We start from the raw sequence: 57,671 nt of genomic DNA, 5'->3' as shown, positions 1-57,671 counted from the left end.
TATGGTGATCATTTCATGGACCTTTTATACACTGCTCAGCAATAGAATCAAAGGTTTACCCCCGATCGGGGCAACTGCTGTTACCGTGGCCCTCAGTTTGCTGCTGATGCTGCCATTTTTCATTTATTCAAATTTCAACTGGTCCTTTACCCCTGCAACAACATTTGGAATTCTTTATCTGGCACTTTTCCCTTCTGTGGGTTCGCTGTTATTCTGGAATATTGGCGTACCCGTAGTGGGATCAGGCCACGCAGGCATCTTTCTGAATCTGATTACGGTTTTTACCGCAATCATCAGTATTTTATTAGGGAATGGTATTAATCTTTTTCAAATTATCGGCGGGATAGTGGTCATTTTCGGCGTCTACTTAACCAATAAAAAATTTGTTCAAAAGTCTGTTAATGATGAAATGAACTGATATCTTAAACAATATGTAATCATTCATTATAATTTATTATGTTTAGAAGGGGTACGGTAATGAGCTTAGGATAAGCAATTTTACATGGAGTTATTGATCTTCATGTGCATACATTCCCTGATGTTGTTTCAAGAAGAAATACTGATTTGGAATTGTCACGTATATAGGAACTAATAGGCTTTTTTGATTTTCTAGTGAATTTAATCCATAGATCATAGAGAATTTAAGAAAAAAGAACACGAGTCCTGCTGACGGTAGCATGGTTTGTACCGATTCGAAATAGACTCTATTGTCCCGGCTGATGCGTAACGAAAAAGATCTTGACTGGACAGTAAAGCTGTTTACTGAGAGCTAAAATCCATATTTATCAGAGCCTGAGCCATCGTGAGGAAAGAACATTTTTGCCATTAAATTTATAGAGTGCAATGACTCCATAAGTCAACAATTATGATTATGATTCTGAACAGCGAATGACAATGCTATAAAAAATACGGGTTTAAGCAATCATCAGTAAACAGCTTTATTTGTATTTATCGGGAATCCAATAAGTCAAAATGAAATTGATTCCGGATGTCAGTGGTCGGGCGCTAAAAGATTTTACCCATACGTCACTGAAGTCCGGGGCTGATCATCCACAGTGATAGATACAGCTCGTATTAATCTCTGGCAAGTGAAGGGTCTGCTGTTAAAGGCATCAAGTTTGATCGAAGAAAAACCCGGATCACCGGCACTGGCTGCACACGATTATTTTCAATGCCCGGGCCTTTATCGCCGGCATCCTTCGTGGATGAATTCTGTTATCGGTTCAATCGTCGGCACTTCAAAGGAGAGTTGTTTAATCGCCTTTTGTCCTGCTGTACGACCATAGAAACGAACTTATAATGAGCTAACGGTATAATTAGATCAAATAAAAAGGGAACATCTGATTCTTTCATGTGAAATGCAAGGTTGAGCGAAGCGGAACCATAGGAAAGAACGATGTCCTTTTTATTAAGCTGTTTCTCTTTTCGAATTGTTTCTGCTTTGTACAGCACCTGTCAGACTCTTGATGTTTCAGACAACGACAGTTTAGTTATCAGCAATCTTTGTATGGAATCAACTGTGCACTCTTTGTCTCCGATCAAGTGCCCATACTTCTCATCCTGTCGGATTTGCATCGTTTAATTTCCTGACGACTTTAATCTTCTATTCCGGCAGAAAAGCCGATCTCGCGATGCTCATATGACATCATGATTCTCGGCATCCTTCACTTTGCAGGTCGTCTTCGATCTCGATGAAACTTCGATGCAGCCCAAGTTGGAAACGCAGTAACATCGCCAGGTTAAATCCTACTACTAAAGCGATCATGATCCAGACATCGCTGATAATGGCTTGATGTGTTGAGATGAGGCTGCGCAAGGCGTCGATAAGATAGGTCATCGGCAGCCAGATATTAAGCGATCTGGCAAAGCTGTTGAGTAAGTAGGTCGGGTAAAGACCGCCCGAGGCAGCCAGCTGGATCACGAGAACAATAGAGACCAGCCAGGTTCCAAAACCCCCAAGCAGCAGTCTCAGGAGGAAAATCAGTGACAAGAACAGCCATGAACCAAGTAACAGGATCAGGAAAAAGGCAGCGGGGTCGGCAACGTGCAGGTGAGTGCCCTGGGTTAAAGACCAGTAGAGCAGGGCCGTTTGGAGCAAGCCGACTGATCCGACAATTGAGGCCTTGCTTGCCCACCAGGTAATGGCGCGGCGTGGTTTGCGGCGCGGCAGGAAAGCCTCATACATTGTGCCCAGCGCGATGCCGCCGACGTACAGGCCGATTGCGATAGCAAAAGGAGCCATCCCGGTTCCATTATTGGGGATCTTAGCAATATCACTGGTGACTTCCCGGACAGGATTGGCTAAGGCGGCAGCATTGCGTTCTTGAGTATGGAGCACTTGAAGCTTTTCAACGCCGGTGTTCAAACTGGAAACCAATGTCTGACTGCCGCTTAACAACTGGTTCGTGCCTTGGAGCAAGCTTGCAGTACCTGAATTTAATTTGCCGGCACCGGCCTGGATCATGGGCAGATTTTGTCGGACAGCAGCGAGTCCGCTGCCGATACGCTGATTCGCAGTTGCTAAGGTGCCGACTCCCTGGGCATAAACGTTCATACCGGCCGTCACTTTCTGTGCTCCGTTCAGTAAGGTCCGGGTACCATCACTACTTGCAGCACTGCCGGCGGTAATGGCGGCCAGGCCTTTAACGAGAGCCGACGTTTCAGCTTGAATTCGTACCGGACTATTTGTTCCCGAGCTGAGCTGTTTTTTGATATCTTGTGCCAGTTGTGTAAGCTTCGCAGCTCCGGCGGTTAATTGCGGTGATTTCTGTGTGAGCTGCGTCAGGCCGGCTTCAATTTGTTGCAGGCCGCCGGTGAGTGCAGCTGTGTTGCTGGTCAATTTGGCAAGGCCGGAGCTCATGGTCTGGTTGCCAGTGACAAGCTTGCTGTTCCCGCTGATCAGTTGATTGATGCCGCTGCTCATCGAGCTGATGCCCGTGCCCATTTGAGTCTCGCCATGGATCAATTGCTGTGCCCCGTTTGCGAGCTGCTGACCACCAGCAGCGGCTTTTTTCATACCGGAAGCGGCACTGTTCAGTGCATGGAGTACAGTCGTTGCATAAAGTCTAGTGACTTGAGCCGATACTTTTGCTTTGATTGCGGTCGCGACGCCGCCCGTCATCTTGGAAACGACGAAGCTTTGACCGGAATTGAAACGGAAGTACAGATTCATCTTCTGAGGACTTGCACTCATGATCGTGGCCGCTTTCTTTGAGAAATCCTCAGGAATCGTCAGAATCATATAGTACTTCCCGGCCTTCAACCGCTCCTCGGCAACTTTTTCTGAGATGCGATGAAAACTCAGTATATCCGACTTCACCAAACTGGCTGTTAGATCGTGGCCAATATTGATACGCTTGCCGCGGTAGGTAACCGCTTTGTCATGATTCACAATAGCCACGGGGAGGTGATCCATCTTGCCATAGGTATCCCACATTGAAGAAAGATAGATGAAGCAGTAGATCGCAGGGATCAGGGCAATCGCAATCAGAACAACGAACACCTTGTGTCGGACAAGGTATTTCCATTCACTCGCCAACATTTGATTACCTTCTTTCAAATTAACACTTTGTTCATTGATGATATTAGCTGCTCGATCTAAACCTGGCAATACACAATTTCGACCCGAATGTTAAGCTGAATACGTGCTTTTTCAGGTTTTATTCGATATTTATCATGTATGTTCCGCTTTCTTCCGCTACACAAAATCAGCAGAAGTGTTCATTGTAATTTTTTTAAATTTGTTGTTAAATGGTTATGAAATTGACGGTCTGTTAATTGGAGGCGAGCTCCATCGAAACGAACACAAAGATGTTAGAGACGGAGATCAAAATTCAAAAAGCCTTTATTAAGTTGGTTCATGAAAACGGCTTTGACAAACTTAACGTCCAGCAGCTTGCGAAGGCTGCAGGGATCAGCAGGGGTACCTTTTATCTGCACTATGTCGACAAGTATGATCTTTTAGCCCATTACGAAGATGATATCGTGGCCAATATTAGCGGGATTTTCCGGCGTTATCCGAAGCCGGCTTCCGATGCCGAAGCGGGGGAATTAAATCAGAACAACAATGCGTTTTACCAGTTGTTCAGGTATCTGTATCGACAGCGGGATTTGGCTGCACTGTTGTTGAATGAACATGCGGCAGCGATTGACGGCAAGGTGAAACACTTGATCGGCGAAGTGCTGCTGCAGACGGACTCGAGTTTTCATGGAAAGGCGGTGAATTTCTCAGCCGGCTTTGCGAAGGAAATCGTAATACAGGGAATCATTGATATTATCATTTATTGGTTGAACCAAAAAACGGTTTTGCCGCCGGAAGAAGCGTATCAAATCTTTCTGCAAAGCCGGTCATTGACCCCACAGCAACTCATAGCGGTTATTGCACGAAGCTAAAGAGGGAGTCCCTTGAAAATAAATCACAGTCTGGGCAAACAGTATGAGTGTCTGCGCGTCAATTAAGGAACTGCCGTATGCGGGGAACCGCAGGTACGATGGCGTGAGAAGTCGGCAGCGTTAGCTGACTCCTGCTCGATTATTTATAGAAGGGGCAAGTGCCTCTGTTTATTTCATAAATCATAAACACTGGGCTAGAAAGTACTGGAAACCGGGCAGCCAAGATGTATGATATCATCATGATGGTGTGAATGTAATTAATTTCACGGGATACCCATACCCATCCTCGGCCTGGTGACATTCATTTGTATTTGGAAAAAATTAAATATTTTTAAATTTATCCGATAATACAAGTAAAGATAGATTAAAAAAGTGAGGAAGCAAGTAAATTGATATAAGCTGTCCAGCATCTAGCGGAAAAAGAAATGAAGAAAAAAAGTCCGAATCCATGCCGGTTGCAGGACAGCGGAGTAAATAAAATTCATCTAACGAATTCAGTCATTGATTTTCTTACACCTTATAATGGAACGAACTATTCTTATGATCCTCAGGTGAAGCAAGCCGAGTTTCAATGGCTATATTTTCTGATATTTTTGATGCTCCCGGTGAACCAAAAATTTTTTTATTACTATTGAATTTGTTGATGAAAATAATAATCCTGTGCATTTTTCAAATTAAGTTTCAGCAACCGGGGCAGTCTGTTATTCCTTTTGAAGTAGAAGATTTATCGGATGTTTGGTCTGTTCCCATTTACCCAACTCTTAATATTGAAGCAGCTGATGGAAGTAATCGGCCGACATTCAGTCATTGGACAATCCTATCACCTCAGTGGCCTAAGCCGGACGGCCTTTCTGTGGGAGCTGGACCACAGCTTGAGAACAGAATCAAATTTAAGTTTTATGATTATACCTGATGACGCGATCACGCCTGTTGCCTATGATGAGGCCGCAGCTGCCGGCGGAAATTTTTCTTCATGGTTTTGGAGCGGTTCATTAGATCCCGCTGATAGGTATCTTGTAATGGTCGGTGTGGCTGATTCGGAAAATAGTTGGTCTGACTGGCAGACTCCATGTGTTGAAGATGATCTAAAGGTTCTGTTTTTAATATTCAACATGCCACTGTCACGATCGGCGTCAATGGGCAGGCCGTTTATAGTACACGTGTATATGCCCATGCCATGGCTTATCGGACCCCTATAACACAGCAATCGTTTCGATAAATTTATGGAGATGAAGAAGAATGGAAATTCGTCCATTACAAACATTCCTTGCCGTGACCCGGCCGCAGGGACAGGCGTCAGGAAGCGTATCGGCACCGGCCGCAGATCAAAAGGCCCAATCCATTAAAGTTGATACGTCAACGATCTGGCTGATGCCCGGGTCTCCGGAAGACTATACGGAGGAGGAAAAACTTAAGCTTTACAACAAGGCGGGAGTTAAACAGGTCTTGTATGTCAGGCTCGTCAATCCCTACGACTGGCAGCCGGATTATCATTCCGTATTGGAAAAGGGATTAGATCCGCAGGCCTATCCGCAGAAAATTACCGATAATCAGTCCGTTGTGCCGGCGGGCGGAGAGACGATGGCTGACGAGACGAAGCAGCTTGTCAGCGAACAGGACGCCCAATCGGCAAACCTGGCGACGCCGATTGCGGACAGTTTGAACATCAGCCAGTTTGCCCCTTCGTCATCCGGAAACTTAACTATTCTCAGCGCTGATGATGCACTAACAACGGACTGGAATTTAACCAACGATAATCCGAATCTTCTGGCCGAAGCCGTAGTAGCCTATGATAAAACGCAGACAGAAATTGAGCAGACTTATTCCGATCAGGCTATCATCCCAACGTGCGGCGGCAGCAGGCATCACGAATCTGACTGCCTATGAACAAACTCAGGATCAGGCTCGTGATGCTGAAAAGTCGGCTGCTGAGCAGAAGTTTGAGAATGAAGTGGAGGCGGGCATCGGGTCTTATGTGACGGATTTATATCAATTTTTTGATCCTTCGCAGACGAATGCAGGGGGAGGATTCGACTTCAGAGCGGAACAGCTCATTGAAAACCCGACCTTTCAGCAAACTCAGGATGATATGGCTAATTTAACGCTTGAATTGAATAAATTATACGCACAATATAAGCAGACAAATTCCGTTGACTACTCACAAGAGAGCGTCGGAGAAGTTGCCGCTCAGTTTAACGCTGCTGTCCTAAATCAGGCACAGACCACAGTGGATATTTCCGGAACTGATTTTACCTATAAGGATTTATATGTGTCTCACTCAGTCCTGCGGGCGATAGGAAACAATGATCAGTCTCTATCCGCCCCTTTCCCGGCAGCGCTTGGTCAGTCGGGCATAAATTATCTGGCCCAAAATGAGATGACATCCGGGGCGGCGGCAATGCTGAAAAAAGGGTATGCTGCCTCGCTTGATCAAGCGATCACGCAGCTGAACGATCTTGTTTATGGTGAAGATCAACCTAGTACGCCGGATCGGGCTTTTCAGATGCTCGGGAATCTTGACACGAGTTCTGCCGCCGCTTTTTCATCCGGTTTCAGTCAGGCTTTCTCTCAGCTTGAGGATGAGTATGCTTCCCTTGGAAACCTTAATCAGAGCGGGATCAACCATTCTAATGCGGCTCAAACAGAGCTCGGTAAGGTTCAGGATCTCTATAATGTCCTTCAAACTGTTTTCAATGAAGCCGGCTAATCAAAGAGGCCCTTTCTCTAAATGCGGATCATTCGATGCAATTGACCAGACTGTTGTAATGATCGTGGCCTCCGGATTCTTGGGAAGACGTTTGATCGGCTGAAGGTTAGTTGCACTTCCCCATCCGGAATGATTATCCGGCCATCATGAACGAATTCTATCCTCTTCTTTGCCGGTAACAGCATTTCTTCGTTTCAATCTGGAAACGTGAGAGGACCGGCGTGAACCGGAAGGGGTACCTCCATGGACACGCTGTAACCATCCTCTCTTATCATTCAATGCACACCTCAGCATGAGTAACTGAACTCATTTTATCTGAATTTTTCAACACAGTATGTGCGCGATAATCTTAGTAACATATTAAATATTGAAACTATCCGGGGAAAACAACGTACTTAGAAGAGACATTAAAAGCGAAAATTTATATGATTCATCCATGCTTTTTTTATCGCAGGAATTCTGCACAAATCACAATGAGCGGGTTTGTGATTTCTTCAAAATCCAACGTGTTTGCTGTGATCAAGGGCAAGCGGACTGTGCGATTCATCCATCAACGCCCGCGTCAGTTTTTAGTCAGGCGCAGGTCTTTTTCTCAAGGACGGCTACCGTATCTGGCTGAATAATTGTCTCAGGCAAAATTCCTGAACGACCATAAATGACCAACAGGCGGAGGAGCATTAATTTGAAAATAAAACGGTTGAACAAGGCTACACGGTATACTGATTTTCGGGAAATGATTTACGCGAGCGCAAAGAAATTCAGGAAAAAGCATGCTTTTCAGATAAAGATTGGGAGCGGGAACTACCGCTATGTGACTTATTCTCAATTTAAAGAGGAGTACAGAGCGTTAGGCACGCATTTTCTCGATCTGGGCCTGCTTGATAAGCGAATCGCAGTTGTCGGAAAGAACAGTTATGCATGGGTGCTGCACTATGCCTGCGCTGCTACAGTCGGTGTGGCCGTTCCAATTGATCGCGAACTGTCGCCGGAAGATATGCGCCATTTTATTGTCAGTGCCGGCTGCACGGCGGTGTGCGCGGACAAAGAGATACTTGAACAATTAGAACCGCTGCTCAGCAGTGAATTATTGCTTTTGTCTTTGCAGGATGCTTTACGGCCCGTGCCTGCGGACGATACACGAATTGACACCGTTCCGATTGCTGAGGATGAAATGAGTGTGCTGATTTTCACTTCCGGCACTGCCGGAAAGCCAAAAGGTGTATGCCTTTCTCAAAAGAATATTTGTTCGAATATCTTTTCGACCTCGCAGATCGTGAAGATCACGCCCCGCGACAAAACCCTTTCGATCCTGCCGCTTTGTCATACGTACGAATGCACATTGGATTGTTTGCTTATTTTATCGCGCGGAGCCTGCATTGCTTACGCAGACAGCCTGAATGCGATACGCCGCAACATTCTTGAATACAGGCCAACCGTTCTCGTCGTCGTTCCCGCACTGCTTCAGCTTTTAGACAAGCGGATTCAAGCGGCTATTTCAAAAAATGGTCCGGCGAAGTACCAATCAAAATTCAAAACATCTTCAATCTCAAAGGCGCTTCGAGATTTGTCCGGGTTTGTAAGAATGATTATTCGCCGAAAAGTGAAGAAATCGCTCGGGGGCAAAATTCATACGTGCATTGTCGGTGGAGCCGATCTCTCCCCTGCTGTGGTAGAGGATTTTCTGGCGCTTGGCATCCGGGCTTTGCAAGGCTATGGGCTCACTGAATCTGCTCCTCTTCTGGCGGGAAACAATGATTTTTATTTCAATGCCCAATCGGCCGGCGTTGCTATTCCCGGCGTCGAATTGATAATAGACAGCCCCGATGGAGCCGGTGTCGGCGAAATTCTTGCCAAGGGAGACAATATCATGCTTGGATACTATAATGATCCGGATGCCACGGCCGACACTTTCCGCAACGGTTATTTCCGGACAGGTGATTTGGGATTCATTGACAGGGACGGGGCTTTGTATATCAAAGGGCGCATGAAGAATGTGATCGTAACAGCTAACGGCAACAACATTTATCCGGAGGAATTAGAAGCGCGGCTTCTGGAAAAGGAGACGATCGGTGAAGCCCTTATTCTTCCCGGAAATGATCGCAATGGAGATACCTGCGTGAAGGCTAAAATTTTTCCTAATTTAGACTGCATGACCCAAATAATAGGTCATCTGCCCGCAAAAGAAGAAATACAAGCTATGGTAAAATCAATTGTTGATGAAGTGAACAACAAAATGCCGGATTATAAACACATCCGTGTGTTTGAAATTCTGGAAAAAGAATTTGAAAAAACAACGACGAGGAAAATTAGACGATGTGGTATGAATCTCGCCTGATTGCATCCGGCAAACGAAAAGAATTCCATTAGCCGATCGAAAGATGCCGTATTCAAAACATGTGAAGGTCGGCAGCCGGCTCAGACAATCGAAGTCAACCAAAACTGTGAAACCTTGATTGAAAGATATGGCCAACCTTCAGAATAACGATGCTTCGTAATCCCCAAACCCGTTTCATTTCGAAACGGGTTATTTTTACACCCCTAGAAAACATATAGACTAACATCCTGCATAAAAAACTTCAGCCGCTCCTTCCCTGTATATAAAAATTTATGATTTAAAATGACTAAAATCCGCCCTCCGTCATATCAGGATAATAGATCTTTGTCATATAATATAAACCCCGGATTTTTTATTGTTTCTTTCTTAATAATTTTTATAAACCATTCTATGAAAGGAAGGACCGTGTAATGCGATCAGACACGGATCTCGTCGGAACTGTCCAAATTAAACCTGAATTTACAATCATCATTCAATCCATTTTCAATGACACGCCTTTCCATACATCAAAATTTCATTTGAAACGTTTTAAGCAGCCCAAATTTCGACCGTTTTCCAATCTGTTAAAAAAAGAAAAAGGCCCTTGTCTGCTCGAAAATACAACCGGGGAAAATAGCTGCCTGATCGGCGATCTCTGGCACTTTGAAGCGGAACTGACCGATTATGACGACGAGATCAATTCATTTCTCACCGTCATCGAGACCTTCTGCAGCAAACTCCACTGTGTCACTCAAGAAATCAAATTTACATACACGCCTTTCGTCCGCCTGACCGACAGCGCGGGTAACCTGATCAGCTATGTCATAAGAAACCCGGACGACTTCAATCCCGATCACGGCTGTGACGACGGTGAAAACGATCCTGAGTACATGAGGAACAAACTTTTCATTCATTATGTCAATGACTTCGAAACACTGTTTGCCCCGGATCGGCAGGAAGAAAACAGCGGCAGCAATTTGATCCGAATAGTGAACGAAAAACATCGGCGCTTTTTAGATGACCTTCAGAAAATCAAAGACGGCAATAGCAATGTTTTAAGAAAAGAGGCCAGATAATGGGGAAAAGCCCTTTCTCACTCCGAACTGATCGAGTTGAATCATATTAAAATGTAAGCATGACAATTATTTATGGATCCCGGAAGGAGTTAAATCTGCCAAAAAGAAGGTTCATTTGTCTATGCGAAAAGACCGCATCGTTTGCTGCGGCAAACCGATGAGAGTTCTCAGCATTTTTGATCCCAATACCGGTGAGTCATCAATTATTTATGATCTGTGACCATTGCCATCAATCTATTGAAATTAAAGAAAAAAATGATATAAAGAGTGCTCATTAGGGGGGTGCTCTTTTTCGTATGCTGTGTCCCTGATGTTCGGGACACTTTAATGGGGAAGGGAGTTAAATCTCTGTAACTTTTTATTGATAATTACGCTATGGGTAAATACCCTTGTTAAGAGAAAAACAAAACGGCAACACTGATGGCTTATGAACCTTTGGTAAATTTAGATTGAACCGCCGCTTGATAAATTGTCCGACTCTTTCAGGAATCAGTATCACTGTATTCGTTCTTGTGAAATCATTATAGTTCGCAAGTAGGCAGGCAATGTTTACTGGTTTGTAGGAAATGGGCTCCCTGTTGCATAGCAAAGCCCGTCATTAGCCGGGCGATACATTATCTATCGGATCTTATACTATCTTTAAAACAAGAGCGCACGGTGACGGTGACATGTTGTGAATGTTCACTTGCTTTTGCCTGGAATCAACCTGGCAGAATTTAGAATAAAGATGGACTCACTGACAACATGGATAACGGCTGCGATAATCGGTGTTAGGATCCCAAAGGCTGCAAGGAACATCCCGATCACGTCTACGGCCAGAGTGCCTGTAAAATTAAACTTCACGATGCGGCGCGAGCGATGAGCAAGAGCAATGAGTGCTTGTACATCGGTCAGTTTCGAACTGACAAGAACCACTTTTGAGGAATCACGGGCAATGTCTGTACCACTTCCCATAGCGATACCGACGTCCGCATGCGCCAATGAGGGGGCATCATTGACGCCGTCGCCTACCATGGCGACATGATGACCCGCCCGGCGCACCGAATCGATCACTGCCAGCTTTTCTTCGGGCATGAGTTCAGCATGGACCTCGTCAATATGAAGCGCGTCGGCAATTGCCTTGGCAGTCGTCTTTCTATCGCCAGTAAGCATGATAACACGCAGGCCCAAGTGTTTAAGTCCGGCAATGCTTTCGACAGCTGTGTCACGTACCGAATCTGCTAAGAGGATTTTACCAATAAATTGACCGTCCAGGGAGACATATACAATGCTGGCGATAGCATCTTCTGGTTGATTTTTCGTTCCTTCATTCTCCATGAAGGACTTGCCGCCAATATGTGCTGAACTGCCGATTTTTACGGTATGACCATTAATTAGGGTTGTTAACCCTTGCCCAGGCTCGTTTTTGAATGAGTCTGGCTGGCTGAGAACTTCGCCTTTTTGATTGGCAGCCGTTACAATGGCTTTGCCAAGGGGGTGTTCGGAATGCCATTCAGCGCTGGCGGCAGTTGCCAGCAGTTCGCTTTCACTGATGCCGGGAACGGGTTGCAAGGCAGCGACCTTTGGAGTACCGCGTGTCAACGTACCGGTCTTATCGAAGATGATCGTATCTATATGAGAAAGAGCTTCCATGTACGCCCCCCCTTTAACAAACGCGCCATTGCGGGCAGCTCTTGCAATTGAAGCAAGCATAGCCAGTGGAGTACCGGCTGCAACGCCGCACGCGCCGGCAACAATAATGACATCAATGGCGCTGTACAGATTTTTAGTAACGAACCACGTGATTACGGCACCGATGATAGCCGTGTACACTAGGAAGGCAGCAAATTTGTCGGCTAAACGTTGAACAGGCGCTTGGGTTGATTGAGCCTGACGCACTGCGGCGATGATTTGACCATATGAGGAATCCTCGCCGACTCGTTCCGTGCGCACCTCAAGCGCCCCATTCTCATTAACTGATCCGGCATATACATATGAACCTTTAGTCACATCCACTGGCATTGATTCTCCCGTGATCCGTGACTGATCTACACTTGAAAAACCGGTTATAACTGTTCCGTCAATGGGTATCCGTTCCCCAGGTGAGATAATAACAGTCTGATTTAGTTGTACCTCACTAAGCGGAATTTCCTGAATCTTCTCGGATTCGTCGGTTCTTTTCTTGATTCGCACGGTATCAGGCAGAAAAGTCATTAGATTAGTAAGGGCACTTCTTCCTTGGTCCATGCATAAGTCCTCAAGAATGTCTGCTGCCAAGACAAAGGTAGTGATGATGAGTGAAGTGACCCATTGTCCGATAACAGCTGCAGCGGCAATGGCAATGAACATTGAAAGATCCATACTCATTTTTTTATGACGAATGTCCTGCCAAGATTCCACGATGATTGGCCAGCAGCCGAAAAGAAGCCCTACGGCAGTGATTCCGACAATAACCCATATCTGGTAGGGAGCCAATGCCTCGGTTACGACCACAACTACTGCTAAAAATGCTGTAATTAAAGCTCGTGCAAGATCTCGGCGATTGATGCGTGACCAGATGCTTGGACTATTTAAAGTATCAACATCAGTTGTCGTTAATATGGTGTGTTGGCTTTTTGTCATTGATATGCTCCCCCTGAAAAATGGCTTGAGCGACGAGATTGTACGCGTGCTCGTTCATCAAGCTGTAATAGATAGTTGTTCCTTCACGGCGTGTGCGCACAAGTTTACTCAGACGCATCTTCGCTAAATGCTGTGAAATTGCAGTCTGGGATTTGCTTAATCTTTCGGCAATTTCGCCAACAGAGATTTCTCCCTCTTCCTTTAAAATTAGAATGATGCGGATACGCGTTGCATCAGCAAGTACAGAAAAAATGTTCACAGCCAGATCAACATAGAAATTGTTTTCATCATATATTCTAATATTCTTATCTTCATCCATGCGCATATACTAACATTAATCCGGCAATCTGTCAAAGTGACGAACTGTCCTTTTTGATCGATCGGCGTGACCTGATATTTTAAATTTCCGGCCGATTACAAGATTAAAGGCAGGTATTTTTCCCGGATTGTCGATTTTCATGTTTCAGCACTTCCCAATATTAAATAGTGATGAAAAGCTGAAAATGTTTATAGAATTTCAAAATACTCCTAACATTCATTCCTGTACCTGCAGACAGAGTGGTATCGCTAAAAGTTGAAGTGCGCTGACAACAGTGTTTGTAGATGGGCACATGGAAAAATTACAGGGGAAATAATTTTCTTGCATGAAAGTATGCAATGTGGTAGCATCTTAAATGAAACTAAATGACCGAAATGTTCATTCGGTCAGAAACCGGTGATAACATGATGACTGCAGATCGAAAAGAGAGTATTACCCGAGCTGCGGAAAAAACCTTTGCGGCGTTCGGATACAAGGCAACGACGATGGATCTTGTTGCCCGGGTAGCAGGCGTCGGCAAGGGAACTATTTACACTTTTTACAAGAATAAGGAGGAATTGTTCTATGAAATCATGAATCAGTTCATCGAGAAGATTAGAAAAGTGGCAACGAACGCGATCCGGCCGGATGATGCTTTCTTTGATAATCTTCATCGTGCCTTGTTCCGGGTACTGGAGTTTCGAAAAGAACATCAGCTCTCGATCAAACTGACCCAGGAGATCAAGGAAATCGGCACGGCCCAGGCCAGACGGGCATTGGGTAATGTGGAAGACGCGATTCTCGACTTTCTGGTGGAAATTATCAAGGATGCCGAGAGAAAGGGAGACATTAAACCGTGCGATCCGACAGTAACGGCCTTTGTGATCCTGAAACTCTACATTACGCTGGTGTTTGACTGGGAGCAGCGCCATGAGCCGCTGACCAGCAGGGAAATTGCTGATCTGCTTGAACTTTATCTGGTCAGAGGGCTGAAAAAAATAGCGGGTTAGTTTTTTTTACTCTTGACTGACTAAATGAACGAAATGGTCATTTAGAACAATCCATGAATCGGGTCCTTATCTCGTTTTCAATCTGAAAGGGTGCATACATTGATGAATGTCATTCAGTTAATTTGGGCGGAATTGAAGACGATTGTCTCGAAGCCACACAATATTGTCGTGATGGTCGCCGTGATGTGTGTTCCGCTTCTTTATGCGGGAATGTTTCTTTATGGCTTCTGGAATGCCTTTGGCAAAACGGGCAATCTACCGGTGGCGGTCGTCAATCAGGACAATGGAGCAAAAATTGCCGGCAAACAGATTCAGGCGGGCCATGACCTGGTGACTAATCTGAAGAAGAACCATGATTTTAAATGGCAGTTTGTCAGCGAAAAAGCTGCCCAGGACGGTTTTAAAAATAATCATTATTTTATGATCGTTCGTATTCCAGCTTCATTCTCAAAAAACGCTACGACACTGAGTGATAGCCAATTGAAGCCTGCGAACATCTATTATCGAATCAACCGCGATTACAACTTTATTTCCGGGAAAATGGCGGATGCCGGCGTTCAAAAATTGAAAACAAGCATCGCCAATGAAATCACGAAAACCTACGCAAAATCAATGTATACACAGATTGATCAGCTGACGAAAGGTCTGGGTACTGCTGCCAAGGGTTCGAACGACCTTGCCGGCGGCGGCAAGGCGGAAGTCGAGGGACTGAATCAGTTGAAAAGCGGCTATCAAACGCTGATGTCCGGAACAGCTGAACTGCAGAACGGCGCCGCCAGTCTGGCCAGCGGTGCTTCTCAGCTCAATACTGGAGCAGCTCAGCTTGCCGGCGGAGCATCGGCAGTCAGCAGCGGTGCCGGAAAACTGGCCAGCGGCGCAACTACCCTGAACAGCGGTGCCGGCCAGCTCAGGCAGGGGATCGGCCAGTATACCGGAGCCGTCGGCGGCCAGCTGCTTCCCGGAGCCAATCAGCTTTCGAACGGCCTGAACCAGCTCAACGGCGGTATTCAGAGCCAGAATCTAGTCGGTCAGGTCAGTCAGCTGAACAGCGGCATGCAAGAATTTAATTCCATTATTCAAGGCCTGCCGGGACAGATCAATAGTTCGATTGATCCGGCGGCGATTGGTCAGAGTGCAGTCAATTCAGCTATTTCTCAGGGCCTTTCCGGTCAAAGTAAAAAATCTGCTTCCGATCTTGCAACGGAAGTTACAGGTTCAATCGGTCAGTCCATTAGTTCTTCTGGAACGCAATCTGCCGTCAGCGCAGGCATTCAGGAAAATTCAGATGTTAAGACTTCTTTGGAACCTTTGTTCATTGCAATGGTTGAAAAAGAAAATCCAGGTATGACAGATGCGCAGGCAAAACCGTATGCCGACCAGGCAATGGCTAAGCAATTACCTGCTCTGGCCAATGCTATTGCTCAGAGTGCTACAGAATCGATCAGCGGCAACGTTAAGAATGATAGCTCTGCAATTGCGGCTGCTTTGCAACCATCATTGCAGCAATCTGCTGAAGATACAATCAGGACCACAGCATCTTCAACTGCTTCACAGATTAAAGATGGTATTGCTTCCAGCTTTACGCAAAAGGATCAGACAACGGGTCTGACTCTGAATCAGGCTTCGCAGCAGCTGGCTGATGGGACGTCGCAGCTTGCGGGAAACAATGGTGTTCCGCTGATCGCTTCAAGCGTCAGCCAACTATTAAATGGAGCGGGACAGCTGTCCGGCGGACTGAACACACTGAACGGAAACTCAGCGGCTCTGAATAATGGCGCATCCGCGGTGACAAGCGGCGCTTCTTCCTTGGCCGGCGGTGCTTCGTCACTTTCTAATGGATCGCAGCAGCTTGTCGGCGGCGCCAATAAGCTCAGCAATGGTGCCGGTGCGCTGAGCAGCGGTGCAAACACCTTGGCTTCCGGGCTGAACAGTGCTGCATCCGGCCAGCAAAAACTGGCTTCCGCAACGAACCAGATAACCGGAGGAGCGCAGAAAATATATAACGGGAATGCGAAACTGGCGGGTAATCTCGCTGATGCGCACAGCCAGCTGGCGGATACGCCGACCAATGATGCCCATGCGACAAAGTTTTCTCAGCCGGTGACGTCGATTGATGCGTCGTATCAATCGGTCAGTACCTTCGGATCAGGCTTCACACCCTATTTCATCTGCATCGGCCTGTTCGTCGGTGCATTGCTGCTGACTATTATCTATGATCTTGGCAAGCCCGCCGGTTTGGCAACCGCCGGATGGAACATTGCATTGAGCAAGTATTTTATTACCATTCTGATGTCGGTCGGTCAGGCATTGCTTGTCGACCTGGCCGTATTGAAAGGCCTCGACCTGCAAGTTAACCATCCACTGACGTTTATCGGGTTCACGATACTGACAAGCATGAGTTTCATGGCGATCATTCAGTGGCTGGCCGGTTCCTTTAATAATGAAGGCCGTTTCATAGCCATAGTCATTCTGCTCTTTCAGCTGGTTACCAGCGGAGGAGCCTATGCAATCGAGCTGATTCCGAAGTGGCTTCAGCATATTTCTCCGTTTTTGCCGATGACATATGGGGTCAACGGTTTCCGAAACCTGATCGACGGGAACCAGCATCAGATGCTCGTAGGAAATTCACTTGCCCTGCTTGTGTTCATATTGATTTTCCTGACCTTGAGCATTATCACCTTTTCGATCAAATTCCGCTTTGATCGTGTTCATAGCAAAGCGGCATATGTCTCTTCGGAGCCGGATATGGAAGACAATATGTAAAAAGTAAAGGGCATCGCTGTGAGACCGCAGACCGCTTCTCTTTTACGTAAAAGAGAAGCGGTCTGTTTTTTTCTGCGGCACGGCTCAGTGCTTGACCATAATATTCTCTGGGTGTCAGACCTACTTCTGCATATCCTCCAGATTATGACCATTCTTTTGTTTCGGCATCTCCTAACAATAATATTTTGTTCTCTATCCGAATGTATGCTCTACCATTGATTTCAGGCGATGGGTGTCCTTCATTACAATCAACAATATTCTTGAGCTGATCGTAATTTTCATTTGCCTGTTAATTTTATCGAATTTGCTTTTAATTCTTCGTATCGTTCTTTATCAAAAGGATCTCTTCCATCGTATAAACCAGCCTCTGCGAGTGCGGGCAGTCGTCGATACTTAATTAATTGCCAAAGTGATCAGATCTTTTCCGGTATTTTCATAAGAATTCAAATTAACCGTTTTAAGCCATTCTAAGTTATAATTTAGTTATAGCTTAAAATGGCCTATTCGAACGGGGTGATTCAAATGATTCAAAAAAAACGATTGGCGTTAATCCTGTCAAAGCTTGAATTGGAAAAGGCTTTAAGTTTAAAGGAGATCATTGCTCTAACGGGTGTTTCAAGGGATACTGCCCGCAGAGATATCGTAAAATTGTTTGAGAATGATCTGGTGAAACGGACGTATGGCGGGATTACCCTGCCTAATTCGTTCAGGAAAATTGATAATTATTTAGAAAGAAGCTCTGAATTAAATAAGGAAAAACAACAACTGGCTGCTGCAGCCGGCAAACTGATTCAAGATGTTGGCTCAATTTACCTTGATGTATCGACGACTGTTAGTTTTATTCCTCATTACCTGAAAACGATGCAGGCAGGCAGCGAGTTGTTTGCAGCAACGAATTCAATTGATATAGCTGATCAGCTTCTTAGGGATACAGAATGCACGGTACGTATTCTGGGAGGCAATATAGATAGAGAAAAAAGGTGCGTAATTGGTACCAGGCCGCTTTCGGAATTAGATGACTATAAATTCGGCATGGCCTTTTTAAGTGCTGTAGGCATTGATTCAGACGGTGTTTACTATGCTTTTGAAGAAGATATTGATATGAAGAAGAAAATAAGATTGCAGACGGAAATCCTTGTATTATTAATTGATGCTTCAAAAATCAATCAGACTCACAAGTTCAGAGGATACGAATTGAGTGATATAGATATCCTTGTAACCAACAAACAATTACCTGATGGCTTAGTCAGCTTACTTAACCAATCAAGAGTCACTGTTGTCTATACGGAGGAGGGAGAGCATGATTAATACGCTCTTATTTGACGTGGATGGAACGTTGATTGATACCGAATATGTCGTGATCGAGTCATTGCAGAAAACCTTAAAGGAAGAATTGGGACTGACCATATCTGATAAAGAACTGGAATTTGTATTAGGAATTCCTGGTGATGCAGCTTTAGAAAGATTGATCAATTCGACGGCCAGGCAAAAACAACTGTTAGAAAAATGGAATCAAAATGTGATAAAATTGGCCGGTCGAGAAAAGCCTTTTATGGGTATACGTCAATTGTTTTCACAATTAAGTAAAATGGATTTAAAACTGGGAATTGTTACATCCCGAACAACTCAAGAAATGAAAGACGAAATCGATCGGTTTGGCATCACTCCATTTTTTGATAGCATCATAACAGCTTCCGACACGACAAAGCATAAACCTAGTCCGGAACCTATTCAGAAGGCATTGGAGGTTTTGAATGCCCGGCCGGAAGAAGCAATTTATATTGGTGACTCTATCTATGATATGCAAAGTGCTTATGGCAGCCAAGTGCTTTTTGCTCTTGCGAAATGGGGAGCAAAGGAAAATAATCAGCTGGCAAAAGCAAAAGTTATCTTAGAGACACCGGGAAGTCTGATACACTTTATTGAAATTAACAGTCAAAATTAGATCAGTAAAAAGGGCAGAGAGATATTATTTCTGCTCTTTTTATTGAACAACTTTTACATCGCTTTTCAGCCGATAAATGAAGTTTTGGTGCTAATGCGAGCAAACAGCTTTATTCAAACATAACATCCTTTGATGTGCTTTTGCTTAGTTGATGATCAGGAACAAAAAATGGGATGACATATTTTACGAAAATTTATTTGAAAGGACTGGAATGCCGATCTTATTCTTGACATATGTATCGTTTGTATGATACATATGAACTATCTAATTTGGTTACAATCATTTAAAAAGGAAAAATCTTATGAAGAAAAGAACATCGTACAATTTAGATAGAATTTTATTGAATCAAAAGGTGAAGATTTCTGAAGATCTACTCAAAGTTAAAAGGGTAAAATTTAAAAAAGATGTTTTGAGAGATGCTTTTAATCATATAGGTTCATTTCTGTCGTACAGAAATTATGAAAATCTGAATGCTGAAGCTTTAAAAAAGCAATTCGGAACTTTACAAGCAGATGTTTTACTTGTGCTTGGCAACTCAATTCCTTACACAGCTGAACTGGCTGCTAAATTGTATAAGAATGGCATCTGCAAAAAAATAATGTTTAGTGGAGGAGTTGGGCATTCAACGCCAATACTTAGGGAGAATGCCAAACAAAAGTATCCTTTTCTTAATGTGGAAAATAAAAGTGAAGCTTTTATTCTTGCAGAGATTGCTAAACAGCAGGAAAATATTTTGACGGAAGATATATTATTAGAAGAAAAATCTTCAAATACCGGGGAAAATGCATTATTTTCTTTAAACCTGCTTCAAAATCAAAATATATCTCATAATAGCCTGATTTTGATACAAGACCCTCTTTTGCAGTTAAGAAGTTTTGCAACTTTGCAGCATTATTTCTCAAATAGCAAAATAAATATATTAAGTTTTTCACCATTTATTCCTTATCTGAATGAACAGTTTAATTTTGCCAGTCAGAGTGAGATATGCGGCATGTGGTCACTGAAGCGGTTTATTGAACTTATTATTGGCGAAATTCCAAGGTTGCGCGATGATAGATATGGGTATGGACCATGCGGTAAGCATTACATGATTCATATTGACATTCCCCCACGAATTGAGGAAGAGTACAGTTTAATCTTAAAATCATTTCCCGATTCTAGAAAACGGCGTCTGATCTGAAAGCGGACAGGTATGATTGTCCATTGAAATAAATATGAAACATGGGGATGAAAATTTGGATATTAATTATTTTAAAAATACATTTCGCTTTTCTACAGACAATAATATTCCTTTATACGAACAGTTGGCATCATATATAAAAATTCAAATACAGGCAGGCATTTTAAAGCCCGGCGATCAAATGATTACAGAAAACAGTTTATGCGAAGCGCTGAATATTAGCCGGACAACTGTGCGCCAATGCATGAATCGTTTAGTAGAAGAGGGACTGCTTATTCGACAACGAGGCAAAGGTTCTTTTATTGCCGATCAAAAGTTCAAACGCAATATAGATTATTTATATAATTTTACGGAAAATATGCGCAGTATTGGCGCTATTCCGACTTCTATTGTGTTAACAAAAGAGGTAATTAGTATAACAGATAGCCGAATGGTTGAATTGTTACAATTACCAAAGGCTAATCCAAAGGCATTTCATCTTATTAGATTACGTTGTGCTAACGGTGAACCCCTTCTTCTTGAAAACACATATATTCCATATTATCTATGTAATGAGATTGAAAGATTCGACTTTCAATCAGCATCTTTATATGATACATTAAATAATCAATATGCACTCAATTTATATCACGCATCTGAAACAATTGAATCCATTATAATTAAAGAACGGGTTGCTCATCTGTTAAAATGTAATCCCAACATTGCCGGGTACAGGATTGAACGAATTTCACACTTGGATTCCGGTTATGTTTTTGAATTAACGACTTCAACGACTAGAGCAGATAAATGCGTATTTCGTTTGGAATTATATAAAAAGACAGCTTCAAGTAAAGGCAAGTTGGATTTCCAGCGCAGTTTGTCTATATAAAGTCTAAAGATTGTCTAGAATAAAAATTCTAGGCGGTTTTTTTATACTTAAAAACCGATTTATTTAGAAAAATGGACTTGATTTATTGCAATCAAGTCGTTAACATCATAAATGTATGATACAAATCATACAAAAAAATATCCCGCATATTAGGAGGCATTAAATGATGAAGCCAACAAAAAAAGCAAATGAAATGACAACAAAGGAGCTGGCGCGTTATATTGATCAGTCTGTGCTGAAACCCGAATTCACACAGGAGGATATTCGCAAATATGCGCAGGAAGGCATTGATTTTGGCTGCGCCACCATCTGCATCAACCCTGCCTCCCTGGACTTGGTTTCCAAAATGGTCGAGGGTACCGAGACGGGTATTTGTGTCGTCTGTGATTTTCCCTTTGGGCTCTCCACTACCGAATCCAAGGTTCTGCAGGCAAAAGAGTACTGCAGCAAGTACAAAATTCAGGATTTGGACATTGTTTCAAACTATGGCCAGTTGCGCAGCGGCAATGACGATTTCGTAATCAACGACATCAAGCCCGTGGTCGATGTTTGCCACCAGTACGGCACCAATGTCAAGGTCATCATCGAAACCGACGCCTTGGACGAAGAACAAATCAAGGAAGGTACCAAGTGTGCCATCGCTGCTGGTGCAGATTTTATTAAATCTTCAACCGGTTTCTTTACCGGTGGCCCCACCAGCGGTGCGACGGCAGAAGTGGTTAAGACTATGATTGAGGCCGGCAAGGGCAAAATTAAGGTCAAAGGCTCGGGTCACATCCGTACACGCGAGCATTTTCTTGAACTCATTGATATGGGGATCGACCGCATGGGAGTTGGATTTAATTCTACTCCGATTGTTTTAAATATAAAAAAAGGAAGCAAGATTAGATCCGATCAATAAACCGGCCATCGATGAACTAACTGAGAATCCGGATGGTTTATGAATGATCATCAAAAAAAGGAGCGATCAACAGATGAGCAATTTAAACTTAAATGTGAAAATTTATGCGGATGGGGCGTCATTAGCGATATGCTGGCTGCTTACCGGACCGGTTTTGTTTCCGGATTCACAACCAACCCGAGTTTAATGAAGAAAGCGGGCGTGACAGACTATGTCGCGTTCGCCGCGAAAGTGGTCCGGGCGATCCCGGATCTCCCGCTTTCCTTCGAAGTGTTCGCCGACGACTTCGCAACGATGGAGAAAGAAGCGGAAAAAATCCAGGCATTGGGGAAAAACGTCTTCATCAAAATCCCGATTACGAATACGAAGGGCGAATCGTCCGTGCCGCTGATTCAGAAGCTGGAGGACCAAGGCTATTCGCTCAACGTGACGGCGATCTTCACGACAAAACAGGTGGAAGAGACCGTGGCGGCGCTCAATCCGGACGTTGAAAATATTGTCTCCGTCTTTGCCGGGCGGATCGCCGACTCGGGGGCGGATCCGATTCCTTATATGAAGAAAGCCGTCGGGATCTGCCGGACGAAAAAGGGAGCGAAGCTGCTCTGGGCCAGCACCCGGGAAGTGTTCAACGTCTATGAGGCCGACCGGCTCGGGGTGGACATCATTACCTGCCCGCCGTCATTGAAAAGTTGAAGAAGGTCGGCAAGACGCCGGAGCAGTTATCGCTGGACACGGTGATCGGCTTTAACCGGGACATTCAGAAATTAGGCTTCTCCATTTTAACGGAATGAACGCCCGCCGGATGGGCCGGAAGGGAGCCTGAATCGGCCGATAGAGCAGTGAATCTGGCCGGAAGGGGGTCTGAATCGGCCGATAGAGCAGTGAATTTGGCCGGAAGAGGGCCTGAATCGGCCGATAGAGCAGCGAATCTGGCCGGAAGGGAGCCTGAATCGGCCGATAGAGCAGCGAATTTGGCCGGAAGAGGGCCTGAATCGGCCGATAGAGCAGTGAATCTGGCCGGAAGGGAGCCTGAATCGGCCGATAGAGCAGTGAATCTGGCCGGAAGGGGGTCTGAATCGGCTGATAGAGCGGGTTTGTCAATAAGTCTGTGTAAGGCAGGGTATCCATTAAGTCATGGCCTTTTCTGGGGAGGGGGGTACCCCCCTCCCCAGAAATGTTTGATGGGTTTATATTCCGTACCGTTTTTCAAACATTTTCTGTATCTCACTTTGGGCGCTGACAAAGCCGGGCATTTTCACACGTTCCCATTTTTGATTGAGGCCCTTGGCCACGAGATAGAAAACTTTTTCTACCGCCTGCTCCTCAGGAAAACTGCGTATCGTTTTAACCCGTTGTTTAAAAACATTATGGGTGCTTTCGATGATATTTGACGTGTAAATGGACGCCCGGATATCTTTAGGATAGTTTAAGAAGGTCAAAAGGGCGGGCAAGTCTTTCCTCCAGGATTCAACCAGACTGGGGTGTAGCTTCTGCCAGTTCTTTTCGAAGGCCTGAAAAGCTTCCTGCGCCTGTTCCTTACTGTCCACCCTATAGATCCTCCGGAGATCCACGGCCAGGGCCTGCCGCTCAGATTGACGGACCTTATGCATCGAATGGCGAACTTTATGCAGGACACAGCGCTGCACGTTGGCTTTTGGGTAGATCTCTTTTAAGGATTCAGTCAGCCCGGGCAGACCGTCGAAGACGGCCAGCAGAACTTCCTGCATCCCTCGGTTATAGAGATCAATCAGGATATCTTTCCAGCCGAGAGAGCTTTCCTGCCCCCCTACATAAAAGCCAAGGATTTCCCGATACCCCTCGGGTGTAATCCCTATTGCGACATAGACTACTTCACTGGCTACATGATCCCGGCGCAGTTTCAGATAGGTTCCGTCTAGAAACACGACGGCATAGCGTTTTTTCAACGGATGTTTCTGGAAGGCTTCAACGTCTTCACGGACCACTTCGGTGACCTTTGAAATCGTCCCCGCTGAATAATGATCCCCCAGAATCGTTTCAATAAATTTACCGAGATCGCGTGTACTCATTCCTTTTTGATACAGGGTAATGATCGCACTGCCCAACCAGTCGTCCTGCCGCTTATAGGGTTGAAAGAGTTGAGTATGAAAATAGTTCTCCCGGTCTCGGGGAACGCTCAGAGGATCGATCCGGCCATATTTCGTATCCAACCTGCGTGGATAGGAACCATTTTTACTGCTCTTCAGTTCCGGATGTTCCTGTGTAAAAAAGTTTTCCATCTCCTCCTTCATGAGGGTCTCCAGTTTCTCTTTGACAAAAGAACGAATCATGCCATCCAGTTGCTTTTCAATACTCCATTCATCTACAATATGAGACAAGGTAAGGATCTTCTCTGAGTTTTTGTTTGGTCGCATTAACTTAAAGGATATCCTTCCTTTTTTATGGTCTCAAAGAATCAGCTTATAAGCTGATTCTCCATTTACACAAACTATCATACACTCTCGATAGAGCAGCGAATTTGGCCGGAAGGGAGCCTGAATCGGCCGATAGAGCAGTGAATCTGGCCGGAAGGGGGTCTGAATCGGCCGATAGAGCAGCGAATTTGGCCGGGGTGAGACCATTCATATGATCGAAAAGATGATCTCTTGCTTGGGATCATCCTTTTTTGGTACCGACGCCCTCGGGGAAAAAGCATTTAAGGGGACACTCATAGTTAGCCTGTTCACTTCAGAGCGTCAAGTGTGGCTTTGGCAGCTTCTGCGATAAGCGCATTGTCATAGGTGGCATCTTTCGTATTGCGGGTGGACAGAATGGCGATGATAATAGGCGCTCTGTTCGGCGGCCAAACGATGGCAATGTCGTTTCGCGTGCCATAGCCTCCGGCCCCGGACTTATCACCGACTTCCCAGCCTTTTGGTACGCCGGCGCGGATCAGTTGGTCCCCAGTACTGTTTCCACGCATCCAATCCGTGAGGAATTTACGTTTATCAGTTGGGAGCACATGGCCAACCGTGAAAGCCTTAAGGTCGGCAGCAAGCGCATTTGCTGTACTTGTATCACGGATGTCTCCCGGAGCAGCTTCATTCAAATCTGTCTCGAAGCGATCAGCTTCGGTCGTCCTATCGCCTATTTGTCTAAGGGCCTTTTCAAATCCATCAGGACCGCCCAGTTTCTTAAGTAAAAGGTTTCCTGCGGTGTTATCGCTGTAGCGAATGGCAGCCTCGCAAATTTCCTCAAGAGTCATACCGGTATCCACATGTGCCATTGTAATTGGTGAATACGTAACCAGGTCGTCCTTAGTATAGGTGATGATTTTGTTTAATTGGTCAATTGAGTTTTGCTGCAGTACTGCTCCTGCAGCTAAAGCCTTGTAGGTAGATGCGTAAGCAAATCGCTCATTGGGCCGATAGGCGACTTTCCGGTTTGTACCGGTGTCGATAGCATAGACTCCGAGCCGGGCATCAAATTTGCTCTCAAGTTGTGCGAACTCGCGGTCTATATGGGCTGGTATTTTCTTGACCGCTCTGTTGGGCCTGTCAGCAGGTTTTTTGGCGGTCATCGACCAGCCGGCGAGGGGCAGAATGGCAATCACTAGCAAAAGCAGGGCCGATATAATATGCTTGCTGAAATTATAATGTGTTTTCCTCAAGACTTTAACCCCTTTTCTATTAATAATAGATGTCTTTAAAATAGAATAAGCGTGTTTAAACATTATGGCCTGAAGCAAGACGCTGTGAAGAGTATGAAATTGCTTTGTTTCACGTAAAAAATAACGACTCCCTTGCCTGACATGAAAACAGGGGCGGAGTAAAACTTACGGGCAATATTTTAACAAATGAAGCAGTACCATTCAGATAGGCCCATCCTTTTTTGAATAGGCAGGCTATCCCCAAAGGGGAAAAGCCGATAAAATAAAGATTTATCGGAAATTAAGTTGCGGCTGTTTGTGATCGACGAATTTCCGGTATTAGCCACCATACCAGAATGAGATTGATTAACATCAACATGGCAGTGGAGATAAAGACCGCATTATAATCAAAAGCCCCGGCGATGATACCGCCAAGAAGTGAGCCCAGCATATTCCCAAGAGCCTGAAAAGATTGATTCCAGCTGAAGATAGTTGATGTCATTGCCGCTGGTGAATTTTTAGTCAGCAGAGTCTGTATTTCAGGGAACAAAGCACCATCGGAAATCCCGATCATTAGGCGCAGCAGGGCGAGCAGCCAAATGCTGTGGACGAATCCTTGCGGTAAATACATGACTGTGGCGAAGATATAGCCGAAAATCAAGACACGGCCGGAACCATGGCGATCACCATATCGTCCGAGCGGCGGTGACGCCACAATATTAGAAATCCCTGGAAGTGCGGCAATGAGTCCGGCTACTATCGTAATCGGGCCGACATCATGCATTAATTCCTTGACATACAAACTGATAATCGGTGAAATGGAGACATTGCCGAACTGAACGATCAGCGTCGAACAAAACAACACGATGATCAGCTTAGGATTAGGAAACATGGCTAATGGGTTACGGTGCCTGGATTGCTGCTGCGGGTGTTTCACAGGCCGAAAGTTTTCCTGGACGCAGAAGTAACTCAAAAGGAACGTCAGGAACAACAGCCCGGCGGTAATGAAAAACGTTAATCGAATAGAAAAAATTTGCGCCAGCGTGCCGCCGATCACCGGGCCTAGAAGTATACCGCTGGTGGCCCCGGTCATTAATGTACTTAGCGCGGCGCCGCTGTGTTCTTTGGGTGTCTGCCCCGCTACCAGAGCCTGAGCATTTGAAATAAATCCGGCAAAGACACCTTGCAGTGCCCGAAAAGCAACCAGTTCCCAAACGTGGGTGACCGTGCCCATTAAGGCCATAACTACGGCAGTTCCCAGCGATGCGCGCAGCAACATAATTTTGCGCCCCTTGCGATCAGCTAATATCCCCCAGAGCGGTGAGGCAAAAGCCATCACCAAAAAGTTGGCGGCGTAGACCAGACCGCTGTAAAAGGTCACTTGCTGCTTTGTAAAATTACCTAAACTGTTAACGTATAAAGATAAAAAAGGCATGATTTCGCTGAAAGCCATACTGGCAATAAATGTACAAAACCAAAGCACATGAAGATTTCGATGCCACGATTCTTGATTTTTTTCAGTTTCATCCAACAGACCTCGCCCCCTCAGTTTAATGCCTGTTTAATGGTTCCGTTTACGACACGTGAGGCTTAGAAATGATCACATAAAATTGATCATAAACCCAATTATGGATTATCTCAATTTTTGTGTATTATTTAATTTCCAGCATTCGCTGTTGCTAGGATTCATTAGACGGCACAAAAAAGTAAGATCGAATACCGGATGATGGGACACTTTCGTATTATTTTTTAATGATCATCGTCAGTAATTGCTTTAGATGAATGCCACATTTTACGACAGAAAACAGGGCATAGTAAGGAGATGTAAGTTAGAACTTATCTGGGGATGAGAAATGTGCGATGGAATAATGATTGGATGCGTATGGCAATCATCGTCTTAATATTTTTCAATTGTTGCTTTATCAGGCCGATTAACTCTTTTGCAGCCGGCAGACAATATAAGATGAGCGGAGGAATTCCTGATCCTGTTTATAAAATGAGCGCTGTTGGCAGAAAGAAAATTTGTTATTTAACCTTTGATGACGGTCCTTCAGCATTTTCCAATAGAATAATGGATCTGTTGGACCGTTATCATGCCAAAGCAACTTTTTTTGTACTCGGTCCCAATGTTATAAAATACCCCCAGAGCGTCAGGCGTATGGCAAGGGAAGGATTCACCATTGGACTGCATGGTATCAGCCATGATTATAAAAAGTTATATCGTTCAGAGGAATCACTGGTGGGAGAAATGAAAGAGGATCAAAAAATCGTCAGACAAGCAGCCCATATTACAACGCCGTTTATTCGTGTACCGTATGGCAGCTATGTATTTATGAAAGCGCCTTATTACAAGGCAGTCACTCGAAATGGATTTATCATGTGGGATTGGAATGTCGACAGTCAGGATTGGCGATATAGAGATCAGCGATTTGTTCAGCGGACGATTCAACAAATTCAAAGACTTGAGGAGAAGAAACAAATACCGGTTATTCTGCTTCATGATCGTGCTACGACTTATCAGTCTTTTGAATTATTACTTCAATACTTACAACGCCAAGGGTATCAAATGAAACGCATCAATGCCTCGATGCACCCTTTGCAGTTTCCTAAAAGGGAACATAGCTGAAGTAAGATTTAAATGGCTGCGAAAGATTTATTAAAAAAGGCTCTCCGATGCAAGATGGTAAAGTTATTGAAAATCCTTTTATTAAGGAATTTTTAATGCCTATCCCAGTACACTTTTGCGAAATTTGAGGGATAAAATCTGTGTTTTAATGGAAAAATAGTATGGCAAAATTAAATCTGGAAAAACTTTGATCCTTCATGTGTGTTTTAAAGTATATTTTTAAAAAGGAGCTGTATCAATATGTCTGGCGTACTTTTTATAAACCAGCCTTAAAACGGGCATGTTCATCCGGCACCAGGCTTGGTTGATGAATTAGTAAGGAAGGAGGAACAAGTGAATGATTTTTGCTCTGAAAGATATAGAACAAAGAATAGAGAGGCAGGCACTACATTTAAAGGCTATGATGAAACCGAATTCTATTCAGGCAATTTAGTTTTATATTCACTGGTCCGCCAATTTATGACAGGAAAGAAAAGATCGATTTTCGTTTCGATAAATCAGCGGATAAAAAAGTGGAGTATATCTCATTAGGTATGGTGCACAGGCAATAAACTTTATGATATATTTTCAAAACATTTGCTGAGGCCGATGCTGTTGTAGTTATGACATTTTAATGAAAACTTGACGTGGCTGCAGAAATGGTGTAATATGGCTTAAGCAGTGAAGGGATTTCAAAGAAGATGAGTCTTAGCTGTTCGTTCTATTTTAATGATTTCAGTATGATGAAGTATAGCATTCATAATTCTCATGTTATAAAGAGGTTATCAGTGTGCAGTACCTTTGTTGATACTTCTCTATAATATGTGAATTTTTTATTTTCCAGCGATAATTCGGCCGATTATGCACCGCGCAGATCTAAGCAGGGCGATCGCTTCGGGGTAAAACGTACGCATATCAAAATTTTTAATCAGGAGTGATTATAGTGACAGGCAGCGTAAAATGGTTTAACGCAGACAAGGGTTACGGATTCATTGAGTCGGAAGGCAACGATGATGTATTCGTACATTTCAGCGCCATTCAAGGCGACGGATTCAAATCGCTGGAAGAAGGCCAAAAGGTTGAATTCGATATTGTTGAAGGCAACCGCGGTCCGCAGGCAGCTAACGTCGTTAAGCTGTGATTAAGATGATTTAAGAAAAGAGGATGTCTTTAAAGTCAGTTTTCTGACTGAGACATCCTCTTTTTTATATTATATTAAGCCCGGCATGGTGATGGAATTCAAAACTCGAGGATGAAATTTGATTTAGTTAATGCATAATAAAATGACCTTTACTTTACATCCTTACATGGACATCCCCTAAAGAGATGCAAGATAAAAATTTACGGATTTCTGAGGCTTCGGCAAAACCGTTAGTGGGGCCGGAGCGGCGCATGGTGAGGACTCATAGCCGACATTTTACCGGCCCAGACGACCGGGCGTACATGGATTCATAGCTCCTTTTTATCATTTAAGCAGGCAATAACATAAGGCGTATGAGCGGATGCGGTGACACCTTGGCAAAGGTGTCACCCTTTGTGCACCGGAAAATGTTGTAAAAATCTAATAAGCCGCAGCAAAGTGCTGCAGCTTAACATGTCATTTAATCTTGTGCGGATTTTTATGATTCACGCAGCCAGGTCTTAGCGAGCAAAAGTGCACCTTTGGCGGCATTCGTATCCGCCAGGTCGTTGAGCATGACAAAATCATGAATAATACCTTGAAAACGAACGGCCGTCACCCGGACACCCGCTTCTCTGAGTTTATTAGCATAGGCTTCCCCTTCATCCCGAAGAACGTCGGCTTCGCCTGTAATAATCAGCGCTTCAGGGAGCCCCTTTAGTTGCTCAATCGTTGCCCTTAGCGGTGAAGCAGTGACTTCCGATCGTGCGTTTGCATCCGTTGTGTACTGATCCCAGAACCATTGCATCCCGTCACGGCGGAGGAAATAACCTGTGGCAAATTCTTTATATGATTCCGTATCAAACGAAGCATCGGTCACCGGATAGAACAGCAGCTGTTTCTGGATCGAAGCGCCGCCCCGCTGTTTTGCCATTAATGTGATCGCTGCACTCATATTTCCGCCCACACTGTCTCCGGCAACGGTAATCCTCTGAGCATTCAAACGATAGTCATGGCCGTTTGCCACAATCCAGTCTAATGCTGTATAGATTTCTTCAAGGGCTATCGGGTATCTGGCTTCCGGCGAGAGACTGTAATTCGTGAAAACAACAGCCGAATGCGAGCCGACAGCGAGTTCACGAATCAGACGATCATGGGTATGCGCGCTGCCGAATACCCAGCCGGCGCCGTGCGTATAAAGGATCACCGGCAGCGTCTCATCAGCATATTGCGGCCGCACGATGCGAATTGATACTTCTCCTTTAGGCCCGCCTTCAATCTTCAGATCTTCAATATCAGCAGGCAATTTTTTGACAAATCCGGATTGCACCTGCTCAACGGCTTCCCGCCCTTTTTCCGGACTCAAATCAAACAGATACGGCGGATTGGCTGTCGCCTCGACAAACTTTTGCGCTTCCTGCTCAAGAATCGGTTGGGTCATCTTTTTTGACTGCCTCATTGGAATCAATCTCCTTTTTGATTTTGATGGCTGTGATAAAATCAGAAAACCTCAGACAGGAAAACCAGCCTGGCCGCTTACAGATTCCGCTTGCCGGATTCCTGACTTGGACACGGAGCCCGACCCGCGGCCCTAACTGCTGACCAACCTGTTGATCCATTAGAGACTGACCTGCCGGACAGAATATATCCCCTCGAAACACCGATTATCAGATTAAAGATTTTATAGCCTGCAAGGCCCCTTCGTAATTCGGATGATTGGTCATTTCTTTGACGTATTCGACATAGCGGATAATGTCATTCTCATCAATTATGAAAATCGAACGCATATCCAATTGCAGTTCTTTAATCAGCACGCCGTAGGCACGGCCGAACTCACGGAACTTGTAATCGGTCAGCGTGACCACTTTATCAATGCCGGCAACGGTGCAGAAGCGATCCTGAGCAAACGGCAAGTCCACTGATATCGTCAGAACGGCCACGCGGTCGCCCAGTTTTGCCGCTTCTTCATTAAACCGACGTGTTTGAGCATCACAGACTTTGGTATCCAATGAAGGGACGACGGAAACAAGTTTGACTTTGCCACTGAAATCCTTAAGGCCCACTTCTGTAAACAGGTCTTTATTTACTTTGAAATCCGGCGCATGATCACCCGCCTTCAATTCGGGTCCAATTAATGTGATCGGATTTCCTTCGATTGTTGCTGCCCCTGTACGTTCTTCTGCCATACGAAACGCCTCCCATAATGAAATAGTTATACAGATTTTTTAAACAACAAGCCGACAACATTAATTTCCGGCAGTCACCTCCTTAAAGGATATAGATTGTTTAAAATTATATTGTGAACAATATATATGGCTAAAAATTTTATTTATTAACGAGCTGTACAAAATTATGAAGACAGCTTTTTATGACGGGCTGTTTCGCAAGATGGCCCTGGTCAGTCCCTTGATCGTTTCGTTCAGTTCCTTTATTTCTTCTGCGGACTTGCCGCTCGATTCAAGCAGCGATAATGGAATGCAGGCGGCTTTTTCCCGCAGCGCGCTGCCTGTGTCCGTCAGTTTTACATTGACAACTCTTTCATCTTCTTTTGAGCGTTCCCGAATGATCAAATGATTCATTTCCATTCGTTTCAAAAGCGGTGTCAATGTTCCCGAGTCTAAATCGAGAGCCATGCCCAGGCCCTTGACGGTGCTCTCATCTTTTTCCCACAAAACAAGTAAAACAAGATACTGCGGGTACGTGATGCCCATGGTTTTCAATTGTGGGTGATACATTCTCAGAATGGCCCGCGAGCAAGCGTATAAAGAGAAACAGAGATGATCCTGCAAATAAAAAACTTTATCCAACTTAATCCCTCATTACATATTTAGCAGTTATTTAATTTCGTTAAATTAAATTGTTCACAATAAGATTATAAACAATAGCAATGTCCATTGTCAATTATTTTACGCTTAAGCCCGGATACCATGAACATAGATTTATGTGTATTGGTCATGAATTCACAAAAATAACCGGATCAAAAGTTTGAAAAAGTGTCTCAATAGATGCCTCCGGCGGCCCAGCAATGAAAGCACTGCATTTTTTTACTTCATCCGCATCAGCAGGTAAATAAAATAGGGGGCACCGAGAATCGATAGGACAATTCCGACAGGCAGTTCCATCGGGGCGATGATGACTCTTGCGACTGTATCGGAGAGGAGCAGGATGCAGGCGCCAAGGAGAGCGGCCAATGGCAGGACGTATTCATAGTTCGGTCCCGTGAGCCTGCGGGCGATATGAGGGGCAATCAGGCCTAAAAAAGTCACGCCGCCCCCGACAGCTACACAAGATCCGGCCAGTCCGACCGCCATTATGAGAAGTTTCATCCGTTCTTTTTCAAGGGATACGCCGAGACCCACCACGATCGATTCATCGAGGTGCATTAAATTCATATAACGGACTTTATATATGGCCAGCGGAATCAGAACAATCAGCCAGATAAAAGTGATCCGTACATAATCCCAGTTTGTTGCCCAAATACTGCCTGAAATCCAGGTCAGGGTTTTCGTAAAATCCTGAGGGTCCATTTTCATTTGCAGAACCGTTGTACCTGCCGAAAAAGCAGCATTCAATCCAATTCCTGTTAAAATGAGGCGGGCCGGCGTTATGCTGCCGTTTGTTCTCGCAATCCCGTAAATCAGTATTGCCGCCAGGCAGGCACCGGCTAACGCGGTGAACGGCATGACAAAAATGGAGAGCGTTCCTGCCAGAAAGCTTGTTCCATTAAAGAAGAATATGTACAGCACAACAGCAAAGCCGGCCCCTGCATTTATTCCGATAATGCCGGGATCGGCAAGCGGATTTTTTGAAACACTTTGCAGAATGGCACCGGAGACAGACATTCCGGCTCCAATCAGGATTGAAAGCACAATCCGCGGCAGCCGGAACTCGAAGAGGGTAATCCGCTGATTTCCGGTGTCGCTGCCGAAGAAGGCTGACAACATCTGCGATAATGGGATTTTCATGGCGCCTGTATTAAGGCTCACCGTAAACAAAATGACCAGTAAAATAAGGAGTACCGCTGCCAGGATGCTGAATCTATGCCTGTCTTTTAGATACTTTTCCATTTATAACCCGCCCCCCTCTTTCCGGGCCAGATACAGGAAGAACGGAACGCCAATTATGGCAGTAACCGCGCCAATCGGCGTTTCAAAGGGGGCATTGATCCATTTTGCCGCATCATCCGCAATAATCAATAAAAGAGCCCCGAGAATGGCCGAGCAGGGAATGATCAAGCTGTAATCCGACCCGACAAGGAACCGGGTGACATGCGGGATGATCAATCCGACAAAACCAACCATGCCTGCAAGGAATACGGCCGCCCCGGTAAGCAAAAGAACGGCGGTCATCCCGGCAATATAAACAAATACAGTGTTCTGACCAAGGCCTTTTGCGATGTCATGACCGAGGCTTAAAAGGGTAATCGAACGTGAGATGACCAGTGCCAGCAAGAGACCGGCTATCATGGCGGGAATGACATATTTTAACTGGCTTAATTGAACACCGGCAACGCCGCCTGCATACCAGTAGCTTAAATCCTTCGAAATATTGAAACGCAATCCGATAGCTGTTGATAAAGCACTAAGCAAAGAAGTTATTGCTGCCCCGGCCAGGGCCAATTTTACAGCGATATTCCCGCCCTTTGCCGCCGCGGCAATGGTAAAAACGAGAACAGTCCCCAGACCTGCTCCGGCAAATGATACGAGTATGAGGCCCTGATAAGAAATGCCCGGGAAAAAGGCAAAGGCAATGGCCATGAAAAAAAGTGACCCTGACGTTACTCCCAGGATAGAGGGGGAGGCGAGCGGGTTTCGCGTGATCCCCTGCATGATTGCGCCGGAAACGGCCAGCCCCGCCCCAACAAAAGCAGCAGCAACCGCCCGCGGCAGCCGAAGTTCATGAATGATGACCTGTGCCGGGTTATCTGCGTTATAAAAAAACAGGCTTTTCCAAACGGTTGTGTAGCTTACATTTGATGCACCCAGATGTATCGAACCTGCTACTGCCAGGATGATGAAGATCCACCCGAAACCGAGGATGAAATAAGCCGATTTCTTTTTATAAGGTTTATCTTTCAGGCCGTGCGTCTCATAATCTGTATGCTCATTTTCCATTTCCCGAGACCTTCTTTCCGCGCTGAACTTCTTTATGTAATCTTCCTGATGGTTTTGTGGGGCATTTTCATTTTATATTGAAAAAAACATTGACATCCTCTGTTAACTTCGTTTTAATTGATGTTGATAATCATTATCAGTAATTTTATTTAATATTTTATCATAACGATAGGGGGATGAAAATGGTTTACAATCAAAAAATAAGAAAAATTGCCCAGATATGCGGGATCGTACTTCTGTCTATTGGACTGACTGCCTGCGGAAGCAATCAGTCGGGTAATGGAAGCAGCAGCCAGTCTTCTAAAGGGCAGCAATCCCAGACACGCCAGATGACAGATGCGATGGGACATAAAGTGAATGTACCGGTACAGCCTAAACGTGTTCTTGCTTCTTACATGGAAGATTATCTCGTCGCACTCGGTGTAAAACCAGTCGCACAATGGAGCGTCAGCAACGGGATTCAGGAATATTTGCAGGATGATCTGAAAGGAGTTCCGACTATTTCTTATGACCTGCCCTTTGAAGAGGTTCAGAAGTTCAAACCGGATCTAATCATTATGAATTCCGCTAGTATGGTCGAAGGCGGGAAATATGAGCAGTATAGCCAGATCGCCCCGACCTATGTAGCAAGCAAGGAACAAAACAATGACTGGAGAAAAGAACTGCGGGCAGTCGGAAAAGTTCTGAATAAAGAAGCGAAAGCCGGGCAGGTGCTGGCAGATTATGAAAAAACGGCCAAAAAAGCAAAAGAAAAACTGGCGGAGAACGGGAGAACACCTTCTGCCGCCGCAATTTGGCTTGTTAATAATAAATTCTTCATCGTATCCCAAAATGTATCGAGCGGTACTGTCCTTTACAATGACCTCGGTTTGAAAGTTCCGGATGTCGTAAAAGAAATCTCTGCAAAAGCGGTAAGCAACTGGAATGCCATTTCGCTTGAGAAATTGACGGAATTGGATGCAGACTATATTTTCCTTATAAACAGTGATAAAAACAGTGCGACTGAGCTGGATAGTGCATTATGGAAGAACATTCCGGCCGTCAAAAAGCATCACGTGGCTGAATTCTCCGCAAATTCCAGCTGGCTTTACACCGGAACGATTGCCAATCAAGAGATAATCAGAGATGTGCTGAAAACGATTGATAAATAATGAAATGAGGAGAATCTCTTATCGAGTATTTTACTAAGGAGGCCCTTTTCTTGAAAAATTATTTCTCTGGAGAGCCTCATCAGATCGAAAGTAGATTCAGCATTGGCATTCGCTTGATTGCTAAATATTGAACAGGTTTAACCGGCTCATACCCGATTCCGCCGCTTTACGGGTTAGGTTAAAAATCTATTTCATTAGAAACATTGATTCATAGGAGGATCCGTAATGCCAGAGCTTTGTGCAGAAAACTTACATGTCGCCTATGGAGATATAAAAGTGATCAAAAATTTAAGTTTAAATATACTTAGCGGAAAAATCACAGCGATTATCGGGCCGAACGGATGCGGCAAGTCGACTTTGCTGAAAGTAATGGCGCGTCTTCTTCTTCCGAAAGACGGATCGGTTTATCTGGACGGAAAAGAAATAGCAAAAGAACCGACGAAAAAAATTGCCCGAAAACTGGCGATCCTGCCTCAGTCGCCTGATGTCCCGGACGGGCTGACTGTCTCTGAACTTGTTTCCTACGGAAGGTACCCGCATCAGAAACGGTTCGGAAAGCTGAACCATGAGGACTGGAGGGCAATTGAGCGCGCGCTCGGCATCACCGGAATGGAAGGACTGAAAGATCGGCCTGTAGATGCGCTCTCAGGCGGACAGAGGCAGCGGGTATGGATCGCACTTGCTTTGGCGCAGGATACGGAAATGATTTTACTGGATGAACCGACAACCTTCCTGGACCTGTCCTATCAGCTGGAAGTGCTGGAACTGCTGCAGAAACTGAATCGGACAGAGCATCGTACCATCGTGATGGTGATTCATGATTTAAACCAGGCAGCGCGTTTTGCGGATCACATGGTTGCCATGAAGGACGGCGAAATCTATAGTCAGGGAAGTCCTGAAACCGTCATCACGGCAGACATGATGCGTGATGTCTTTCGGCTTGACGTCCAAATCACGCTGGATCCGAAGTACGGGCGGCCGGTTTTCCTGTCCTATGATTTAATTAAACCGCACAAAGAAATGCACACAAGAATGGCATAGTCTGATTTTTTTTATGATCAAGACAGTAACCCGATGGAAGGGTTACTGGTCTTTTATTGACCGAAAGCCGCGCATTTCTATGTCATTACAGGAGGGGTCTGAAGTTGGAGAATGAACGATATGATGTAACGATCATTGGCGGCGGGCCGATCGGTTTATTTACAGCCTTTTACAGTGGCATGCGGAATTTAAAAACAAAAGTATTGGAAAGCAGCGGCGGACTGGGCGGCAAAATCACGATGTTTTACCCGGAAAAAAAGCTCCGGGATATTGGCGGAATCCGCGAAATAACAGGCAGAAGGCTTGTCCGCGAACTGATCGGACAGGCGGGGACTTTTTCACCGACGATTCTCTGCAAGCAACATATATCGGATCTGGGGCGGCGTGCAGATGGGGTATTCAGATTGAAAACGGAAACCGGCAATATTCACCTTACAAAAACCATTATCCTGACGGTCGGGGCGGGAATTTTTAAGCCTATTAAGCTGGGCATTGCCGGTGCAGAACGCTTTGAATCGGGCAATCTTCATTATACTGTCCATGAGCTGGAGCCGTTCAGAAACAAACGTGTGGTTATCTCGGGAGGCGGAAATACGGCCGTGGATTGGGCCGTTGAACTGGCATCCATTGCCCAAAGCGTTGCCGTTGTCCATAGGCGCGAAGAATTCAGCGGACATGAGCGGCAGGCAGAGCGGATGAAACAGATGGCGGATGTCTATACGCCTTACTGTATGACAGAGCTGATCGGGAATGATAACACGATTAAGCGTGTTGCCATTAAACATTCCGATACCGGTGAAGTAAAATGGCTTGAAGCCGATGAAGTCGTTGTGAGTCATGGCATTCGCGGCGATTACGGGGGAATATCAAAATGGGGTCTTGAAATGGCAGATGAGCGGATTCAAGTAAACGGAGCAATGGAAACCAATATCCCCGGGATTTATGCAGCCGGCGATGCCGCGATTTATCCGCATAAATTAAAATTAATTGCCGGAGGATTTGCAGAAGGTCCGGTTGCTTTAAACAGCGCTGTCCGCTTTATGTTCCCGGATGCAGGGCCAATGGCCATGTATTCCACTCATCATCAAGCCTTTTTGAAATAGAAAATGTTCCGGATTTTCGGCCGGAGCATCATCCAATTTGTTCATGAAAAAAATGTTGCTGCACTTCATGCGTTTTATAAGTTCAAATAACGCCCTGATCATACGGTGGGCGTTATTTGCTGTTTGCCGCTGCTCACATAATGCGGTGCGCGGATTATAGAATTCCTGCTATATTATTACCTGCTAGATTATTATATGGATGGATTCCATCCGTTTGACAAATGTGACCTGTAAAATCATCGGCTTGATTACAGGACCCGATCAAAACATAAACTCAACGACCAGCAAAAGAATGAGCAGGTAAGTCAGGACATAGACGATATAGCCGAAAAGGTAGCCATGTTGTATATAAGACACAAATCTGACTTTTTTTCTGATCGCATAAAAGATTTTCTCGTAGGGACTGATGCTCAGGACCTGCCGCGCACGCGTCCATACATGAATTGACTGAGGCACCGGCAAATGGCCGTTTTGTTCCTGCCGAATGAATTTAAAACTCAGCAGATCGCTGAACAGCATGCGATAGATATTGCTGTATGCCGTAGCTGAATATTTGCCCGGTCTGCTGTAACCTGTCTGCCCGCCCTGCCATGTCCGAACCCGCCTGGTCTTGTACGGCCGCCCGGCTGTTTTAATTAAAGCCCAGGCGATCAATCCGAAAAGGATAAATCCACATAACAGATAAGTGGGAGCAATGCTCGCTATGTCTCCTGAAGCCGGTTCGAGCGTTGTTCCCGGAACCGGAAGCTGGTGAAGCAGCCGTCCCCCCAGCTTAGGCAGCAGATCGCCGGGAGCAACGTGCTGAAAAACATTCGGCATAATGCTTTGAATCGCACCATGAAAATATCCGTTTTCCATGGGAGCCAGGAAATTGAGAAACAGTGTCGGAAGAAATCCGAGAAGGGCGGAAAGACAGGCGAACAGCGTCAGCGCAGCCTTCGTGAGAAGAGGCATCCTTGGGCCCGCTTTCCGCCTGGTATGTGGCTCCGCGGATCCGAATGTATAGACATAGGCTCTTAAAAAAGCAGTCAATGCCAGTGCCGATCCTAATGCCAATAAAATTAAGGAGATACTGGCCATCACTTTTTCCACCGGCGAGACAACATTGTGAATCTGGAACAGGCCCTGCAGTCCCATCCATTCGGCAGTAAATCCACTGAATGGGGCGACTGTGGCTAAAGACAGACAGGCGACCAGAAAGGTCCAGTTGACGGTCGCCGGTATACGCCGGATCAATCCCTTCAGCTGATCCAGATTCGTCGTTCCCGCTGTGTTTTCAATCTCCTCGACGTCCAGAAAAGCCAGCGCCTTGGCCAGGCCGTGAGAGAGCATCAGGATCAGCAGCGCGGTGAAAGAAACGGCGGCAAAATCTGTATCTCCGTGATTGGTATACAAAATCACCAGGCCCAGATCAAGAAGCATAAAGCTGGTATTTTCTATACTGCTATATCCAAGAATATGCCTGAGATTGCGCAGAATGGTCGCATATAAAGCACCGAGGAAAACACCGATGCTGCCGACCAGCAGCATGGCTGCCCCCATTCCATCAGGGATGTGCCCGGCGAACCAGCTGAAATAAACACGCAGAATGCCGAAAATACCCAGATTGACGAGACTGCCCGCCAGCAGAGCCCCAAGATTGCCCGGGACGACCAGATAAGCACGGGGAAGCCAGAATTGAACGGGAATAATGCCTGCTTTGACGCCAAATCCGATGAAAGCCAAGATGGCGACTGTCAATCTGATTCCCGGTGAACAAGTTTGCAGATTTGCAGCAATGTCATTAAAAGTCATCGACAGATGCGCATGGCTCGGTAATAACAGGGCAATGACAAGGGCCAGAAAACCAATCTCACTCGTTACAATCGTTAGCAAGGCACTTCTGCGTGTTTTACTGTTCAGATGATCGGTCAGAACGTAGCAAAAGGCCATCAGCGACATACCTTCCCATGCAATGAGCATGGGAAGAGCGTTCGAGCTGACGATCAGAATATTGGTGAAAAAATATTGCAGGCCAACCGATGCCAGCGCCCATGTCCGGTAACCGACTCTGCGCTTTTTAACATAAGCAACATTATAAATCGCCACCAAAAATCCAATGACACCCATTAACGTGATGAAAAAGGCTCCCAGTCCGTCAAGGCGCCAGAACCAATGTCCGAAAGGAATAATTTGTCCCCATTCACCCAGGCGCTCATCATTCCCTGAAAGAAGACATTTTACGCCGATGACTGTATCAAGCAGACAGAGCAGGGCGACCAGGAACCAGCCGAAAACAAGCCCGCGGTTTTTAATCCATACAGTCCAAAAAATGCCGGTCAGTAAAAAACAAAGAGTTACGATCCAAAATAACAGTGTCATCGCCGGCTGCCCTCCCTTTGTTTATTCACCGCGATGATCAGCCCGTTAATCAGCGCAAAGGGATTGGGCGGACACCCTGGTATTTCCACATCGACAGGCAGAAAATCCTTTACACGGCCGGCGAATCGCGGGCTGCTTTGAAATAGTCCGCCGTTTATCGCACAGACACCCGATGCAATCACAAGCCGTGGCCGAGGCATCGCTTCGTACGTTTCAATTAAGATATTCTTCATGGCCTTTGTTACTATGCCGGTGACCAGCAGGACATCCGCATGCCTGGGAGAATCTGTGAAGAAAATACCCAGGCGATGAAAATTGTAATAGGGATTAGACAAGGACAAAATCTCCGATTCACAGGCATTGCAGGAGCCCGCATCAATATGACGGATATAAAGCGATTTTCTGAGCAGCCTTCTGATCTTCTTCTCAGTCAGCAATGTCCTCAGATCAGGATTTTCAGCTGACGAATCGGTTATATCCGCCGCGTCCAGCGCACCGCAGGTATCTTTAGTCCAGTGGGCATATTTGTCAATATACTCATCTCTGCTCCGCGGGTAGGATTCGGTCGATCTTCCGCTTCTGAGGCCGTCCCGGAGCCATTTTGCAAACATGGATCATTCATTCCCTTCTGATTTTTAACGATCGCAACTTGCGACACTCAAGGCAAAGCTCGTTTCAATAATCGGAAAATCAGTCTGAATATTCCCATTGGCTGCGGCAAGACCGAATATCGGCCAATTGCACCCTGAAGCCGAGCGGACATTCCAAAAACTGATCTTTCGATCGCTGTCAATATGAACGAGATGATTGGTTCGGCCTCTTGGGGATTCCACAATTCCCAGGCCCCATTTCTCAGGACTGATCCGATCGTCATCCTGCCATTTTTCCAGACCCCACTCCGGATCTTCCAGAAAGGCCAGCATCAATCGAACAAACTCCAGGGATTGTTTCCATTCATCGACACGTACCTTATAACGCCCGAGGGCATCTCCTTCATTTCTTAAATCGGTCATCAGTTGAAGACTGCCCAGATTAAGGGATTTTTGTGAGTAATCGAAACGGGCATCATGAAAAATACCGGATGCACGGGCAACCGGCCCGACCACGTCAAATTCTCTCACCCATTTAAGATCTGTTTTCCCCGTGCCCTGCAGCCTGTCGATAAAGGTAGAGGTACGACTTAAATCAAAGGTAAATCGATTGAATCTCCGGGCAATATCATCCAATTTTTTTTGGCAAAGTTCTGCATGAATTTTCCAATCAATAGTCGAGGGTCTGCCGATATGAACGGTTCCTCTCAGGAAACGTGATCCCGATAAATCAGCGTTGATTCGCAACAGTTCCTCTTTAATTCTGGCCATCTGCGCCTGTCCGACGCTCATTCCCGTCGCGCCTGCCAGCTGGCCGATATCATGCGCATGATTATACAGCCGCTCAAGTTCTCCGAGCAGCAGCCGCTCCTGAACGGTCCGTACAGAAACATCAATTTCTGCCGCTTGTTCCGCCGCTGCGGCAAAAGCCGCTGCATGAGCCACCGTTGAAGTGCCGCCGATCCGTTCAGCAAGCTGCAGAGCCTGTTCCGGAGCCATCCCTTTCGCGAGATCCTCAATCGCTCGATGCTTGTAGAACAATTGACTGTCCAAAAACATAATTTGCTCGCCCAGCAGATCAAACATATAGACGATCGATTCCATCACGTCGCCCCGAACCGGACCGAGCGGCATGTGAAAAGTTCCTGACCCATGCGCGACTCCCTCCGGCAAAGCTTTTTCAGGATAAAGGAGCGGTCTGGATTTAGGCCGGCCGGTCATCTCTATTCCCGTCCTGTCCGTTATCTCCCTTTCCAACCACAGAGCTGCGGGCCAGATAGTTCCTAAAGAATGAATGGAAGGGTCCTTGCCGGAAATAACTGTTTTTAGCCACTCCACTTTGCCTTCTTCATTCCCGGTCAGTGCGACCAGCGACCAGCCCTCATGATTTTCTCTAACTGCCGTATAGTGAAGGAGCTGTTTCATCTCGCGCTTTTCTAATATTCTTGCGATAAATCTGTTATTCTCGAGAACGATAAAATCTTCTTTCTTAGCCAATCTGTTCACACCTCCTCATTTGCCCATATACAGTAGCTGCTGCAAAACCATTGGAATAGCCGTACCCATCACTAATGAACCGATAAGATGCAGAAGCGGAGGAAATACCGTCCGCCAGGTAAACCGAGCTTTCCCGACTATCGGTGTATTTGGACGGCCGAACACCATCTTGAGTGCGTATCTGAGAAAATTAGCAAACAATATGGCCAAAAGAATTACAAGGACCACTGCCATCCAGATAAGGCCTTCATGCAGTGCACTGAGTATAATAATGAATTCACTTAGGAATAAACCGAAAGGCGGTGCCCCGGCAATCGCCAGCATCAGCAGAACAAGGAGCAGACCGGACCATTTCATTTGAAATAAAATGCCTCTTGCCTTTCTGATTTCCGTACTTTGATACTGGATCAGCAGGTTGCCGGAAAGGAAAAAAAGGCCGGGTTTGATGAGTGCATGGTTCAGCATCTGCAGCAGGGCGCCGTATACGCCGAACGTCCCCAGAGTATAGCCAAAAGCAATCAGCCCCATATTTTCAATACTGGAATAGGCAAACAGCCTTTTAAAGTCTTTTTGAACGCCCGTCATCGCTATGGCAACCAGAACGGTCAGAATTCCCGTCCAGCGGAGAAGGAAAGCAGCGAAGGATATCTGCCCATTAGCGGATAAAATATCATAGAAACGCAAGATCCCATAAAGAGCGATATTGATCTTAATCCCGGACAGCATCGCGCTGACCGGCGACGGGGCCATGCTGTGCGCATCGGGAAGCCAGGAGTGCAGAGGAACCAGCCCGGCTTTAATCCCATAGCCTGCAACAATCAATGCAAATCCCAATTTTAAATTCAGGGGAGGGATGCTGTGGCCGGCCGCCATCAGAGCCTGCCAGGATAACGATGATCCGAGACCGGCAGGCCTTCCCATCAGGATAATGACCGTTCCGGCCAGTGCCAGCCCACCGCCGATCTCCATCATGATCAAATATTTCCAGGTTGCTTCAAATGTTCCGGTCGTATTTTCATAATCGACTAAAAAAACGGAGGCCAGAGAAGTTCCTTCAATGCATACCCAAAGAAGAATGACATTATGAACGATCGGCGTCCATAATAGAAAAAAGTAAAAGAGCATGATGAGCAAGAAAAAGCGCATGTGTTTCCGATTTGTCAGCTGATATTTATCCGCCGACAGGTTTAGGTATCCCGACGCATACACGACAGAGGTCAGCCCGACGATCGTTACAATCATGAGAACGACAAGGCTCAGGCGATCAAACTGGTTGATTTCAAGCCATACCCCTTTTGCGGTTATCCATGCACCTGATTTAAATACAATAAGGACCAGCGCCACAAAAAGTGTTGCAAGAAAAGCGGCAATTTCCCGCGCTTTTGTCCATGGCAAAAGCGTCAACAGGATTCCTGCAGCCGGAATCATAAAGAGCAGTAGCTCAAGCACGCCATTCATCCTTTCAAATTCGTTAATTGTTTGACAGAACGTACTTTTGTACGTCTTTCAATCGATTTGACCAGTATGACCATACAGACAGCCGACCAAAGTATGATCAGATAGATCAGAATTTCAAAAAACAAGGGAAGACGGTTCAAAAAATAAATAACCATGAGATCTCCGGCAGCATCTACGGACAAAATACCGAAGACCTGTTTGCTCGGATCATGCTTGAGCAGAACAATGCTGATGCCCAGGAGCAATACACTGACGGCGGTTCCAATGAAGTCTCCTGTCCCGCGTCCCATCATGAATCCGAAAATGGCGAGGAAAGCATAGAGAGGGACGGCTTTCCGGACATCGATTAAGTCGCTGGTTACTCGGTCATGCCACCAGCTTTTTTTCAGAAACGAATAAATCAGAATCGGAATGGCGATCAACCGGATGATCAGCAGAGCGCTCCATCCGATAAAAGCACCGGACTCGCCGGTCTGGAAAATTTGATAGAGATAAAGAACCAGCAGGCTGACCACTTGCAGAATATAACCAGTCATCGCCAGCCGGGTTTCACGGACAACGCCGATCCATACCGTGAATAAAATCAAGGCCACATTGACCCATGATGGAATTAAATCCATTCCGCTGTTTCCTCCATATTCCGTAATTTAAGTTAAACTGAAAATAACCGCTAAAAGAGCAAATGTACCGGCAACGCCGAGGTATTCACTGATACGCAGCAGCCGGAGTTTGCCGATGGAAGACTCAATCCAGACAATTAATGCATCCAGGATCAAAAATTTGAAGAACAAAACCAGTTCTGCAGTCAGCAAATCGAGAAACGTCGCTGAAGATGCCAGCCCCCAGGGACCGAAAATGACATTCATCATGATCACGGACAGGACAAAAAATTTCATGGATCCGCCCCACTCAATCAGTGCAAGATCCGGTCCGCTGTAGTCATAAACGCGATTGGCATCGATCATCGAAAATTCCTGATGAGAACTTGGGTTATCGACAGGAATCCGTCCTGCTTCAGCCAGCAGCATCATAAAAAATGCGATAAAGAGAAAGATATGAATCGGAGAAAAGAACATACCGCCCATCGTCTTTGTCACATTGTAAGGAACCGTTGAATGTGCGGCAAATCCGACGCATAGCAGGACAAGAAACATGATCGGCTCGGTACAAAGCGATACAAAACGATTGCGTGTCGTTCCTACTCCCGCATACGGACTTCCTCCGGCGGTCGCTCCGGCGAGCAGAAAAAAGCCCCCCAGGCCAAGAATGAACCCTCCGGACAGCATATCTCCGGCAAAAGCCATGAAGAGAGGAAACGCCGTGAGGACCGGAATCAGCAAGGTAACGATTAGCGGAGCCGCAAAATAAATATAGGGGGCTGCAGAATAAATCCATCCGGCCGAATCAGGGACGACGCGTTCTTTATGAAATAATTTTAGAAAGTTCCAATACGGCTGAAAAATACTCGGCCCTTTCTTTCCCTGCACAAACTCTTTCCAGCGAGTTAATATTCCGCTTATCAGCGGGGCAAGAAGCAGCACGGTCAATAACTGAAGCAACTGCAAAAAAACGGCTTCCTGAAGAGAATGAACCACAAGGTAAACCCCCTCGTAACGATTAATGATAAATAAGGACCCGAAGGCCGGACGTTGCGCTGTAAATTGAAACTGTTCTTCCCCGGATCAAGGGACTGCGACATAAACGGCGGACTATAGCCTATAGCCCTCTTAACTGCCTTTTAGTGAACAGCCTCAAGTGAAAATGAAAATCATTTTTTCGATATCAAGCTAAAACATTTTACTTTTTTGATAAACACCGGACTCTTCTCCTCCCTGAAAAGTATTTCCACAGAAAATAGGGTAAAAGCTATACCTAAAACAGTGGGTTAGGAGCTCGCATGGAGTGCTGCACATGAAACATTTTCTGGAAAACCGATTTTAAGAAAAAAATGGCCCCTATTTTAATCAAAGATTAAAATAGGGGCCATTAGCATTCATTCATGCGTTAGGGTGAGCTCCATCACCAATTACGTATAGTAATTATAATGTCTGACCGATGATCTGTCAAAAATTTTTCAAAACAGAAAAACTTTAAATGATATCAAGGGTAATCACTAAATTTGATAATCAATGAAAGTTGTTTTATAAGAAACATGAAAAATTATGAAAGAGGATGTAGTCACATAAATGGTCACGAACTTAAATGATAACATTCTATTTTCCTGTTGATGCTCCAACTTAAGAAGACAATATGAACTATTTGAAAGCAATGAACAAGTTTATTTTGCTCACTGCTTTTATTTGTGAAAATAATTTTATCTTTTAGGGTTGCAATTTAGGCGAAGGCAGATTATATTGAGTACAGGAATAAAAGTTTCTTTAAAGAAACAAATATTCACTAAGCAAATAGGAGGCCAGAATAAATGTCTTACAAGGAAGGTGCAACGGCAACTGACAATGGATCTGCAGCCGGGGCTGTGTCAAAATTTAAGAGACGAGAGCATTCTGAATCCTTTAAAACAGCTATTGGGACGAAAAAAGGCTGGAGACAGGCACTTCCATTTATCGGACCCGCCTTCATTGCAGCAGTTGCTTACATTGATCCGGGTAACTATGCAACGAACATTCAAGGCGGTTCACAGTATGGTTATTTGCTGCTATGGGTGGTGATTGTTTCCAATCTGATGGCGATTCTGATTCAGACTTTGTCATCAAAGCTGGGAATTGCCACTTCGCGCAATCTTCCGGAAGTTTTACGGGACGAGTGGAAACCAGGCGCTGCGATCTTTTATTGGATACAGGGTGAGATTATGGTCATGGCGACGGACCTGGCCGAATTTATTGGCGCTGCTCTTGGTTTCCATCTCGTCTTTGGACTGCCCATGATCCCTTCGGCAGTTCTGACAGCGATTTGTGCACTGCTCATTCTTGCCTTTCAAGTCAGAGGGTTCCGTCCACTTGAAATGGTGATCGCGACAATGGTTTTTATTGTGGTTATTGCTTTCAGTTGTGAAATTGCCTTTTCCATGCCACAGTTTGCACCATTCATGGCCGGGTTCGTTCCCCATTTTCAGGGGGCGGGCAGTGTCATGCTTGCCGCCGGCATTTTGGGAGCAACGGTGATGCCTCACGCGATCTATATGCATTCGGGTCTGACGTGCCGGAGAGTCATTGGTAAAAATGCAAGTGAGAAAAAGAAAATCTTTCACTTTGAAATGGTCGATATTCTGATCGCGATGATTATTGCCGGATTGATTAATGCGATTATGCTGACAGTTGCTGCTTCAACATTTCACGGTCACATGGTGATTTCGGATCTGGATGTTGCTTTTAAACAATTTGGTAATTTTATTGCGCCGAGCGCCTCAATCCTGTTTGGCATCGGGCTGCTCTCGGCAGGCCTCTCGAGCTCATCCGTCGGGACACTGGCCGGCGACATCATGATGCAAGGTTTCATTCATAAGAGAATTCCGATTTTTATCCGCCGCGTTTGCTCAATGGTCCCGCCGTTAGCCGTTATTATTTCGGGTGCGAATGCGACAGGGGCCCTGGTGATGAGCCAGGTGGTTCTCTCCTTCGGCATAGCTCTCGCTATCATCCCCCTTGTTATTTTCACAAGTAAAAAACGAATTATGGGAGAACTGGTTAACCGCACACTGACTACGGCGACAGCATGGGCGATTGCAGGTGTGGTGATTTGCCTGAACGTTTTTCTTCTCTATCAGACATTTTTCGGATAATCAAAAAATTGTATTATCGTCTGTTCCTCCCCTGGCACTGTTCATACCGGGGGTTTTTATCAGAAGCCGGATCGTGTGTATGAGAAGGGAGTGTAATAGATGAATTCCCGTCCGAAATTCAGTTATACAGGAAAAGTAAAGGCTAAAAAGCCATGGGAAATATATCTGGGTGAGCAGCGGACAAAAGTTAAAGACGCACGGGAAGAAGAGGTTGATACGGACAGCCTTGCTGCTCAGTTCATCCATTTACGCAGAAAAAGAAAATGTTCTCAGAGAGAAATGGCACGTTTACTCTCAGTCAATCAAAGCATGATTTCCCGAATAGAAAATGGCGGGAATCGTATCTCATTGAATATCCTTATGGAAGTTTCGATGGGTTTAGGTGCCAAGATTATTATTTCAGCGGATTCAATCACTTTAATCACGAATAAGTAACATCTGAGTTTTCTTCAGGCCTTACTGAGCAATAGATACAGGTTTTTGAAAAATTCAGTCTTACATCTTAATCGTTTCGTTTATCTGTCACATGATATTTAAGCAGCTCTGTATTTTTGAGAATGAGCCATAAAAGATGATCTGAAATGACGATAGATGAAAGAATCCAGAATACGGTGAAGGATTTAATTAATAAAGACCCTTTGCCGGTTAATCCACTGCTCATGGCATTAAAGGCATTAAAGGAAAACATTCATGTCTTTCATGCAGATTTTGAATTTCGCAATCTTTTCGCCATTGCTAAGAAAAACAAAAAAGGCGTATATTTTTATCCGACAATTAGTGGGGATCAAAGAACACAGCGATTTATTCTCGCCCATTTGCTGGGTCACTATTATCTCCATTTTTTTCAAAATAAGAACGGTCAATTCTATCGCCAGTACCATTATTTATCTGATGCGATTTCTAAGAAAGAATCAGAGGCAGATAAATTTGCTTATCAGCTGCTTATGCCTGATCAGGTAGTTAGAAAGCTCATAATCCAAAACTACTCTGCTAAACAAATGGCAAACGTTTTTCAAATTTCCTCACAAAAGGTAAATATTCGGTTAAATCAAATAACCGAAGGAAATCTCTGAAACTTGATTAACTTGAGATTCATGATTATCACTATATTAAATACGTGAGGAGTCCGGTAATAATGTCAGAAACATTATCCCATACAATAAATGAAAATGGAGAAATCACTTATCGGAATATATTAATCGCCGTCGATGAATCCAAGGAGGCTGCTAAAGCCTTCGAAGCGGCTGTCAATTTGGCAAGGAAATACGATGCACATCTGTTGATTGTTTCTTTTTTAAACACCGGATCACTTGAAGCTTTAAGAACCTTTACTCCGCAAATCCATAACATGCGGGCGGAAGTGGCAAACCGGGTTAACATTTTTAAAAAGGAAGCACAGAACCAAGGAGTAAAAAGTGTCTCGGTTTTTACCGGTGAGGATTCACCGGCTTCAGCGATCATCGAGAAGGTGATTCCGCAGTACCATTGCGATCTGATTGTTTGTGGTGCCATGGGAACCACAAAATTAGATCGTTTCCTGATCGGTATCGGCAGTCAGTCCTCATATATGGCCCGGCTTGCCCCTTGTTCGGTATTGATTGTCCGCTGATTAAAAACGATAGACAGAGTTCTTCCGGAGCTGATTGATAAACAGCTAACTTGAGGGGGGACTCTGTCTCTATTTAGCTTTTTTTAGGCGACAATTTGAAGTCGGCTTGCCTACAAGAACCTGGAATTTGATATATATTACGGGCCTACAGACTCATCGTTTGACTTAATTTTAGCCGTAGGTTATTTAGAAGACTTTTATCAACCCACAGATCAACTGCTGCGAGAAGATAAAATACGTAGGGTCAGATTATTGACGGCTAATAATCAAAAATGAGTATCCCTCTTGCTCATTGCCCTGCTGTGCCGTCAAATGATGATCGGCTTTTCCTGAGACCGTCAATCTCTTGAAAGAAAAGAACGTTTCCGTGATGAACAAACTTCTGTAACAGTCGATAAACTTCTGTCGCGTTTGATAAATCGGGTGTACCTGCTGACGACCGATCAACCTGGCGCGACGACCGATAAACAGCTAAAACTGCCTGCCGCGGTCGATAATGGACTAAAGGCCAGGCCTGGCCAGTATCGGTCCGAGAATCCTCGTCTCGAAAAATTGACTATCGCCTTCAAGCAGCGAGCTATCGCTCCGTCAAAAGTTTATCGTCCCGAAAAAAGAATGAATCGCCCTGAAGCAGCGAATAATCGCTCCGAAATGGACTCGATTCGCCCTGTTCCGGCGAAGTATCGCTCCGTCAAGAGTTTATCGCCCCGAAAAAAGAATGAATCGCCCTGAAGCAGCGAACTATCGCCCTAAAATAGGCCCGATTCGCCCTATTTCGGCGAAGTATCGCTCCGTCAAGAGTTTATCGCCCCGAAAAAAGAATGAATCGCCCTGAAGCAGCGAACTATCGCCCTAAAATAGGCCCGATTCGCCCTATTCCGGCGAAGTATCACCCCGTCAAGAGTTTATCGCCCCGAAAAAAGAATGAATCGCCCTCAAGCAGTGAATAATCGCTCCGAAATGGACTCGATTCGCCCTGTTCCGGCGAAGTATCACCCCGTCAAGAGTTTAAACCGAAAGTAACACGGTCGATCCGTCAATCAGGGACGGTCTTGCTGCTCTGATTATTCACATTCATTGATTCCGATCTGTTTACTGTCGATTCTCCGAACTTAACAGCGTTTTCCGGCGATTTTGGCCACTGTTCACTATGAAATCAGATGAGCCAATCCATTAACATTTTGAAGCAAATGCTGATAAAAATAAACAGGGAAAACGGCCGGCTCTGAAACCCGGAAAGTTTTCCCTGCATTTATGGTTTAATTTATTGTGTCAATGGTTGAACGGGAAATAAATGTTGGTTCGCTATTATTTTTTTACATTCTCGGAAATCCGTACGCATATTGTACCGGTATATTCGTTTTCTTGTTTAATTTGACTGCTGCTTCCAGTGTCCAGTACGGGTTGCGCAGCTGCCCTCTCCCGACAGCGACGAGATCCGCTTCTTCGTTGCCGATAACGGCATTGGCCAGCTGCGGTTCTTCCAGTTTGCCGACCGCGATCACCGGAACATTGAGCGCCTCTTTGATTTCCCGGGCCAGCGGAAGCTGATAGCCGGCGTGCGTTCCCGGTTTCCCGTCGCCGCCGATCGGCCCTTCTCCGCCCGAGCTGACATGAAAAATATCAACGCCCGCTTTCTGATATTCTTTGGAAAAAGCGATGCTTTCTTTAATTCCGTAACCGCCTTCCACGTACTCTTTGGCAGAAATACGCAGAATCAGCGGCATATTTCCGGGCAATTCGCTTTTTACCGCCTGAATCACTTCTCTGCCGAACTTCGGCAGATCCTTGCCGTATTCATCGGTCCGGTGATTGGTATACGGCGATTGAAACTGGTGGATTAGATAGCCGTGGGCCCCGTGAATCTCAATCGTATCGAATCCTGCTTTTACAGCCCGGCGCACGGCCAGACGGAATTTTTCCACCAGTTGCTTGATTTCATCCGTCGAAAGAGCTTTCGGCGTTTTGGATTGTGCATTGAAAGGTATGGCCGAAGGGGCGACAGGCACCGCGGCGTCTTCCGCTTTGCGCCCAGCATGCGCTATTTGAATGCCCACTTTTGCTCCGTACTGATGGGCGGCTTCGACAATGCGCGCCAGAGGCGGAATCTGTTCATCCGACCGTAAACCCAAATCAAAATCCGTCGTCCGCCCGTCCGGCTCGATATCCGTCATTTCAATAATGATCAGGCCGGCTCCGCCGACGGCTCGGCTGACATAATGCACATAATGCCATTCTGTGGCAATCCCGTCTTTTTTTTCTACCGAGTACTGGCACATCGGCGGCAGCACCACACGATTTTTCAACGTCAATCCTTTTAATTGATAAGGGGTAAACAAATCTGTCATTCTGGACACTCCTTCTAAAATTTTGATGGACAGGAGCGGGCCGCTTCACGCATTCCATGTTCAGGATTTTTTCTCTGTCCTGGTACATTTGTTATCGGTCACAGCTATTTCCTGCTTTTCCTGAATTATTTGCGTATAACGAGACTTTCAGCGTTCCGTTTCCTTACCATAGGCCTTATTCCAATAGCTGTCCTGATACATACATCTGCACGTCATGCAGAAGGGGAGGGCATCGTGCCGAACACCGGCATGCCGCTCACACAGGCGGTTTAAATGGCATGATCAAAGCAATGCTCATTTACACCCTATGAGATTGACCGGTGGAAGCACTGGTGCCGCCGTCAACGGGAAGCACGACGCCTGTGATGTAGGCTGCATCAGGGGAAGCAAGAAACAATACAGCCGGAGCGATATCCGCCGGATATCCCGGCCGTTCCAGGGGAATACGGTTGATTAACTGAGCGAGCTGTTCAGACGAACCTGCCACGCTTGCAGTCATATCGGTAACGGTAAAAGCCGGTGCCACGGCGTTCACACGAACGCCCTTCGCGCCCCAATCGAGCGCTAGCGAGCGGATAAAACCGTTGACCGCATGTTTGGTCGCATTGTAAGCAGCCTGTTTCCAGTCTCCGTTCAGCCCCGATACCGACGAAGTTGCGATCAATGTGCCGCCGGTCTTCTGCAATGCCGGAAAGGCGGCCTGAGCCAGATAGAACAGCGCATCGACATTAGTCGAACGCAACTGTTCCCAATGCTTCTGATCCAGATCCATCAGATCCCCGCCCGCAAAAGCGCCGGCGTTGCTGACCACGACATCCAGCCGGCCGAAACGTTCCAGCACCGCCGCCACGATTTGCGCGGCGGCCTGCGGATCGGAAATATCTTTTGAAATCGCCAGGGTGCGTTCTCCCGGAAAAGCGGCCAGCGTTTCCTGCAATGCCTGCGGGCGCCGCCCGGTTACAGCAACGGCAGCGTGATTATCCAGAAATGCCTGCGCAATGGCCCGGCCCATTCCGCTGCCGCCGCCGGTAATCAAAACGACCTTTTGATCGAATGGATAGATGTTCTTTGTCATGCGAATCTGGCACCGCCTTCGACATGGATCGTTTCTCCGGTAACATTTCCGGCACCGAGCAGCCAAAGGGCAGTATCGGCAATATCATCGGACGTGCCGACCCGTCCGACTAAGCTGGACTTTGCAACACTTTCGAACATTTCCTTTTTAACCTGCTCGCCGAGAGCGTCATAAGTACCGGAATCAATGATGCCCGGGGAGATGGCATTGACGCGAATGGGTGCGAGTTCCTTTGCCAGTTGCGGCACGAGAAAAGCAACTGCTCCGTTGGTCACGCCCATGACCGTATAGGGAGGAGCCGGGGTCCACGCGGCCACACCGGAGAACAGAAGGATAGAACCTTTTGGAGACAGAATCGGTGCGAAGTGCTTTGCCAGCAGCATGGGGCCAATCACTTTTGCCTCAAATGCGGTAACAATTTTATCATGTTCCAGATCTTTGACCGCTACGTTATGGTGAGCGGATGCGGTGATGACTACATGATCGACGTGACCCAGTTTGGCTGCCGCAGCAGCGATGGTGCTTTCATCTGTAATATCAAGGTGGATTGAACTCGCGTTTGGAAGATTTGCGGCTGCCTGAGCAGCCAGTTCAGTATTGCGCGCTCCGATAACTACCTCCGCTCCGGCTTCACTCGCCCGCCGTGCAATGGCCAGGCCCAGAAATTTTGATCCGCCGATAACCAGTACCTTTTGCTTACTAAGTTTTCCTGCCATTTTGTTCTCCTTTCACCGATCAAATTATATTTTGCGTACGATACGAAACTTCGGACTTGTTGATTATTCAATCAATCACATAGGATCAGGCAGTTTTCCCGCCCGCAATAAGCTAAATGAAAATTCCTGTTCTCACCGCGGAAAAAGCCGTTCAATGCCTTCTGTTTTCTTCTGTAACAGCACGCTTGCCAAGTTATTATTTATGCATGACTTGCACTCGAAAACGTTAAAAGGAGTTCCCTGATTGCAGGGGCGGAAACAATCCCGGCTGTCTCCAGTGGTTAAACTGGGTTCTTTAATTTTATCAAGATCGCGTCCGGACTTCGTTTTGCAAAGCCTTGATATTTTTCTGTCAAAGGCTCCATGTGGGTTATTGACTGCAGATTTAACGAAAAGCTATGAATGCCGGCCTGCCCCGCATCATGCCAAAAATGCCCCATTAATAGTCATGGAATTGACCTTGTCCCCTGGTTCGGCAGTCAGCGAAACGCCTGTTTTGACCGCCTTGAATATCGTCAGCATAATAATCAAAAGGTTTTCTTTTTTTCGATAATAGTTTCCTCCTTTAAATTCTGTTTACCTTATGATAAACTGACTTACAATAAATAGAGGGAACGCACTTTTTGCTTCCTGACAAGGGGCAGTTCGGTAAATTGAGCTTGCCTTATAAAAAAAGATAAATAGATAGGATATATCTTTTATCTATAGGAATGATAAACCCTATTCCGGAGCTTGCCTAATTGATATTGTGCATACTGGATATAGCTAAAACGCATAGCCTGTAAAGGAGGATATTATGATCAGCCTTGAACAAATACGATATTTTCTGGAAACTGTCTGCTGCGGCAGTATGAATAAAGCTTCCGAACGCCTTTATATCTCGCAGCCGTCGCTTTCCAAACAGCTGAGACAGCTTGAAAAAGGGCTTGGCTGTGAGCTGCTCAGCCGAAGCTACGACGGGGTGGAACCGACCCCTCAGGGAAGGCTCCTCTACGAACGGATGAGCGGCTTGCTGGATGAATTTGATTCGGCAATTGAGCAAGTGAGGCATTTTGGGAAAGTGCGTCAGCTGCGCATCGGCGGGATTGGGAGTCTCGTAACCTATTTTCTTCCCCGGTATATGGAAAAGCTGAAAGCGGGCGGACAGAATCAGGTGATCGTCGATACCCGGCTTTCCAACGCGGAACTCGTAGACGGAGTCGAAAACGGCAAATTCGATATAGCGCTGCTTTCCAACGCAGAGCCGCAGCAGGACCTTGCCGTGATCCCGCTTATGACGGAACCGCTCTATGTGGTTTTTCCTGTGACCCATCCTCTGTACCATCGAAAAGACATCAGTTTTTGGGATATCGTCACCCATGAAAAACTGATACTCTATAAAGACCCGTGCACCATCCGCGCCTCGATACGCAGAGAGTGCAACCGCATGAAGGTAACCCCCCATATCGTGCTGGAACTTGATCTGACAGAGTCGCTTCTCAGCTATGTGAGCCACGGGGACGGCGTCACCCTTCTGCCGGCGATCGTAGCGAAAGGGATTCAGATCCCGTCCATTGCCGTCCGGGAAATTAACTGCATTCCGATATACCGGGAGATATCCGTTGCCATGAAAAAAGAAAAGGTATCCTCTTATCTGCCCATGTTTTCCGAGAACGCTGCAGCATCCTGCGCTTCCGCCGGGCGATGATGTTCTCTTGACAACAGGGTATCGGAACAGCTTCACTAGAAGTTTGCGATTTGCGTTCAGGGGAAATATGAAACAGGCAATGCCTTCCGTTGGACCGGGCGTTCAAGCAGGCTCCTGAAGACGGCCGGTCTCCGCCATATCCGATCAGATATAGGGAACAGGATTCAAGGTTGGAAAGATTCTACCTCCCGGGTTTGCCGATCCCGTTTGCCATGATTGCCGATGCGTTCACTACGGTGAAGGTAAAATCGACGTTCATGCTGACGGGATTTCTTATGCGGCGATTTCTCTGTCGGACAAATAAGGCCTTGCTTTCGGTGCTCCGAATAGGGGGCCTTGTCATGGGTGCATTTGGTTATGCAGTTAGCTCGTATACGGGCTCCTCCGGGTCAGCCGTTTTAATTCCATTTTTCTATCCATTGACGGGAAAAGCTAACGATGCCATCAAATGGTAGTTTTCTTTTTATCGATATAATAACAGCTTTTGTCTAATGAGTGTGAGCAGTGTTTTACTGAATGAAGTGAGTGATGCATCTCTTGAACTGATAAACCATAAACAGGAGGTAGTTAACATATCCGGATCCTGTTCGATGGGGATCAGTTTTATTTGCTGCAGATCTTCAAAAAATATATGAAAGAGCGAGTAATACGGTCCGAAGGCAATGGCCATATCCTGGCACACGGCCTTAGCGATCGCACTTATATGATTCGTTTTAAATAGTATCCGGGCGGAACAATGGGTTTTATTCTCCATTTGGCTCAAATAATTCAGTAGATAATTATCCTGGTAAAGAGCCAGCGGCTGTTGAATGACTTGCTCATACCTTAAAACTTTAAATTTGGCGAGCGGGGATTGCCGATTGACTGCAAAATGGAAGGTTCCGTCAACCAATTTCGTTATATCAAAAGGCAAATGATAATTGTTCAGAGTATCTGAAAAACCGATCAAGGCAAAATCAAGCTTTTCTTCCTTCAATGCTTTTAATAGATCCGGTGTGTTGTATTCGGACAAGTCGAGCTGGAGAAAAGGGAAATCCTGCTTCAGAGCATAAATCACTTCGATTAAGGAATCCGTGATACCCGGAATCGTCCCCATTTTTACTTTAAATGAAGGTAAATCTTTCCCGGCTTTATATTTATAAATTTCTTTCTGTTTTTCAAGAATGATATGGGCTTCTCGAATCACATACTGTCCGTCGATTGTCGGGACAGTCGAATTTCTTGTGCGCTGGAACAATTGAAGCCCCAATTCTTTTTCCAGATTGGAAACGGCCTGGCTGACTGCAGATGTCGTGATATGCAATTTCTTCGCCGCTCTTGAAAATTGTCTTTCCTGAGCCAGCGAAATGATAATCTCCAGCTGTTCAAAATTCATTTTTAAATGTCCTTTGATTAAGTTTTACTAAATTATAATATAACATTTTTTAAATTTACTTAATAGAAGCCGGCTGTTAAAACTATGGATAGAAATACTAAAAGCATTGAGGAGAGTGTTCATTGATGTGTACAAGCCTGACCCTGGAAACGAATGACGGCCATCATCTATTCGCAAGAACGATGGATTTTACATTAGATTTCGACCAAAAGGCGATGGTTGTGCCCCGGCAATATACGTGGAAAAATGTCTCCGGGAAAACCGTCATAGCTAAACAGGCTGTCGCAGGCATGGGGATTGAACATCAGGATCAAGCCATACTGGCAGATGGATTGAATGAAGCGGGAATGAGCTGCGCGGCCCTCTACTTCCCGGGCTTTGCTTGCTACAGCCCCAATAGGGATCTTCATAAAACAAATCTGGCTCCGTTTGAATTTGTCCTATGGTCTCTGTCACAATTTGATTCTGTCCAGTCTGTAAAGGAAGAAATCGACTGTGTTTCTTTCCTTGATTTCCCGCTGTCTCTTTTAAAGACTACGCCTCCGTTGCATTGGATTCTATCCGACAAAAGCGGAGCCTGCATGGTCATCGAGTCAACAAAGCAGGGGGTGCGCGTTTACGATAATCCAGTGGGCGTTATGACCAACAGTCCGGAATTCAGTTGGCATCTGCAAAATTTAAGACAATATATCGGACTCAGGCCCGGACAATTTGAGCCGACTCAATGGGGGAGTTTGCCATTAAATGCCTTTGGGCAGGGGTCGGGCTCAGTTGGATTACCCGGTGATTTTACGCCGCCGTCACGATTCGTCAGAGCCGCCTACTGGAAACAGAACATTCGGGCTGTAGAAAATGAAGGGGAGGGTCTGACGGCCGTTTTTCACATACTTTCTTCTTGCGAAATTCCTAAAGGCGGAGTCACTACACTGGATAACTTGGAAGATCATACCATCTATACTTCGGCCATGTGTGCGGAATCAGGTACCTATTATTATCATACCTATGATTGCAGCCAGATTTCGGCGATCCGTTTATCTCATGAAAATCCGGATGCAGACAGGATAAAAATGTATCCCTTTCATCGCGTACAGTCTGTTCATGATGAAAACTGAATGGCTCTTAAAATAAGTCGGGCGGCTTTTCGATGAGAAGCCCATTAAATGCCGCAAGGGCACTACATATTTGGGGACAAGAATGATCAGGTTTACGAATTTTTATTCTTTAGGAGGGTGGATTGTTTTGCAGGGCTTTTCTACTTCCCAGGACAAAGAACTTTATATATTCGTCATCATACTAGTAGATCGTTTCATAAATACCGTTAATATATTAATGCTCAGTTTGCCATGGACTCCATTTTATATTTCCAACGAAAGGGGACAGGATTTTGGTTGATTTCCTGTAAATAAAGTTCCATGCGCTG

Annotated in this window: 48 protein-coding genes, 1 pseudogene and 1 riboswitch (1 of these 50 running past the window's edge); of the genes and pseudogenes, 26 read left to right on the top strand and 23 right to left on the bottom strand. The window is 45.6% G+C overall.

Annotation, left to right across the window (positions count from 1 at the left end; translation table 11 throughout):
• Nucleotides 1-418: the 3' portion of a DMT family transporter gene (locus OYT88_RS16715; protein ID WP_274401494.1), read on the top strand. Its footprint begins 155 nt before the window's first position; 418 of the gene's 573 nt are visible here — the last part of the coding sequence; its start codon lies beyond the left edge, outside the window; the stop codon is at nucleotides 416-418.
• Nucleotides 419-1,645: 1,227 nt separating this feature from the next.
• Here the strand turns inward: OYT88_RS16715 and OYT88_RS16705 are convergent.
• Nucleotides 1,646-3,541: a YhgE/Pip family protein gene (locus OYT88_RS16705; protein ID WP_274401493.1), complete on the bottom strand. Its 1,896-nt coding sequence runs from the start codon at nucleotides 3,539-3,541 to the stop codon at nucleotides 1,646-1,648.
• A 269-nt stretch (nucleotides 3,542-3,810) separates the two neighbouring features.
• Here OYT88_RS16705 and OYT88_RS16700 point away from each other — a divergent pair, with 269 nt between their 5' ends.
• The 6 genes from OYT88_RS16700 to OYT88_RS16675 all read left to right on the top strand — a co-directional run bounded on the left by OYT88_RS16700 (nucleotide 3,811) and on the right by OYT88_RS16675 (nucleotide 10,489).
• A complete protein-coding gene (locus OYT88_RS16700) occupies nucleotides 3,811-4,392 on the top strand; it encodes a TetR/AcrR family transcriptional regulator (protein ID WP_274401492.1) in 582 nt (193 codons plus the stop codon).
• 571 nt (nucleotides 4,393-4,963) lie between these two features.
• Entirely contained in the window at nucleotides 4,964-5,305 is a 342-nt protein-coding gene (locus tag OYT88_RS16695; protein ID WP_274401491.1) for a hypothetical protein, read from the top strand.
• A 326-nt stretch (nucleotides 5,306-5,631) separates the two neighbouring features.
• A complete protein-coding gene (locus tag OYT88_RS16690; RefSeq protein ID WP_274401490.1) occupies nucleotides 5,632-6,279 on the top strand; it encodes a hypothetical protein in 648 nt (215 codons plus the stop codon).
• Nucleotides 6,203-7,099, top strand: coding sequence for a hypothetical protein (locus tag OYT88_RS16685; RefSeq protein ID WP_274401489.1), 897 nt, complete (start codon nucleotides 6,203-6,205; stop codon nucleotides 7,097-7,099). The genes OYT88_RS16690 and OYT88_RS16685 overlap by 77 nt, the downstream gene beginning before the upstream one ends.
• A gap of 682 nt (nucleotides 7,100-7,781) precedes the next feature.
• Nucleotides 7,782-9,434 (top strand): AMP-binding protein, encoded by a 1,653-nt coding sequence (locus tag OYT88_RS16680; RefSeq protein ID WP_274401488.1) that lies wholly within the window; start codon nucleotides 7,782-7,784, stop codon nucleotides 9,432-9,434.
• Nucleotides 9,435-9,844: 410 nt separating this feature from the next.
• Nucleotides 9,845-10,489 carry a hypothetical protein gene (locus OYT88_RS16675; RefSeq protein ID WP_274401487.1) on the top strand — a complete coding sequence of 215 codons (645 nt, stop codon included), beginning with the start codon at nucleotides 9,845-9,847 and terminating at the stop codon, nucleotides 10,487-10,489.
• A 681-nt stretch (nucleotides 10,490-11,170) separates the two neighbouring features.
• Here OYT88_RS16675 and OYT88_RS16670 read toward each other — a convergent pair.
• Entirely contained in the window at nucleotides 11,171-13,090 is a 1,920-nt protein-coding gene (locus OYT88_RS16670) for a heavy metal translocating P-type ATPase (protein ID WP_274401486.1), read from the bottom strand.
• Nucleotides 13,053-13,415 (bottom strand): ArsR/SmtB family transcription factor, encoded by a 363-nt coding sequence (locus OYT88_RS16665; RefSeq protein ID WP_274401485.1) that lies wholly within the window; start codon nucleotides 13,413-13,415, stop codon nucleotides 13,053-13,055. The genes OYT88_RS16670 and OYT88_RS16665 overlap by 38 nt, the downstream gene beginning before the upstream one ends.
• 401 nt (nucleotides 13,416-13,816) lie before the next feature.
• On the opposite strand from OYT88_RS16665, the gene OYT88_RS16660 reads away from it, so the two are divergent.
• Both OYT88_RS16660 and OYT88_RS16655 read left to right on the top strand, forming a co-directional pair.
• Nucleotides 13,817-14,398, top strand: coding sequence for a TetR/AcrR family transcriptional regulator (locus OYT88_RS16660; protein ID WP_274401484.1), 582 nt, complete (start codon nucleotides 13,817-13,819; stop codon nucleotides 14,396-14,398).
• Between the two features lie 102 nt (nucleotides 14,399-14,500).
• Nucleotides 14,501-17,161 carry a YhgE/Pip domain-containing protein gene (locus tag OYT88_RS16655; RefSeq protein WP_274401483.1) on the top strand — a complete coding sequence of 887 codons (2,661 nt, stop codon included), beginning with the start codon at nucleotides 14,501-14,503 and terminating at the stop codon, nucleotides 17,159-17,161.
• A 278-nt stretch (nucleotides 17,162-17,439) separates the two neighbouring features.
• On the opposite strand, the gene OYT88_RS20990 is transcribed toward OYT88_RS16655, so the two are convergent.
• Nucleotides 17,440-17,544 carry an NUDIX hydrolase N-terminal domain-containing protein gene (locus OYT88_RS20990; RefSeq protein ID WP_443029685.1) on the bottom strand — a complete coding sequence of 35 codons (105 nt, stop codon included), beginning with the start codon at nucleotides 17,542-17,544 and terminating at the stop codon, nucleotides 17,440-17,442.
• Between the two features lie 139 nt (nucleotides 17,545-17,683).
• On the opposite strand from OYT88_RS20990, the gene OYT88_RS16650 reads away from it, so the two are divergent.
• The 6 genes and pseudogenes from OYT88_RS16650 to OYT88_RS16625 all read left to right on the top strand — a co-directional run bounded on the left by OYT88_RS16650 (nucleotide 17,684) and on the right by OYT88_RS16625 (nucleotide 22,846).
• Nucleotides 17,684-18,469, top strand: coding sequence for a DeoR/GlpR family DNA-binding transcription regulator (locus OYT88_RS16650; RefSeq protein ID WP_274401482.1), 786 nt, complete (start codon nucleotides 17,684-17,686; stop codon nucleotides 18,467-18,469).
• On the top strand, nucleotides 18,462-19,106 hold the full coding sequence (locus OYT88_RS16645; RefSeq protein ID WP_274401481.1) for an HAD family hydrolase: 645 nt from the start codon (nucleotides 18,462-18,464) through the stop codon (nucleotides 19,104-19,106). The genes OYT88_RS16650 and OYT88_RS16645 overlap by 8 nt, the downstream gene beginning before the upstream one ends.
• A gap of 301 nt (nucleotides 19,107-19,407) precedes the next feature.
• Nucleotides 19,408-20,286, top strand: coding sequence for a YdcF family protein (locus OYT88_RS16640; RefSeq protein ID WP_274401480.1), 879 nt, complete (start codon nucleotides 19,408-19,410; stop codon nucleotides 20,284-20,286).
• Nucleotides 20,287-20,302: 16 nt separating this feature from the next.
• On the top strand, nucleotides 20,303-21,154 hold the full coding sequence (locus OYT88_RS16635; RefSeq protein ID WP_274401479.1) for a GntR family transcriptional regulator: 852 nt from the start codon (nucleotides 20,303-20,305) through the stop codon (nucleotides 21,152-21,154).
• A 166-nt stretch (nucleotides 21,155-21,320) separates the two neighbouring features.
• The gene (gene deoC / locus OYT88_RS16630; protein ID WP_274401478.1) at nucleotides 21,321-22,055 is read left to right on the top strand and encodes a deoxyribose-phosphate aldolase; all 735 of its coding nucleotides are present in this window, start codon (nucleotides 21,321-21,323) and stop codon (nucleotides 22,053-22,055) included.
• A gap of 73 nt (nucleotides 22,056-22,128) precedes the next feature.
• Nucleotides 22,129-22,846 (top strand): annotated as a pseudogene (locus OYT88_RS16625) (transaldolase).
• Here OYT88_RS16625 and OYT88_RS16620 read toward each other — a convergent pair.
• From OYT88_RS16620 to OYT88_RS16605, 4 genes are all read right to left on the bottom strand, one after another.
• Nucleotides 22,800-23,183 (bottom strand): hypothetical protein, encoded by a 384-nt coding sequence (locus tag OYT88_RS16620; protein WP_274401476.1) that lies wholly within the window; start codon nucleotides 23,181-23,183, stop codon nucleotides 22,800-22,802. The pseudogene OYT88_RS16625 and the gene OYT88_RS16620 overlap by 47 nt on opposite strands.
• Before the next feature lie 59 nt (nucleotides 23,184-23,242).
• Entirely contained in the window at nucleotides 23,243-24,412 is a 1,170-nt protein-coding gene (locus tag OYT88_RS16615) for an IS256 family transposase (protein WP_274401474.1), read from the bottom strand.
• A gap of 344 nt (nucleotides 24,413-24,756) precedes the next feature.
• Nucleotides 24,757-25,683 (bottom strand): class A beta-lactamase, encoded by a 927-nt coding sequence (bla, locus tag OYT88_RS16610; RefSeq protein ID WP_274401472.1) that lies wholly within the window; start codon nucleotides 25,681-25,683, stop codon nucleotides 24,757-24,759.
• Between the two features lie 280 nt (nucleotides 25,684-25,963).
• Nucleotides 25,964-27,193 (bottom strand): MFS transporter, encoded by a 1,230-nt coding sequence (locus OYT88_RS16605; RefSeq protein WP_274401471.1) that lies wholly within the window; start codon nucleotides 27,191-27,193, stop codon nucleotides 25,964-25,966.
• Between the two features lie 324 nt (nucleotides 27,194-27,517).
• Here OYT88_RS16605 and OYT88_RS16600 point away from each other — a divergent pair, with 324 nt between their 5' ends.
• Together OYT88_RS16600 and OYT88_RS16595 are read left to right on the top strand one after the other, a co-directional pair.
• A complete protein-coding gene (locus OYT88_RS16600; protein ID WP_274401470.1) occupies nucleotides 27,518-28,288 on the top strand; it encodes a polysaccharide deacetylase family protein in 771 nt (256 codons plus the stop codon).
• A gap of 919 nt (nucleotides 28,289-29,207) precedes the next feature.
• On the top strand, nucleotides 29,208-29,408 hold the full coding sequence (locus OYT88_RS16595) for a cold shock domain-containing protein (RefSeq protein ID WP_274401542.1): 201 nt from the start codon (nucleotides 29,208-29,210) through the stop codon (nucleotides 29,406-29,408).
• A gap of 478 nt (nucleotides 29,409-29,886) precedes the next feature.
• On the opposite strand, the gene OYT88_RS16590 is transcribed toward OYT88_RS16595, so the two are convergent.
• From OYT88_RS16590 to OYT88_RS16570, 5 genes are all read right to left on the bottom strand, one after another.
• The gene (locus OYT88_RS16590; protein ID WP_274401469.1) at nucleotides 29,887-30,846 is read right to left on the bottom strand and encodes an alpha/beta hydrolase; all 960 of its coding nucleotides are present in this window, start codon (nucleotides 30,844-30,846) and stop codon (nucleotides 29,887-29,889) included.
• A 208-nt stretch (nucleotides 30,847-31,054) separates the two neighbouring features.
• Nucleotides 31,055-31,573 (bottom strand): thiol peroxidase, encoded by a 519-nt coding sequence (gene tpx, locus OYT88_RS16585; protein WP_274401468.1) that lies wholly within the window; start codon nucleotides 31,571-31,573, stop codon nucleotides 31,055-31,057.
• 180 nt (nucleotides 31,574-31,753) lie between these two features.
• Nucleotides 31,754-32,194, bottom strand: a complete 441-nt coding sequence (locus OYT88_RS16580; RefSeq protein WP_274401467.1) for a MarR family winged helix-turn-helix transcriptional regulator — start codon at nucleotides 32,192-32,194, stop codon at nucleotides 31,754-31,756.
• Between the two features lie 237 nt (nucleotides 32,195-32,431).
• A complete protein-coding gene (locus OYT88_RS16575) occupies nucleotides 32,432-33,454 on the bottom strand; it encodes a FecCD family ABC transporter permease (protein ID WP_274401466.1) in 1,023 nt (340 codons plus the stop codon).
• The gene (locus tag OYT88_RS16570; RefSeq protein ID WP_274401465.1) at nucleotides 33,455-34,501 is read right to left on the bottom strand and encodes a FecCD family ABC transporter permease; all 1,047 of its coding nucleotides are present in this window, start codon (nucleotides 34,499-34,501) and stop codon (nucleotides 33,455-33,457) included.
• A gap of 182 nt (nucleotides 34,502-34,683) precedes the next feature.
• Here OYT88_RS16570 and OYT88_RS16565 point away from each other — a divergent pair, with 182 nt between their 5' ends.
• The 3 genes from OYT88_RS16565 (at nucleotide 34,684) to OYT88_RS16555 (ending at nucleotide 37,796) form a co-directional block, all read left to right on the top strand.
• Nucleotides 34,684-35,652, top strand: a complete 969-nt coding sequence (locus OYT88_RS16565) for an ABC transporter substrate-binding protein (protein ID WP_274401464.1) — start codon at nucleotides 34,684-34,686, stop codon at nucleotides 35,650-35,652.
• A 225-nt stretch (nucleotides 35,653-35,877) separates the two neighbouring features.
• Nucleotides 35,878-36,693, top strand: coding sequence for an ABC transporter ATP-binding protein (locus tag OYT88_RS16560; RefSeq protein WP_274401463.1), 816 nt, complete (start codon nucleotides 35,878-35,880; stop codon nucleotides 36,691-36,693).
• 98 nt (nucleotides 36,694-36,791) lie between these two features.
• A complete protein-coding gene (locus OYT88_RS16555; protein ID WP_443217538.1) occupies nucleotides 36,792-37,796 on the top strand; it encodes an NAD(P)/FAD-dependent oxidoreductase in 1,005 nt (334 codons plus the stop codon).
• Between the two features lie 261 nt (nucleotides 37,797-38,057).
• On the opposite strand, the gene OYT88_RS16550 is transcribed toward OYT88_RS16555, so the two are convergent.
• The 6 genes from OYT88_RS16550 to OYT88_RS16525 are packed head-to-tail and all read right to left on the bottom strand — an operon-like array spanning nucleotide 38,058 to nucleotide 45,297.
• A complete protein-coding gene (locus OYT88_RS16550; RefSeq protein ID WP_274401460.1) occupies nucleotides 38,058-40,157 on the bottom strand; it encodes a proton-conducting transporter transmembrane domain-containing protein in 2,100 nt (699 codons plus the stop codon).
• Complete coding sequence (locus tag OYT88_RS16545) at nucleotides 40,154-40,768, bottom strand: NADH-quinone oxidoreductase subunit B family protein (RefSeq protein WP_274401459.1); 615 nt, start codon at nucleotides 40,766-40,768, stop codon at nucleotides 40,154-40,156. Before OYT88_RS16545 ends, OYT88_RS16550 begins: the two co-directional genes overlap by 4 nt.
• A gap of 24 nt (nucleotides 40,769-40,792) precedes the next feature.
• Nucleotides 40,793-42,244, bottom strand: coding sequence for an NADH-quinone oxidoreductase subunit D-related protein (locus OYT88_RS16540; protein WP_274401458.1), 1,452 nt, complete (start codon nucleotides 42,242-42,244; stop codon nucleotides 40,793-40,795).
• 15 nt (nucleotides 42,245-42,259) lie between these two features.
• A complete protein-coding gene (locus tag OYT88_RS16535) occupies nucleotides 42,260-43,693 on the bottom strand; it encodes a proton-conducting transporter transmembrane domain-containing protein (RefSeq protein WP_274401457.1) in 1,434 nt (477 codons plus the stop codon).
• Nucleotides 43,694-43,698: 5 nt separating this feature from the next.
• The gene (locus tag OYT88_RS16530; protein WP_274401456.1) at nucleotides 43,699-44,322 is read right to left on the bottom strand and encodes a hypothetical protein; all 624 of its coding nucleotides are present in this window, start codon (nucleotides 44,320-44,322) and stop codon (nucleotides 43,699-43,701) included.
• A gap of 27 nt (nucleotides 44,323-44,349) precedes the next feature.
• Nucleotides 44,350-45,297, bottom strand: a complete 948-nt coding sequence (locus tag OYT88_RS16525) for a respiratory chain complex I subunit 1 family protein (protein ID WP_274401455.1) — start codon at nucleotides 45,295-45,297, stop codon at nucleotides 44,350-44,352.
• 375 nt (nucleotides 45,298-45,672) lie between these two features.
• Nucleotides 45,673-45,735: riboswitch (Fluoride riboswitch) on the bottom strand.
• A 443-nt stretch (nucleotides 45,736-46,178) separates the two neighbouring features.
• On the opposite strand from OYT88_RS16525, the gene OYT88_RS16520 reads away from it, so the two are divergent.
• From OYT88_RS16520 to OYT88_RS16505, 4 genes are all read left to right on the top strand, one after another.
• Complete coding sequence (locus tag OYT88_RS16520; protein WP_443217537.1) at nucleotides 46,179-47,441, top strand: Nramp family divalent metal transporter; 1,263 nt, start codon at nucleotides 46,179-46,181, stop codon at nucleotides 47,439-47,441.
• A 99-nt stretch (nucleotides 47,442-47,540) separates the two neighbouring features.
• On the top strand, nucleotides 47,541-47,876 hold the full coding sequence (gene relB, locus OYT88_RS16515) for a type II toxin-antitoxin system RelB family anti-toxin (RefSeq protein WP_274401453.1): 336 nt from the start codon (nucleotides 47,541-47,543) through the stop codon (nucleotides 47,874-47,876).
• A gap of 146 nt (nucleotides 47,877-48,022) precedes the next feature.
• Nucleotides 48,023-48,514 (top strand): ImmA/IrrE family metallo-endopeptidase, encoded by a 492-nt coding sequence (locus tag OYT88_RS16510; protein WP_274401452.1) that lies wholly within the window; start codon nucleotides 48,023-48,025, stop codon nucleotides 48,512-48,514.
• A 62-nt stretch (nucleotides 48,515-48,576) separates the two neighbouring features.
• On the top strand, nucleotides 48,577-49,050 hold the full coding sequence (locus tag OYT88_RS16505) for a universal stress protein (protein WP_274401451.1): 474 nt from the start codon (nucleotides 48,577-48,579) through the stop codon (nucleotides 49,048-49,050).
• 1,316 nt (nucleotides 49,051-50,366) lie between these two features.
• Here the strand turns inward: OYT88_RS16505 and OYT88_RS16500 are convergent.
• The 3 genes from OYT88_RS16500 to OYT88_RS16490 all read right to left on the bottom strand — a co-directional run bounded on the left by OYT88_RS16500 (nucleotide 50,367) and on the right by OYT88_RS16490 (nucleotide 53,189).
• Nucleotides 50,367-51,398: an NADH:flavin oxidoreductase/NADH oxidase gene (locus OYT88_RS16500; RefSeq protein WP_274401450.1), complete on the bottom strand. Its 1,032-nt coding sequence runs from the start codon at nucleotides 51,396-51,398 to the stop codon at nucleotides 50,367-50,369.
• Nucleotides 51,399-51,696: 298 nt separating this feature from the next.
• Nucleotides 51,697-52,473, bottom strand: a complete 777-nt coding sequence (gene budC, locus OYT88_RS16495; RefSeq protein WP_274401449.1) for a meso-2,3-butanediol dehydrogenase — start codon at nucleotides 52,471-52,473, stop codon at nucleotides 51,697-51,699.
• A complete protein-coding gene (locus OYT88_RS16490; protein ID WP_274401448.1) occupies nucleotides 52,470-53,189 on the bottom strand; it encodes an SDR family oxidoreductase in 720 nt (239 codons plus the stop codon). The genes budC and OYT88_RS16490 overlap by 4 nt, the downstream gene beginning before the upstream one ends.
• A 796-nt stretch (nucleotides 53,190-53,985) precedes the next feature.
• Between OYT88_RS16490 and OYT88_RS16485 the strand changes: the two genes are divergently transcribed.
• Nucleotides 53,986-54,876 (top strand): LysR family transcriptional regulator, encoded by an 891-nt coding sequence (locus tag OYT88_RS16485; protein ID WP_274401447.1) that lies wholly within the window; start codon nucleotides 53,986-53,988, stop codon nucleotides 54,874-54,876.
• A 463-nt stretch (nucleotides 54,877-55,339) separates the two neighbouring features.
• On the opposite strand, the gene OYT88_RS16480 is transcribed toward OYT88_RS16485, so the two are convergent.
• On the bottom strand, nucleotides 55,340-56,251 hold the full coding sequence (locus OYT88_RS16480) for a LysR family transcriptional regulator (RefSeq protein ID WP_274401446.1): 912 nt from the start codon (nucleotides 56,249-56,251) through the stop codon (nucleotides 55,340-55,342).
• Between the two features lie 125 nt (nucleotides 56,252-56,376).
• Between OYT88_RS16480 and bsh the strand changes: the two genes are divergently transcribed.
• Entirely contained in the window at nucleotides 56,377-57,363 is a 987-nt protein-coding gene (gene bsh / locus OYT88_RS16475) for a bile salt hydrolase (protein ID WP_274401541.1), read from the top strand.
• The last annotated feature ends 308 nt before the right edge of the window (nucleotides 57,364-57,671 follow it).

The sequence above is a fragment of the Sporolactobacillus sp. CQH2019 genome (assembly GCF_028765345.1).
Taxonomy (GTDB): domain Bacteria; phylum Bacillota; class Bacilli; order Bacillales; family Sporolactobacillaceae; genus Sporolactobacillus.
Note: the sequence above shows the minus strand (reverse complement) of the source record. Positions and strands in the feature narration are given on the sequence as shown.

Excerpts from the sequence above, each read along its gene's own strand:
- OYT88_RS16500 (WP_274401450.1), bottom strand. The coding sequence starts at position 51,398 with ATGACAGATTTGTTTACCCCTTATCAATTAAAAGGATTGACGTTGAAA.
- OYT88_RS16485 (WP_274401447.1), top strand. The coding sequence starts at position 53,986 with ATGATCAGCCTTGAACAAATACGATATTTTCTGGAAACTGTCTGCTGC.
- OYT88_RS16675 (WP_274401487.1), top strand. The coding sequence starts at position 9,845 with ATGCGATCAGACACGGATCTCGTCGGAACTGTCCAAATTAAACCTGAA.
- tpx (WP_274401468.1), bottom strand. The coding sequence starts at position 31,573 with ATGGCAGAAGAACGTACAGGGGCAGCAACAATCGAAGGAAATCCGATC.
- OYT88_RS16505 (WP_274401451.1), top strand. The coding sequence starts at position 48,577 with ATGTCAGAAACATTATCCCATACAATAAATGAAAATGGAGAAATCACT.
- OYT88_RS16695 (WP_274401491.1), top strand. The coding sequence starts at position 4,964 with ATGGCTATATTTTCTGATATTTTTGATGCTCCCGGTGAACCAAAAATT.
- OYT88_RS16670 (WP_274401486.1), bottom strand. The coding sequence starts at position 13,090 with ATGACAAAAAGCCAACACACCATATTAACGACAACTGATGTTGATACT.
- OYT88_RS16655 (WP_274401483.1), top strand. The coding sequence starts at position 14,501 with ATGAATGTCATTCAGTTAATTTGGGCGGAATTGAAGACGATTGTCTCG.
- OYT88_RS16570 (WP_274401465.1), bottom strand. The coding sequence starts at position 34,501 with ATGGAAAATGAGCATACAGATTATGAGACGCACGGCCTGAAAGATAAA.
- OYT88_RS16550 (WP_274401460.1), bottom strand. The coding sequence starts at position 40,157 with ATGACACTGTTATTTTGGATCGTAACTCTTTGTTTTTTACTGACCGGC.
- OYT88_RS16620 (WP_274401476.1), bottom strand. The coding sequence starts at position 23,183 with ATGGATACCCTGCCTTACACAGACTTATTGACAAACCCGCTCTATCAG.
- OYT88_RS16690 (WP_274401490.1), top strand. The coding sequence starts at position 5,632 with ATGGAAATTCGTCCATTACAAACATTCCTTGCCGTGACCCGGCCGCAG.
- OYT88_RS16490 (WP_274401448.1), bottom strand. The coding sequence starts at position 53,189 with ATGGCAGGAAAACTTAGTAAGCAAAAGGTACTGGTTATCGGCGGATCA.
- OYT88_RS16665 (WP_274401485.1), bottom strand. The coding sequence starts at position 13,415 with ATGCGCATGGATGAAGATAAGAATATTAGAATATATGATGAAAACAAT.
- OYT88_RS16640 (WP_274401480.1), top strand. The coding sequence starts at position 19,408 with ATGAAGAAAAGAACATCGTACAATTTAGATAGAATTTTATTGAATCAA.
- OYT88_RS16575 (WP_274401466.1), bottom strand. The coding sequence starts at position 33,454 with ATGGAAAAGTATCTAAAAGACAGGCATAGATTCAGCATCCTGGCAGCG.
- deoC (WP_274401478.1), top strand. The coding sequence starts at position 21,321 with ATGAAGCCAACAAAAAAAGCAAATGAAATGACAACAAAGGAGCTGGCG.
- OYT88_RS16590 (WP_274401469.1), bottom strand. The coding sequence starts at position 30,846 with ATGAGGCAGTCAAAAAAGATGACCCAACCGATTCTTGAGCAGGAAGCG.
- OYT88_RS16645 (WP_274401481.1), top strand. The coding sequence starts at position 18,462 with ATGATTAATACGCTCTTATTTGACGTGGATGGAACGTTGATTGATACC.
- OYT88_RS16480 (WP_274401446.1), bottom strand. The coding sequence starts at position 56,251 with ATGAATTTTGAACAGCTGGAGATTATCATTTCGCTGGCTCAGGAAAGA.
- OYT88_RS16560 (WP_274401463.1), top strand. The coding sequence starts at position 35,878 with ATGCCAGAGCTTTGTGCAGAAAACTTACATGTCGCCTATGGAGATATA.
- OYT88_RS16650 (WP_274401482.1), top strand. The coding sequence starts at position 17,684 with ATGATTCAAAAAAAACGATTGGCGTTAATCCTGTCAAAGCTTGAATTG.
- budC (WP_274401449.1), bottom strand. The coding sequence starts at position 52,473 with ATGACAAAGAACATCTATCCATTCGATCAAAAGGTCGTTTTGATTACC.
- OYT88_RS16530 (WP_274401456.1), bottom strand. The coding sequence starts at position 44,322 with ATGGATTTAATTCCATCATGGGTCAATGTGGCCTTGATTTTATTCACG.
- OYT88_RS16700 (WP_274401492.1), top strand. The coding sequence starts at position 3,811 with ATGTTAGAGACGGAGATCAAAATTCAAAAAGCCTTTATTAAGTTGGTT.
- OYT88_RS16705 (WP_274401493.1), bottom strand. The coding sequence starts at position 3,541 with ATGTTGGCGAGTGAATGGAAATACCTTGTCCGACACAAGGTGTTCGTT.
- relB (WP_274401453.1), top strand. The coding sequence starts at position 47,541 with ATGAATTCCCGTCCGAAATTCAGTTATACAGGAAAAGTAAAGGCTAAA.
- OYT88_RS16545 (WP_274401459.1), bottom strand. The coding sequence starts at position 40,768 with ATGTTTGCAAAATGGCTCCGGGACGGCCTCAGAAGCGGAAGATCGACC.
- bsh (WP_274401541.1), top strand. The coding sequence starts at position 56,377 with ATGTGTACAAGCCTGACCCTGGAAACGAATGACGGCCATCATCTATTC.
- OYT88_RS16660 (WP_274401484.1), top strand. The coding sequence starts at position 13,817 with ATGACTGCAGATCGAAAAGAGAGTATTACCCGAGCTGCGGAAAAAACC.
- OYT88_RS16565 (WP_274401464.1), top strand. The coding sequence starts at position 34,684 with ATGGTTTACAATCAAAAAATAAGAAAAATTGCCCAGATATGCGGGATC.
- OYT88_RS16510 (WP_274401452.1), top strand. The coding sequence starts at position 48,023 with ATGACGATAGATGAAAGAATCCAGAATACGGTGAAGGATTTAATTAAT.